The sequence below is a fragment of the Arenibaculum pallidiluteum genome, from assembly GCF_017355985.1.
In the GTDB taxonomy this organism is placed as follows: Bacteria; Pseudomonadota; Alphaproteobacteria; order Azospirillales; family Azospirillaceae; genus Arenibaculum; species Arenibaculum pallidiluteum.
This window is the reverse complement of sequence record NZ_JAFIQU010000004.1, coordinates 337,684-393,217: the sequence shown is the minus strand read 5'-3', so window position 1 is coordinate 393,217 and position 55,534 is coordinate 337,684. Positions and strand designations below refer to the sequence as shown.

At 69.1% G+C, this 55,534-nt stretch carries 54 protein-coding genes and 1 pseudogene (2 of these 55 running past the window's edge); 35 read left to right on the top strand and 20 right to left on the bottom strand.

Translation table 11 applies throughout. The features are described 5' to 3' along the window. Positions 1-1,377: the 5' portion of a lytic transglycosylase domain-containing protein gene (locus JUB13_RS11880; RefSeq protein WP_207479005.1), read on the bottom strand. The gene continues 621 nt to the left of window position 1, outside the view; the window shows 1,377 of its 1,998 coding nt (coding positions 1-1,377); the start codon lies at positions 1,375-1,377; the stop codon falls past the left edge of the window. A gap of 24 nt (positions 1,378-1,401) precedes the next feature. On the opposite strand from JUB13_RS11880, the gene dapA reads away from it, so the two are divergent. Both dapA and smpB read left to right on the top strand, forming a co-directional pair. Then, entirely contained in the window at positions 1,402-2,277 is an 876-nt protein-coding gene (gene dapA / locus JUB13_RS11875) for a 4-hydroxy-tetrahydrodipicolinate synthase (RefSeq protein WP_207479004.1), read from the top strand. Between the two features lie 61 nt (positions 2,278-2,338). Beyond that, positions 2,339-2,809 (top strand): SsrA-binding protein SmpB, encoded by a 471-nt coding sequence (gene smpB / locus JUB13_RS11870; protein ID WP_207479003.1) that lies wholly within the window; start codon positions 2,339-2,341, stop codon positions 2,807-2,809. Here the strand turns inward: smpB and JUB13_RS11865 are convergent. Further along, positions 2,790-3,470 (bottom strand): uracil-DNA glycosylase family protein, encoded by a 681-nt coding sequence (locus tag JUB13_RS11865; protein WP_207479002.1) that lies wholly within the window; start codon positions 3,468-3,470, stop codon positions 2,790-2,792. The genes smpB and JUB13_RS11865 overlap by 20 nt on opposite strands. Continuing rightward, positions 3,467-4,090, bottom strand: coding sequence for a LabA-like NYN domain-containing protein (locus JUB13_RS11860; protein ID WP_207479001.1), 624 nt, complete (start codon positions 4,088-4,090; stop codon positions 3,467-3,469). The genes JUB13_RS11865 and JUB13_RS11860 overlap by 4 nt, the downstream gene beginning before the upstream one ends. 152 nt (positions 4,091-4,242) lie before the next feature. Here JUB13_RS11860 and folK point away from each other — a divergent pair, with 152 nt between their 5' ends. The 8 genes and pseudogenes from folK to era all read left to right on the top strand — a co-directional run bounded on the left by folK (position 4,243) and on the right by era (position 11,344). Then, positions 4,243-4,749, top strand: coding sequence for a 2-amino-4-hydroxy-6-hydroxymethyldihydropteridine diphosphokinase (folK, locus tag JUB13_RS11855; RefSeq protein WP_207479000.1), 507 nt, complete (start codon positions 4,243-4,245; stop codon positions 4,747-4,749). Positions 4,750-4,885: 136 nt separating this feature from the next. Then, positions 4,886-5,293, top strand: a pseudogene (gene rpoZ / locus JUB13_RS32200) (DNA-directed RNA polymerase subunit omega); the annotation flags it as partial. Positions 5,294-5,484: 191 nt separating this feature from the next. Further along, positions 5,485-7,659: a RelA/SpoT family protein gene (locus JUB13_RS11845; protein ID WP_207478998.1), complete on the top strand. Its 2,175-nt coding sequence runs from the start codon at positions 5,485-5,487 to the stop codon at positions 7,657-7,659. A gap of 15 nt (positions 7,660-7,674) precedes the next feature. Then, positions 7,675-8,424, top strand: a complete 750-nt coding sequence (locus JUB13_RS11840; protein WP_207478997.1) for a pyridoxine 5'-phosphate synthase — start codon at positions 7,675-7,677, stop codon at positions 8,422-8,424. Further along, positions 8,421-8,849 (top strand): holo-ACP synthase, encoded by a 429-nt coding sequence (acpS, locus tag JUB13_RS11835; protein ID WP_207478996.1) that lies wholly within the window; start codon positions 8,421-8,423, stop codon positions 8,847-8,849. The genes JUB13_RS11840 and acpS overlap by 4 nt, the downstream gene beginning before the upstream one ends. Positions 8,850-8,866: 17 nt before the next feature. Further along, the gene (lepB, locus tag JUB13_RS11830; protein WP_207478995.1) at positions 8,867-9,631 is read left to right on the top strand and encodes a signal peptidase I; all 765 of its coding nucleotides are present in this window, start codon (positions 8,867-8,869) and stop codon (positions 9,629-9,631) included. Beyond that, the gene (rnc, locus tag JUB13_RS11825) at positions 9,628-10,341 is read left to right on the top strand and encodes a ribonuclease III (RefSeq protein ID WP_207478994.1); all 714 of its coding nucleotides are present in this window, start codon (positions 9,628-9,630) and stop codon (positions 10,339-10,341) included. The genes lepB and rnc overlap by 4 nt, the downstream gene beginning before the upstream one ends. Further along, positions 10,334-11,344 carry a GTPase Era gene (gene era / locus JUB13_RS11820; RefSeq protein WP_207478993.1) on the top strand — a complete coding sequence of 337 codons (1,011 nt, stop codon included), beginning with the start codon at positions 10,334-10,336 and terminating at the stop codon, positions 11,342-11,344. The genes rnc and era overlap by 8 nt, the downstream gene beginning before the upstream one ends. Positions 11,345-11,389: 45 nt before the next feature. Here the strand turns inward: era and JUB13_RS11815 are convergent, their stop codons facing one another. Next, entirely contained in the window at positions 11,390-13,870 is a 2,481-nt protein-coding gene (locus JUB13_RS11815) for a sensor domain-containing protein (RefSeq protein ID WP_207478992.1), read from the bottom strand. Between the two features lie 129 nt (positions 13,871-13,999). On the opposite strand from JUB13_RS11815, the gene recO reads away from it, so the two are divergent. Both recO and parC read left to right on the top strand, forming a co-directional pair. Then, a complete protein-coding gene (recO, locus tag JUB13_RS11810; RefSeq protein ID WP_207478991.1) occupies positions 14,000-14,743 on the top strand; it encodes a DNA repair protein RecO in 744 nt (247 codons plus the stop codon). Further along, entirely contained in the window at positions 14,740-16,956 is a 2,217-nt protein-coding gene (gene parC / locus JUB13_RS11805; RefSeq protein ID WP_207478990.1) for a DNA topoisomerase IV subunit A, read from the top strand. Before recO ends, parC begins: the two co-directional genes overlap by 4 nt. A gap of 24 nt (positions 16,957-16,980) precedes the next feature. Here the strand turns inward: parC and JUB13_RS11800 are convergent, their stop codons facing one another. Next, positions 16,981-17,298 (bottom strand): hypothetical protein, encoded by a 318-nt coding sequence (locus JUB13_RS11800; RefSeq protein ID WP_207478989.1) that lies wholly within the window; start codon positions 17,296-17,298, stop codon positions 16,981-16,983. Between the two features lie 538 nt (positions 17,299-17,836). Between JUB13_RS11800 and JUB13_RS11795 the strand changes: the two genes are divergently transcribed. Then, the gene (locus tag JUB13_RS11795) at positions 17,837-18,955 is read left to right on the top strand and encodes a TRAP transporter substrate-binding protein (protein ID WP_207478988.1); all 1,119 of its coding nucleotides are present in this window, start codon (positions 17,837-17,839) and stop codon (positions 18,953-18,955) included. A gap of 139 nt (positions 18,956-19,094) precedes the next feature. On the opposite strand, the gene JUB13_RS11790 is transcribed toward JUB13_RS11795, so the two are convergent. The 7 genes from JUB13_RS11790 to motA all read right to left on the bottom strand — a co-directional run bounded on the left by JUB13_RS11790 (position 19,095) and on the right by motA (position 26,687). Beyond that, entirely contained in the window at positions 19,095-20,564 is a 1,470-nt protein-coding gene (locus JUB13_RS11790) for a TRAP transporter large permease (RefSeq protein ID WP_207478987.1), read from the bottom strand. Further along, positions 20,564-21,130, bottom strand: coding sequence for a TRAP transporter small permease subunit (locus tag JUB13_RS11785; protein WP_207478986.1), 567 nt, complete (start codon positions 21,128-21,130; stop codon positions 20,564-20,566). The genes JUB13_RS11790 and JUB13_RS11785 overlap by 1 nt, the downstream gene beginning before the upstream one ends. Before the next feature lie 337 nt (positions 21,131-21,467). Then, entirely contained in the window at positions 21,468-22,205 is a 738-nt protein-coding gene (locus tag JUB13_RS11780; protein WP_207478985.1) for an arginyltransferase, read from the bottom strand. A 5-nt stretch (positions 22,206-22,210) separates the two neighbouring features. Continuing rightward, complete coding sequence (locus tag JUB13_RS11775; protein ID WP_207478984.1) at positions 22,211-23,197, bottom strand: alpha-E domain-containing protein; 987 nt, start codon at positions 23,195-23,197, stop codon at positions 22,211-22,213. After that, positions 23,194-24,651, bottom strand: a complete 1,458-nt coding sequence (locus tag JUB13_RS11770) for a circularly permuted type 2 ATP-grasp protein (RefSeq protein WP_207478983.1) — start codon at positions 24,649-24,651, stop codon at positions 23,194-23,196. Before JUB13_RS11770 ends, JUB13_RS11775 begins: the two co-directional genes overlap by 4 nt. Positions 24,652-24,750: 99 nt before the next feature. Next, a complete protein-coding gene (locus JUB13_RS11765; protein ID WP_207478982.1) occupies positions 24,751-25,809 on the bottom strand; it encodes a flagellar motor protein MotB in 1,059 nt (352 codons plus the stop codon). Between the two features lie 17 nt (positions 25,810-25,826). Then, the gene (gene motA / locus JUB13_RS11760) at positions 25,827-26,687 is read right to left on the bottom strand and encodes a flagellar motor stator protein MotA (protein ID WP_207478981.1); all 861 of its coding nucleotides are present in this window, start codon (positions 26,685-26,687) and stop codon (positions 25,827-25,829) included. Between the two features lie 142 nt (positions 26,688-26,829). On the opposite strand from motA, the gene JUB13_RS11755 reads away from it, so the two are divergent. Further along, positions 26,830-27,306 carry a flavin reductase family protein gene (locus JUB13_RS11755; RefSeq protein ID WP_207478980.1) on the top strand — a complete coding sequence of 159 codons (477 nt, stop codon included), beginning with the start codon at positions 26,830-26,832 and terminating at the stop codon, positions 27,304-27,306. Between the two features lie 38 nt (positions 27,307-27,344). On the opposite strand, the gene JUB13_RS11750 is transcribed toward JUB13_RS11755, so the two are convergent. From JUB13_RS11750 to JUB13_RS11740, 3 genes are read right to left on the bottom strand one after another with little or no spacing between them, the layout of a single operon-like run. After that, positions 27,345-28,559: a threonine ammonia-lyase gene (locus JUB13_RS11750; protein WP_207478979.1), complete on the bottom strand. Its 1,215-nt coding sequence runs from the start codon at positions 28,557-28,559 to the stop codon at positions 27,345-27,347. Continuing rightward, positions 28,556-30,934 (bottom strand): penicillin acylase family protein, encoded by a 2,379-nt coding sequence (locus JUB13_RS11745; protein ID WP_207478978.1) that lies wholly within the window; start codon positions 30,932-30,934, stop codon positions 28,556-28,558. The genes JUB13_RS11750 and JUB13_RS11745 overlap by 4 nt, the downstream gene beginning before the upstream one ends. A gap of 49 nt (positions 30,935-30,983) precedes the next feature. After that, positions 30,984-32,483, bottom strand: coding sequence for an aldehyde dehydrogenase family protein (locus tag JUB13_RS11740; protein ID WP_207478977.1), 1,500 nt, complete (start codon positions 32,481-32,483; stop codon positions 30,984-30,986). 234 nt (positions 32,484-32,717) lie between these two features. On the opposite strand from JUB13_RS11740, the gene JUB13_RS11735 reads away from it, so the two are divergent. Genes JUB13_RS11735 through JUB13_RS11720 form a run of 4 tightly spaced genes read left to right on the top strand, consistent with a single transcriptional unit; the run spans position 32,718 to position 36,284 of the window. Next, positions 32,718-33,974 (top strand): type III PLP-dependent enzyme, encoded by a 1,257-nt coding sequence (locus JUB13_RS11735; protein WP_236024888.1) that lies wholly within the window; start codon positions 32,718-32,720, stop codon positions 33,972-33,974. Between the two features lie 9 nt (positions 33,975-33,983). Further along, positions 33,984-34,871: an alpha/beta fold hydrolase gene (locus JUB13_RS11730; RefSeq protein WP_207478976.1), complete on the top strand. Its 888-nt coding sequence runs from the start codon at positions 33,984-33,986 to the stop codon at positions 34,869-34,871. Next, entirely contained in the window at positions 34,868-35,326 is a 459-nt protein-coding gene (locus JUB13_RS11725) for a hypothetical protein (protein WP_207478975.1), read from the top strand. Before JUB13_RS11730 ends, JUB13_RS11725 begins: the two co-directional genes overlap by 4 nt. Further along, complete coding sequence (locus JUB13_RS11720; protein ID WP_236024887.1) at positions 35,304-36,284, top strand: YheT family hydrolase; 981 nt, start codon at positions 35,304-35,306, stop codon at positions 36,282-36,284. Before JUB13_RS11725 ends, JUB13_RS11720 begins: the two co-directional genes overlap by 23 nt. A 14-nt stretch (positions 36,285-36,298) precedes the next feature. Here the strand turns inward: JUB13_RS11720 and hemB are convergent, their stop codons facing one another. The 3 genes from hemB to JUB13_RS11705 are packed head-to-tail and all read right to left on the bottom strand — an operon-like array spanning position 36,299 to position 39,181. Continuing rightward, complete coding sequence (hemB, locus tag JUB13_RS11715) at positions 36,299-37,315, bottom strand: porphobilinogen synthase (protein WP_207478974.1); 1,017 nt, start codon at positions 37,313-37,315, stop codon at positions 36,299-36,301. Between the two features lie 43 nt (positions 37,316-37,358). Then, positions 37,359-38,219: a metallophosphoesterase family protein gene (locus JUB13_RS11710; RefSeq protein WP_207478973.1), complete on the bottom strand. Its 861-nt coding sequence runs from the start codon at positions 38,217-38,219 to the stop codon at positions 37,359-37,361. Then, complete coding sequence (locus JUB13_RS11705; protein ID WP_207478972.1) at positions 38,216-39,181, bottom strand: diacylglycerol/lipid kinase family protein; 966 nt, start codon at positions 39,179-39,181, stop codon at positions 38,216-38,218. The genes JUB13_RS11710 and JUB13_RS11705 overlap by 4 nt, the downstream gene beginning before the upstream one ends. A gap of 177 nt (positions 39,182-39,358) precedes the next feature. On the opposite strand from JUB13_RS11705, the gene JUB13_RS11700 reads away from it, so the two are divergent. From JUB13_RS11700 to JUB13_RS11680, 5 genes are all read left to right on the top strand, one after another. Then, positions 39,359-40,498 (top strand): isobutyryl-CoA dehydrogenase, encoded by a 1,140-nt coding sequence (locus tag JUB13_RS11700; RefSeq protein ID WP_207478971.1) that lies wholly within the window; start codon positions 39,359-39,361, stop codon positions 40,496-40,498. 19 nt (positions 40,499-40,517) lie between these two features. Continuing rightward, positions 40,518-41,594 carry an enoyl-CoA hydratase/isomerase family protein gene (locus JUB13_RS11695; protein WP_207478970.1) on the top strand — a complete coding sequence of 359 codons (1,077 nt, stop codon included), beginning with the start codon at positions 40,518-40,520 and terminating at the stop codon, positions 41,592-41,594. A gap of 32 nt (positions 41,595-41,626) precedes the next feature. After that, positions 41,627-42,529, top strand: coding sequence for a 3-hydroxyisobutyrate dehydrogenase (gene mmsB / locus JUB13_RS11690; protein ID WP_207478969.1), 903 nt, complete (start codon positions 41,627-41,629; stop codon positions 42,527-42,529). Positions 42,530-42,602: 73 nt separating this feature from the next. Next, positions 42,603-43,076 (top strand): MarR family winged helix-turn-helix transcriptional regulator, encoded by a 474-nt coding sequence (locus tag JUB13_RS11685; RefSeq protein ID WP_207478968.1) that lies wholly within the window; start codon positions 42,603-42,605, stop codon positions 43,074-43,076. Positions 43,077-43,152: 76 nt separating this feature from the next. Beyond that, on the top strand, positions 43,153-43,344 hold the full coding sequence (locus JUB13_RS11680; protein ID WP_207478967.1) for a DUF6898 family protein: 192 nt from the start codon (positions 43,153-43,155) through the stop codon (positions 43,342-43,344). Positions 43,345-43,450: 106 nt separating this feature from the next. Here JUB13_RS11680 and JUB13_RS11675 read toward each other — a convergent pair whose 3' ends face one another. Then, positions 43,451-43,894 (bottom strand): MucR family transcriptional regulator, encoded by a 444-nt coding sequence (locus tag JUB13_RS11675; RefSeq protein ID WP_207478966.1) that lies wholly within the window; start codon positions 43,892-43,894, stop codon positions 43,451-43,453. Between the two features lie 360 nt (positions 43,895-44,254). Here JUB13_RS11675 and rpiB point away from each other — a divergent pair, with 360 nt between their 5' ends. The 11 genes from rpiB (at position 44,255) to JUB13_RS11620 (ending at position 54,515) form a co-directional block, all read left to right on the top strand. Continuing rightward, positions 44,255-44,689 carry a ribose 5-phosphate isomerase B gene (gene rpiB / locus JUB13_RS11670; protein ID WP_207478965.1) on the top strand — a complete coding sequence of 145 codons (435 nt, stop codon included), beginning with the start codon at positions 44,255-44,257 and terminating at the stop codon, positions 44,687-44,689. 88 nt (positions 44,690-44,777) lie between these two features. Beyond that, positions 44,778-46,067 carry a serine hydroxymethyltransferase gene (gene glyA, locus JUB13_RS11665; protein ID WP_207478964.1) on the top strand — a complete coding sequence of 430 codons (1,290 nt, stop codon included), beginning with the start codon at positions 44,778-44,780 and terminating at the stop codon, positions 46,065-46,067. 7 nt (positions 46,068-46,074) lie between these two features. Next, positions 46,075-46,533: a transcriptional regulator NrdR gene (gene nrdR, locus JUB13_RS11660; RefSeq protein WP_207478963.1), complete on the top strand. Its 459-nt coding sequence runs from the start codon at positions 46,075-46,077 to the stop codon at positions 46,531-46,533. 91 nt (positions 46,534-46,624) lie between these two features. Then, on the top strand, positions 46,625-47,704 hold the full coding sequence (gene ribD, locus JUB13_RS11655; protein WP_207479050.1) for a bifunctional diaminohydroxyphosphoribosylaminopyrimidine deaminase/5-amino-6-(5-phosphoribosylamino)uracil reductase RibD: 1,080 nt from the start codon (positions 46,625-46,627) through the stop codon (positions 47,702-47,704). 131 nt (positions 47,705-47,835) lie between these two features. Further along, positions 47,836-48,432 carry a riboflavin synthase gene (locus JUB13_RS11650; protein WP_207479048.1) on the top strand — a complete coding sequence of 199 codons (597 nt, stop codon included), beginning with the start codon at positions 47,836-47,838 and terminating at the stop codon, positions 48,430-48,432. Position 48,433: 1 nt separating this feature from the next. Then, on the top strand, positions 48,434-49,609 hold the full coding sequence (gene ribB, locus JUB13_RS11645) for a 3,4-dihydroxy-2-butanone-4-phosphate synthase (RefSeq protein WP_207478962.1): 1,176 nt from the start codon (positions 48,434-48,436) through the stop codon (positions 49,607-49,609). Beyond that, positions 49,609-50,070: a 6,7-dimethyl-8-ribityllumazine synthase gene (locus JUB13_RS11640; protein WP_207478961.1), complete on the top strand. Its 462-nt coding sequence runs from the start codon at positions 49,609-49,611 to the stop codon at positions 50,068-50,070. The genes ribB and JUB13_RS11640 overlap by 1 nt, the downstream gene beginning before the upstream one ends. A gap of 11 nt (positions 50,071-50,081) precedes the next feature. Further along, positions 50,082-50,675 (top strand): transcription antitermination factor NusB, encoded by a 594-nt coding sequence (gene nusB, locus JUB13_RS11635; protein WP_207478960.1) that lies wholly within the window; start codon positions 50,082-50,084, stop codon positions 50,673-50,675. Further along, complete coding sequence (thiL, locus tag JUB13_RS11630; RefSeq protein ID WP_207478959.1) at positions 50,596-51,666, top strand: thiamine-phosphate kinase; 1,071 nt, start codon at positions 50,596-50,598, stop codon at positions 51,664-51,666. The genes nusB and thiL overlap by 80 nt, the downstream gene beginning before the upstream one ends. Positions 51,667-51,736: 70 nt before the next feature. Beyond that, entirely contained in the window at positions 51,737-52,207 is a 471-nt protein-coding gene (locus JUB13_RS11625) for a flagellar basal body-associated FliL family protein (RefSeq protein WP_207478958.1), read from the top strand. Positions 52,208-52,418: 211 nt separating this feature from the next. After that, positions 52,419-54,515, top strand: a complete 2,097-nt coding sequence (locus JUB13_RS11620; protein ID WP_207478957.1) for a sodium-translocating pyrophosphatase — start codon at positions 52,419-52,421, stop codon at positions 54,513-54,515. Between the two features lie 89 nt (positions 54,516-54,604). Here JUB13_RS11620 and JUB13_RS11615 read toward each other — a convergent pair whose 3' ends face one another. Next, positions 54,605-55,081 carry an outer membrane protein assembly factor BamE gene (locus JUB13_RS11615; RefSeq protein ID WP_207478956.1) on the bottom strand — a complete coding sequence of 159 codons (477 nt, stop codon included), beginning with the start codon at positions 55,079-55,081 and terminating at the stop codon, positions 54,605-54,607. A 117-nt stretch (positions 55,082-55,198) separates the two neighbouring features. On the opposite strand from JUB13_RS11615, the gene JUB13_RS11610 reads away from it, so the two are divergent. Beyond that, on the top strand, positions 55,199-55,534 hold the 5' portion of the coding sequence (locus JUB13_RS11610; RefSeq protein WP_207478955.1) for a ubiquinol-cytochrome C chaperone family protein. Its footprint extends 210 nt past the window's final position; only the first 336 of its 546 coding nucleotides appear in the window; it begins with the start codon at positions 55,199-55,201; the stop codon falls past the right edge of the window.

Below are 55,534 nucleotides of genomic sequence, written 5' to 3'. Positions count from 1 at the left end.
ATTGGAGCCCAGGCGGCGCAGGAACACGGCCAGCGCCTCGGGCTCCGCCTCGATCTGCGCGAGCATGCGCACGACACGGGCGAGCTCGTTGCGCACGAAGGCGCTCGCCGCCTCGGCCGGGACGCCGGGGTCAGAGGCGAGTGCGAAGTTGCCCGACCGTCCCAGCCGGTCGAGGGCGAGCTGTCCGTAAAAGGTCGTGGGATGCTCGGCGGCCAGCGCGTACCAGCGCCGGGCCTCGTCTCCGAGGCGCGCGGCCTCGCTCGCGCGCCCGGCCCAGTAGGCCCCGCGGGAACGGCTGATCGGGCTGCCAACCCCGTCGTAGAGCTTCCGGAAATGAACCAGCGCGTCCGACGGCCGCTCGAGATAGCGCAGGGCGATCCAGCCGGCCAGGAACTCCGCCTCTGCGAAGGGCGCGCCCTCCTTGATGCCGTGCTCCTTCGCCAGGCGGTACGCGACCTTGTAGTCGCCCTTGGCCAGGAGGCGACGTGCCATCACGTGCTGCTCGGTCCACCAGGCCTCGGGCTTTCCGAGGTTGCGCGGCCGGTTCAGCAGCATCTCGACCGCCGCGTCGTCCTGGTCCTTGCGGCGGCGCCAGCGCAGCCGCTCGTAGACGAGGCTGGGATCGTTGCGCAGCTCGGCCGGGACTTTGTCCAGCACCTTGTCGACGCCGGGCCGCAGGTCCTGCAGCGCGAGGCGGGCTTCGACAACGGCGCGCAGGCTCGGCGTCACCAGCGGCAGCAGGCGCTTGGCCGCGGCGTCATCGCCCGCCCAGACCAGCCGGTCGAGCCGCGCCTCGTGGTCGCGCTGCCGCAGGAGTCGGCCGAAGCGCGCCAGCATCTCCTTCTCGTCCTGGGCGTTGAAGCCGCCGGAGACCCAGCGCTCGCGGATCAGCTCGGTCGCGCGGGAATCCTGGCCTTCGTCCAGGAGCGCCTGGGCGTACCGGATGATCCCGGTGCCGGTGACCGGCGGGTGCACGGTGAACCATGCCCTGACCTCGCCAGAGCCGAGGCCGGGCGGCATCGCCATCTCGGCGTTCCGCCGAAGCTGGGGCTGGCCGGGCCAGTCGGGATGCGCGCGGATGAAGTCGGCGATGGTATGGAAGCCGGCGTCGGGCTTCTGGCCCGAGAGCTGCATCCAGGTCAGCACCTTGGCCGGAAGCTGTTCCGTCGCGGTGGACGCGAGACGGTGCGCCTCGCCCCAGCGGCCCGCCTCGGCGGCCTGCACGGCCGCTCGGTAGATGGCGGCGTCGTTCTGCGACAGCGGCCCGGCCGCGGCTGCCGGCAGCGCCGTCGCGCAGGCGATGAGCGCGGCCGTGGCCAGCCGGCGGGCAGTCTTGCCCAGCCATGCGGCGGCGGCTAAGGTGCCCGACCGCGCCATATTCTGGTCCTCACGGAGGTTCTGATGTTCAAGGGGTCCATCGTCGCCCTGCTGACGCCGTTCCGCAACGGTGCGGTCGACGAGAAAGCCTTCCAGTCCTTCGTCGAGTGGCAGATCGCCCAGGGCACGCACGGCCTGGTGCCCTGCGGCACCACCGGTGAGTCGCCGACGCTCAGCCACGATGAGCACATGCGCGTCGTCGCGCTCTGTGTCGAGGCGACCGCCGGGCGCGTCCCCGTGATCGCAGGCACGGGCTCCAACTCGACGGCCGAGGCCGTCGCCCTGACACGGCATGCCAAGCAGGCCGGCGCCGATGCCGCGCTGGTCGTCACGCCGTACTACAACAAGCCCACCCAGGAAGGTCTTTTCCAGCATTACAAGGCAATCCATGACGCGGTGGACATTCCCATAATCATCTACAACATACCCGGCCGCTGCGTGGTCGACATGAGCGTCGCGACCATGGCGCGGCTGGCGAAGCTGCCGAACGTGGTGGGCGTTAAGGATGCCACCGCGGATTTGACCAGACCGTTAAGGACGCGCCTGGAAATCGGAGAGGATTTCTGCCAGCTCTCGGGCGAGGACGCCACCGTCGTGCCGTTCCTGGCCCAGGGAGGTCACGGCTGCATCTCCGTGACGGCCAATGTGGCGCCGGCCCAGTGCGCGGCGCTGCACAATGCCTGGCAGGCCGGCGACATGACGACGGTCGCGCGGCTGCGCGACCAGCTGATGCCGCTGCACGGCGCCCTCTTCGTCGAGACCAGCCCGTCGCCGGTGAAGTACGCGGCCAGCCTGCTGGGCCTGTGCTCGGACGAGGTCCGGCTGCCCATGGTGCCGGTCACGGAGGCAACACGGCCGATCGTGCGCGACGCGATGGTCAAGGCCGGCGTGTTGAACTGAGAACGACGGCGGCTGGGACCATCCGGGACCCGGCCGACACCGTAACCGAGGAAAGCTGACCATGGCGCAGAGCGCGCCGGAGCGCGTGGCGGCGCAGAACCGCCGCGCCCGCTTCGACTATTTCATCGACGACAAGATCGAAGCCGGCATCATCCTGTCCGGGACGGAGGTGAAGAGCCTGCGGTCCGGCCGTGCCAGCATCAACGAGAGCTATGCCGGCGAGCGGGACGGGGAGCTTTACCTCTTCAACGCCTACATCCCGGAGTACCAGCTCGCCGGGAAGTTCTTCCAGCACGAGGTCCGGCGGCCGCGCAAGCTGCTGGTGCACCGGCGCGAGCTCGGCAAGCTGCTCGGGCAGATCCGCCGCGACGGCGTGACCATGATCCCGATGTCGATCTACTTCAACGACCGGGGCATTGCGAAGGTCGAGATCGGCCTCGCCAGGGGCAAGCGCAAGGCCGACAAGCGCGAGACCGAGAAGGAGCGGGACTGGAAGCGCGACAAGGCGCGTCTCATGCGCAATCGGGGCTGAACGGGCCGGGGCTGAACGGGGCGGCGCCGAAAGGCGCGGAGCCGTGCGGGCGCGCCTCGCCCGCGCAGGCGCTGCGCACCTCGGCCAGCAGCGCGTCCATCATCGCCGCTGTCAGGCGTCCGGTCTGCGTGTTCTGGCGCGACGGATGATAACAGCCGAACACGACGAGCCCGCCGATCTCGTGCCGTGCACCGTGAGAGAAGGGATGGCGGCGCGGCGTGGAGCCGAGGCCCCGCAGGACGGATTCGTGGGCGAGCTGGCCGAGCGCAAGCACGACGCGCGGCCCGGTCGCGATCTCCGCCATCAGGAAGCCGCGGCACCGGCGCAGCTCGTCCGGCGTCGGCCGGTTTCCCGGAGGCACGCAGCGCACGGCATTGGTGATCCGCACCGGGACGCCGTTCAGCCCGGCCCGGTCCAGGGCTCCGGCAAGGAAATGTCCGGAGCCTCCGGGCACATCGCCCACGAAGGGCAGGCCCGTCCTGTTGCCGCCCTTGAGCGCGGGCGCCAGCCCCACCACCAGCAGGACCGGACGATCGGCGCCGGCAGACGGCACCGGCGCGTTGTGGAACTCGGGGAAGCGGCACCGGTTCTCCGCGCGGAACGCCGCCAGGCGCGGACAGAGCGGGCAATCGCGCGGCGGCGGCGGCGCGGGATCCGTCACCGGAGGCCGTTCGTCCCGAGGCCGGTGGTCTGGACCGGGGCGGGGGCGGCGGGCGCCGGCGCCGCGGCGGCCTGCTGCGGCTCGCGCGCCGGGTGGACGCGCGCGATGCTGGGCGCGAGATCCTGCAGCTCGATGAAGTTGTCGGCCTGCCGGCGCAGCTCGTCCGCGACCATGGGCGGGTTTGACCGGATGGTGCTGACCACGGAGACGCGCACGCCCTTGCGCTGAACCGCCTCGACCAGACGCCGGAAATCCCCGTCGCCGGAGAAGATCAGGATATGATCGACCCGCTCCGCCATCTCCATCACGTCGATGGCCAGCTCGATGTCCATGTTGCCCTTGATCTTCCTGCGGCCCGTCGCGTCCGTGAACTCCTTGGTCGGCTTGGTGACCATGGTGTACCCGTTGTAGTCCAGCCAGTCGACCAGCGGACGGATCGGCGAGTACTCCTGGTCCTCGATGAGCGCGGTGTAGTAGAAGGCTCGGATGAGCCGCCCCTTCGACGCGAACATCTCCAGCAGGCGCTTGTAGTCGATATCGAAGCCGAGGGAACGGGCGGCCGAATAAAGATTCGCGCCATCAATGAACAGCGCCAAGCGCTCGTTCTGATAGAAAAGCATGCGGTTAACCTATTTCTAAAATGGATTGCGGCCGCTGCCGGGCGGCATTGTGCCTGCAAAGGATTGCGCGGAGAATAGAGGTCTGCTGGGATGCATACAAGTGTGGTTGGCGTCGTGCTGGTTTCGACAGGTCTGGTCGGGGAGGTTGTTGCGTGATCCTGGTGGCCCTCGGTTCCAATCTGCCCACGCCCGGACTGACGGACCCGCGGGAGTCCTGCGAGGCCGCACTCGATCGGCTGTCCGCTTCGGGCGTCGCCGTCTCGGCGCGGTCGCGCTGGTGGCGCACGGCTCCGGTGCCGATCTCGGACCAGCCCTGGTTCTGCAATGGCGTCGTCCGCGTCGAGACCGCACTGCCTCCGGACGCGCTGCTCGCCCTTCTTCACGAGATCGAGGATGGGTTCGGGCGCATCAGGCGCGTGCGCAACGAGGCGCGCGTGATCGACCTGGACCTGCTGGCCTACGATGACAAGGTATTGGAGGGACCGGCCGGGCCGGTCCTGCCGCATCCGCGGCTGCAGGAGCGGGCCTTCGTCCTGCTGCCGCTCGCCGAGGTGGCCCCGGGCTGGCGCCATCCCGTGCTGGACCGCACAGTCGAGCAGATGCTGGCGGCGCTGCCGCCGGGTCAGGCCGCCGAGCCCATGGCGGAGGATCCGCGCTGACGCCGCATTGCCGGCCCGCGACGGGAACCGGCGATGGGATGCTGCACCGCGCAAGATGGAGGGAACCCCCGCTTGTCTGGCCGGGAGCCGCAGCGTATATAAGGAATCTTGCCAAGGAAGTCGGAGTTGGTCAGGCATGGCTCGCGTCACCGTAGAAGATTGCGTCCTTCAGGTCCCGAATCGTTTCGAGCTCGTGATGATGGCGGCGCAGCGCGCCCGTGACGTGGCTGCAGGTGCGTCTCTGACCATCGACCGCGACAACGACAAGAATCCTGTGGTCGCCCTGCGCGAGATCGCCGACGTGACGGTGCCCCTGGACGGGCTTCGCGACGCCCTGGTCCGCGGCCACCAGAAGGTGGTCGAGCAGGACGAGCCCGAGGAGGACATCGTCGAGCTGATGGCCGGCGAGCAGGCCTGGGCGGATACCGGCGCCCGGATGGCCGATGCCGACGGCGACTTCTCCGAGGAGGAGATCGGCGAGGAGGACGATGTCCTGTCGCGCATGGATGGTGCGCCCGGCGCTGCCTTCGAGGGCGAGGAGGGTAACCTCGTCGACCGCGACACCGAAGACGTGGGCAAGGCCTACGGCGACGGGCCGGAGGGTGTGACGGATGCCCTCGACGATCCGGAGGATCGTACCTACGATTGAGGGCAGGGGATGGGCGCGGCGCCGTCCGCGCCCCGCACGGCGTCAATCCCTTGGAGCGGCCTCGGGCCGGGTCGGGTGAGTCCTAGATGATCCGCCAATACGAGCTGGTCGAGCGCGTCAAGGCCTACGACCCGAACGCGGACGAAGACCTCCTGAACCGGGCCTACGTCTTCTCCATGAAGGCGCACGGCTCGCAGATGCGGGCGTCCGGGGATCCCTACTTCTCGCACCCGCTCGAGGTCGCGGGGATCCTCACGCAGCTCAAGCTCGACTCGGCCTCGATCGTGACGGCGCTGCTGCACGATACGGTCGAGGACACGGTCGCGACGCTCGGCGACATCGAGCGGATGTTCGGCACGGATATCGGGCGTCTCGTCGACGGCGTCACGAAGCTGTCGCGCATCGAGCTCCAGAACATCGAATCCCAGACGGACCAGGCCAAGCAGGCGGAGAACTTCCGCAAGCTCGTCCTCGCCATGTCCGAGGACATCCGCGTCCTTCTGGTGAAGCTGGCGGACCGCGTCCACAACATGCGGACGCTGCACTACCTGAAGAACCCCGAGAAGCGGCGGCGGATCGCCCGCGAGACGCTGGAGATCTACGCCCCGCTCGCCGAGCGCATCGGCATCCACCAGTTCAAGGACGAGCTCGAGGACCTGGCCTTCGCGGAGCTGAACCCCGACGGGCGGGACAGTATCCTGGCGCGCCTGGCGCTGCTGCGCAGCGAGGGCGGAGAGCTGGTGGGGCGCATCATCGGCGAGCTGCGTCGCGTCCTGCGCGAGGGCGGGCTTCCCGAGGCCGCGGTGACCGGCCGGGAGAAGACGCCCTATTCGATCTGGCGCAAGATGCAGCGCAAGAGCGTCTCCTTCGAGCAGCTCTCCGACATCATGGCCTTCCGGGTCGCGGTGGCGAATGTCGAGGAGTGCTACCAGGCCCTGGGCATCATGCATGCCCGCTACCCCGTGATCCCGGGCCGGTTCAAGGACTACATCTCGACGCCGAAGCCCAACGGCTACCGCTCGATCCACACGGCGGTGATCGGCCCCGAGCGCCAGCGCGTCGAGGTGCAGATCCGCACGCACGACATGCACGAGGTGGCGGAGCTCGGCGTCGCCGCCCACTGGGCCTACAAGCAGCAGGGCGGCCCGCGGACCGAGGGCCGGCAGTACCGCTGGCTGCGCGAGCTGCTGGACATCCTCGAGCACGCTCAGCGGCCCGAGGAGTTCCTCGAGCACACCAAGCTCGAGCTGTTCCAGGACCAGGTGTTCTGCTTCACGCCGAAGGGCGACCTGATCGCGCTGCCGCGCGGGGCGACACCGGTCGACTTCGCCTATGCCGTGCACAGCCAGGTCGGCGACACCTGCGTCGGGGCCAAGGCGAACGGGCGCATGCTGCCGCTGCGCAGCGAGCTGCAGAACGGCGATCAGGTCGAGATCCTGACCTCCAAGGGCCAGACGCCCTCGCCGGAATGGGAGCGCTTCGTCGTCACCGGCAAGGCGCGGGCGCGGATCCGGCGGTTCATCCGCACCCAGCAGCGCACCCAGTATGTCGAGCTCGGCCGGGCGATGCTGCAGAAGCAATTCCGGCAGGAAGGCTACGACTACGCCGAGAAGGCGCTGGAGAACGTCCTCAAGATCATCCAGCAGCCCAGCGTCGAGGACCTGCTTGCCGCGGTGGGCTCCGGCCTCCAGTCCGCGCGCGAGGTCTTCAACGCCGTCTTCCCCGGCCATAAGACGCCACCCCAGGCCGATCGGGACGAGAAGGTCGTCCCGCTGAACCGCCAGCGCGCGCGCAGCCGCAAGGACAACGCGCTACCCATTCGGGGCCTGATCCCCGGAATGGCCGTGCATTATGCCGGCTGCTGCCATCCGCTGCCGGGCGACCGTATCGTCGGCATCGTCACCACAGGCAAGGGCGTGACGATCCACACCATAGACTGCGAGACGCTCGAGAGCTTCAACGAGATGCCCGAGCGCTGGATCGACGTCGCCTGGGAGGCCGATCCGGAGACCGCCGAGGAGCATGTCGGCCGCATCAACGTGATCATCGCCAACGAGCCCGGCAGCCTCGGCACCCTGTCGACGGTGATCGGCAAGAACGGTGGCAACATCAGCAACCTGAAGATCACGAGCCGCTCGCGCGACTTCTTCGAGATGATCATCGACATCGAAGTGGCCAGCGTGAAGCACCTGACGAACATCATCGCGGCCCTTCGCGCGACCCCGGTGATCAATGCGGTCGACCGGGCCCGCGGCGGCTGACGCGGGGTATCCGGCATGGCCAGAAAGCTGCGTCTGGGCGTCAACATCGACCATGTCGCGACCGTGCGGAACGCGCGCGGGGGCCCTCATCCGGACCCGATCCGCGCGGCCCTCGCCGCAGCGGACGCGGGTGCGGACGGGATCACTGCCCATCTGCGCGAGGATCGCCGTCACATCCTTGATGATGACATCGCGCGACTCTCCGCCGAGATTGCGCTGCCGCTGAACTTCGAGATGGCCGCGACCGAGGAGATGGTCGCCATCGCGCTGCGCCACCGTCCGCACGCGGCCTGCATCGTGCCGGAGAAGCGGACCGAGCGGACCACCGAAGGCGGGCTGGACGTCGCCGGCCAGCGCGAGGCGCTGCGGCCGCTGGTCGCGCGGCTCGGAGACGCCGGCATCAGGGTTTCCATGTTCGTGAACCCCGATCCCGCCCAGCTCGACGCATCGCGGGCCATCGGCGCGCCGGTCGTCGAACTGCACACCGGCGCGTACTGCGATGCCGAGGACCCCGCCCTGCGTCTGCGGGAACTCGATCGCATCCGGGCGGCGGCCCGACATGCCGAGGAGATCGGGCTGGAATGTCATGCCGGCCACGGCCTGTCATATGAGACAGTCGGCGTGGTGGCTGCGATTCCGACCGTGGTCGAGCTGAACATCGGCCATTTCCTGGTGGGCGAGGCCATCTTCCTGGGCCTCGATGCCGCCATTCGCCGCATGCGGGCGCTGATGGAAGAGGCGCGCGCCGGCGGGGCGGGCCGATGATCCTCGGGCTCGGAAACGACCTCGTCGACATCCGGCGGATCGAGCGGACGCTCGACCGTTTCGGCGGGCGCTTCATCGAGCGCGTCTTCACCGAGACCGAGCGCGCAAAGGCCGAGGGACGGCAGGGCGAGGCGCACCGGGCGCGCGCCGCGACCTACGCAAAGCGTTTCGCCGCGAAGGAGGCCTGTGCCAAGGCGCTCGGAACGGGCTTGCGCCGCGGGGTCTTCTGGCGCGATATGGGCGTCGTGAACCTGCCGGGCGGCCGCCCGACCCTCAGGCTCACGGGCGGGGCGCTGGCGCGCCTGCAGGCGATCACGCCGGCCGGCATGGAGCCCGTGATCCACCTGACGCTGACCGATGAGTACCCGCTCGCCGAGGCGGTCGTGATCATTTCCGCGGTCCCGGCCGCGGCTCCGCAAACCTGAAGCCTGGACCGGGCCTGATGACCGATCTTTCCCGCAAGCAGTCGACCGCAGCCAAGAAGAAGGGCGAATCCTTCGGGGAGACAGTCCGGACGCTGTTCTGGGCGATTCTGATCGCGCTCGGCGTGCGGACCTTCGCCTTCGAGCCCTTCAACATCCCCTCGGGCTCGATGATCCCCACGCTGCTGGTGGGCGACTACCTGTTCGTCTCGAAGTTCTCCTACGGCTACAGCCGCTACACCGTGGCCTTCGGCCTGCCGATCTTCGACGGGCGGATCCTGGGCTCGGAGCCCGAGCGCGGCGACATCGCGGTGTTCAAGCTGCCGCTGGACGGAAAGACCGACTACATCAAGCGCATCATCGGCCTGCCGGGCGACCGGATCCAGGTGACCGGCGGCATTCTGCACATCAACGGGCAGCCGGTGAAGCGCGAGCGGGTCGAGGACTTCGTCTACACGGACAAGGGCCGCACCATCCGGACGGCGCAGTTCGTCGAGACGCTGCCGAACGGCCGGACCCACCGCATCATCGAGGAAAGCGACTTCGGCTTCGCCGACAACACACGCGAATTCACCGTCCCGCCGGGACATTATTTCGCCATGGGCGACAACCGCGACAACTCCACGGACAGCCGCTTCCCCGATGTCGGGTTCGTTCCGGCGGAGAATCTGGTGGGCCGGGCCGAGGTGATCTTCCTGTCCCTCGACAACGAGACCCCGTTCTGGCAGCTCTGGCGCGTCCCGTTCGAGACCCGGTACTCGCGCCTGTTCGACGCGGTGCGATGAGCGACCTCGACGCCTTGGCCGAACGGCTCGGGCACAGCTTCTCGCGCCCGGCGCTGCTGGCCGACGCCGTCACCCATCCGAGCCTCGCCGGCAACAGGAAGGGCCGCAGCGCTGGCGGCGACGGCACCGCCTACGAGCGGTTGGAGTTCCTGGGCGACCGGGTGCTTGGCCTCGTGGTGGCGGCGTGGCTGTTGGAGCGGCATCCCAGCGAGCGCGAGGGCGACCTTGCGAAGCGTCATGCGGCGCTCGTCCGGCGCGAGGCGCTGGGCGCCGTCGCGCGCGGCCTGGAGCTCGGGAGCTTCATGCGCCTCTCCGCCGGAGAAGAGGAGCAGGGCGGCCGGGACAACGGCGCGATCCTTGCCGACTGCTGCGAGGCCGTGATCGGAGCCCTCTTCCTGGATGGCGGCCTGCCCGCGGCGGAAGCGATGATCCGGCACCGTTGGGCGCCACTAATGGACGATGACGGGCACGGCGCGCCGCCCCAGGACCCCAAGACCGCGTTGCAGGAATGGGCGCAGGGCCGCGGCAAGCCGTTGCCTCTCTACGAGACCATCGGCCAGAGCGGCCCCGACCACGATCCCCGGTTCGAGGTGCGCGTCGTGGTCGATGGGCTCGAGCCGGCAACCGCCCGGGCGGGTTCCAAGCGCGCCGCCGAGAAGGCGGCAGCCACGGCCCTGTTGCGGCGTATCAGGACACAGAACGATGCTTGAAGACCAGGACGACCGGCCCGAGGCGGACGACGATCGCGATCGCGATCATGATCCCGATGCCGTGGGCCCTGCGGATAACGCCGGCGAGGCGGTGGCCGAGCCGGAGAACCCGCGCGCGGGGTTCGTCGCGCTGGTCGGCGCGCCCAATGCCGGGAAGTCGACGCTGCTGAATGCGCTGGTCGGCGCGAAGGTATCCATCGTCAGCCCGAAAGTGCAGACGACCCGCGCGCGCGTGCTCGGCATCGTCATCGAAGGTGACAGCCAGATCGTGTTCGTCGACACGCCGGGCATTTTCGAGCCGCGCAAACGGCTGGAGCGCGCCATGGTCGCCGCCGCCTGGAAGGGCGCCGAGGATGCGGACGAGATCCTGGTGCTGGTGGACAGCTCGCGCCGGGGCGGGATCGACGACAACACGCGCGCGATCGTGGCGCGGCTGAAGGAGACCGGCCGGAAGGCGCTGGCCGCCCTGACCAAGGTCGACCTGATCCGGCGCGACCGGCTGCTGGGGCTCGCCGCCGAGCTGGACGCCGAGGGTGTGTTCACGGAGATCTTCATGATCTCCGCGGTCACCGCGGACGGCATGGAGGGACTGCGGAAAGCGCTCGCTGCCCGCATGCCTGCCGGACCCTGGCTCTATCCCGCGGATCAGATCTCCGACATGCCCATGAGGCTGATCGCGGCGGAGATCGTGCGCGAGAAGCTGTTCCTGCAGCTTCACGAGGAGCTCCCCTATTCAGCCACCGTCGAGACCGAGACCTGGGAGGAGTTCCAGGACGGCAGCGTGCGCATCGGCTGCCAGATCACCGTCCGGCGAGAGGGGCAGCGCGCGATCGTGCTGGGCAAGGGCGGCACGCGGATCAAGAGCCTGGGCCTTGCGGCGCGCAAGGAGCTCGAGGAGTTCCTAGAGCGCCGCGTGCATCTGAAGCTGCACGTGCGCGTGCGCGAGGACTGGGCCGAGAATCCCGAGCACTACAAGCCCTGGGGGCTCGACTTCAACGCCTGAGGCCGGGGACCGAGGCCGGGTCGCTCCGGTGGTCTCGCCGCCGTTTCAGCCCGACGCCTCGGCGAACGCTCCGGCGATCAGGGCCGCGGCCGCGTCCGGCGCGAGCGGCCGACCGAACAGGTAGCCCTGGCCCCAGCGCGCCGGAAGCGCGCGCAGGAAGTCCACCTCGGCTTCCTTCTCAATGCCCTCGGCCACCACGTCCATGCGCAGCGTCCGGGCGAGCGTCCCGATGACGCGGACGATCTCGGCGCCCTGGCCGCCGCCGAGGATCCCGCGGGTGAAGCTCCTGTCGATCTTCAAGGTGTCCAAGGGGAAGCGGCTGAGATAGCTCAGGGAGGAATATCCCGTGCCGAAGTCGTCGAGGGACAGGTGCAGCCCCAGCGCCTTCAGGCGCAGCATGACGTCCTCGGAGCGCCGCGGATCCTCCATCAGCAGGCTCTCCGTGATCTCCAGCTTGATCGCCGAGGGCTCGATCCCGGGATGGCGCTCCAGGACCGTCTCCAGCGCACGCACGAGATCGTCGTCCCGGAACTGCTTCCCCGAGACGTTCACGCTCATGAAGAGGGGGCGCCCCGGATGCGCCGCCACCCAGGCCTCGAGCTGCCGGGCCGCCTCCTCGGCGACCCAGCGGCCCATGGGCACGATCAGCCCCGTCTCCTCGGCGACGGGGATGAACTCGCTGGGCGGGATCATCCCGCGCTCGGGGTGCGCCCATCGCGTCAGCGCCTCGAAGCCGGCAAGGGCCCCCGTCTGGAGATCGATGATCGGCTGGTAGTGCAGCATCAGCTCGCCGCGGTCCAGCGCGGCCCGGAGGTCCGCCTCGATGCGGAGATGCCGGACGGCACGCTCGCGCAGCTGCTCGTCATAGACCTCGACGCGGTTGCGGCCCGCCGTCTTGGCCCGGTACATGGCCAGGCTGGCGTCGCGCAGCATGTCGTCGGCATCCTCGTAGCCCGAGCTCGACAGCGCGATCCCGACGGATGCCGTCAGCACGACCTCGCCCCGGCCGATGCGGATCGGCTGGGCGATGGCGCGGGCGATCGCGGCCGCGATTCCGATCGCCCCGGCGGTGTCCGTGACATCCTCGACCAGAAGCGCGAACTCGTCGGCCGAGATGCGCGCCACGGTGTCGCTGGGCTTGCGCTCCTTTTCGATGCGCGCCGCCATGGTCATCAGCACGCTGTCGCCCTCGATGGGGCCCAGGCTCTCGTTGATGGCCTTGAAGCGATCGAGGTCCACCAGCAGCACGGCAAAGGGCTCGTTGCGGCCGCCACGGCGGCGCGCCAGCGCCTGGCCTATGCGGTCGACGAGCAGGTTCCGGTTCGCGAGCCCCGTCAGGCCGTCGTGGAAGGCATCGAACAGCAGCTGCCGCTCCGCCCGCTTGCGGGCGGTGATGTCGGTCAGCGACCCGGCCATGCGGACTGCGCGGCCGTCGGGATCCCGCACGGCGAGGCCGCGCGCCTGGAACCACAGCTCCGCCCCGTCGGCGTGGCGCATCCGGAATTCCTGTTCCAGATGGTCGCTGCCGCCCTGGAGGTGGACGTCGATTGCCGTCCTCAGCGTCGGCAGGTCTTCCGAGATCACGCGGCTGAACCAGTCATCGATCGAGCGGCAGGCATCGGCTTCGGCGATGCCCAGCATCTGGTGCCAGCGCGGGGAGAAATAGGCCTCCTCCGTGACCAGGTTCCAGTCCCACAGTCCGTCGTTGGCGCCGCGCGCGGCGAGCGCGTAGCGCTCCTCGCTGCGGCGCAGCTCGGCCTCGGCGGTCTTGCGGTCCGTGATGTCGCTCTGCGATCCGACGACGCGCTTGGGCTCGCCGAAGTCGTCCAGCACCGCGATGCCGCGGCATAGCATCCAGCGAACGCCGCCTGCGGCATCGTGCATGCGGTATTCGAGGTGAAAGGCGCGGCCTCCGCCGCCGACCTGCGCGTCCAGCGTGGCCTGCAGCCAGACCATGTCCTCGGGATGGACGCGCGAGAACCATTCGTCGGGCGAATTCCCGACCTTGGCATCGCTCAGGCCCAGCAGCGCCTTCCAGCGCGGCGAGTAGTAGATCGTGTCCTTGGCGAGATCCCAGTCGAACAGCCCGTCATTCGCGGCCGCGGCGGCCAGGGCATAGCGCTCCTCGGAGAGCCGCAGCGCCTCCTCGGCGGTCTTGCGTTCCGTGATGTCGGCGACGGAGCCCACGAGCCGGACCGGCCTGCCGTCGGCGCCCGGAACGGCGACCCCGCGGCACAGCAGCCAGCGCCAGCCGTCCGCGCCGTGACGGACCCTGTGCTCCAGGTGGAACGGGGCGGACCGGACTCCAAGCTGTCCCCTCAGGACCGCATAGAGCCATTCGAGATCGTCGGGATGCACGCGGTCGAGCCATTGCTCGGGGCCCGCCTCGCCCTCCTTGCTGGAGAGCCCAAGGAAATGCAGGAGACGCGCCGAATAGAAAATTCGGTCCGTCTGAAGGTCCCAGTCCCAGAGCGCTTCGTTGCTGGCCCGGACCGCAAGTTCGTACCGATCGGGAACCACCGTCACCAGGACCTCGGGAGATCCGGGATCCTTGCGATCCCAGCATTTGTTACAATAAGGCCGTAATCGGGAATTGCAATGAGGTCTCTCAGCATTTTCCGTGCGCGTGTGCGGGAACAATGATAGAACATCGCTATGGAATGGAGTGACCGCGCGATCGTGCTCTCGGCCCGCCCACATGGCGAGGGAGCGGCCGTGGCGACCCTGCTGACCCGGGAGCGCGGGCGGCATGCGGGGCTGGTGCAGGGCGCGCGGACGGCGCGCCAGCGCGGCGTGCTGGAGACCGGGAACGCGGTCGCCGCCCGCTGGCGTGCCCGGCTGCCCGAGCATCTCGGGACCTACGCGCTCGAGCTCGATCGCAGCGTGGCAGCCGGGCTGCTCGACGATCCGCTGCGCCTCGCGGCGCTCGTCTCGGCCTGCGCCCTGACTGAGGCCGCTCTGCCCGAGCGGGAGCCGCATCCGGCGGCGTTCGAGGGGCTTTCGGCGCTGCTCGAGAACCTTGATTCGCCGTTCTGGGATGCGATCTACGTCCGATGGGAGCTGGGCCTGCTGCAGGAGCTGGGCTTCGGCCTGGATCTCAGCTGCTGCGCAGCGACTGGCCGGAACGATGCGCTCGCCTATGTCAGTCCACGGACCGGCCGGGCGGTGTCGCTGTCGGCCGGCGAGGCGTACCGCGACCGCCTGCTGCCGCTGCCGGGCTTCCTCGTAGGCGATGGCGAGGCCGATCCGGATTCCGTCCTGCGCGGCCTCGAACTGGCCGGCCATTTCCTGGAGCGCCTCGCGCTGTCGGCGGGCGATGCCGGCATGCCGTCCGCCCGCACGCGTTTCGTCGAACGTTATCGCAAGCTAACCGCAAGATCCGGTAAAACACTGGTATGACCGAACCTGCCCTCGACATCATCGACAAGCCGCTCTCCGAGGCCCTGGGCGAGCGCTACCTGTCCTACGCCCTCAGCACCATCATGGCGCGCTCGCTGCCGGACGTCCGGGACGGGCTGAAGCCCGTGCATCGGCGCCTGCTCTACGCCATGAGCGAGCTGCGGCTCGATCCAACGACGCCGCCCAAGAAGTGCGCCCGCGTCGTCGGCGACGTGATCGGCCGGTACCATCCGCATGGCGACGTCGCTGTCTACGAGGCGCTGGTCCGCCTCGCCCAGGACTTCGCGGTGCGCTACCGCCTGATCGACGGACAGGGAAACTTCGGCAACATCGACGGCGACAATGCCGCGGCCATGCGGTACACGGAGGCCCGGCTGACCGCCGTGGCCCAGGTGCTACTCGACGGGATCGAGGAGGACGCGGTCGATTTCCGCGCCACCTACGACGGCGACGGGCACGAGCCAGTGGTCCTGCCGGCGGCGTTCCCGAACCTGCTGGCCAATGGCGCGTCGGGCATCGCGGTCGGCATGGCGACCTCGATTCCGCCGCACAACGTGGACGAAGTCTGCGAGGCCGCCATTCACCTGATCGGCCATCCAGACGCGTCGGTCGAGGATCTCGTCAAGCTCGTCCCCGGTCCCGATTTTCCGACCGGCGGCACGCTGGTCGAGCCGCGCGAGAGCGTTCTTGAGGCTTATCGGACCGGCCGCGGTGCTTTCCGCCTTCGCGCCCGGTGGAGCGTCGAGAAGCTCGGTCAGGGGACTTGGCAGATCGTCGTCTCCGAGATCCCATACCAGGTGCAGAAGGGGCGGCTGATCGAGCGCATCGCCGAGCTGCTGACCGCTCGCAAGCTGATGCTGCTGGAGGACGTGCGGGACGAGTCGGCCGAGGACATCCGTCTGGTCCTGGTGCCCAAGAGCCGCAACGTCGATCCCGACGTCCTGATGGAAAGCCTGTTCAAGGCGACGGACCTGGAGGTCCGGATCCCTTTGAACATGAACGTCCTCGGGAAGGACAACGTCCCGCGCGTGATGAACCTGCGCGAGGTCCTGCGGGCCTTCCTGGACCACCAGCACGAGGTGCTGGAGCGCCGTTCGCGCCATCGGCTCGGGAAGATCGAGCACCGGCTGGAGGTGCTGGCGGGCTATCTGATCGCCTATCTGAACCTGGACGAGGTCATCCGCATCATCCGCGAGGAGGATGAGCCCAAGGCCCAGCTGATGCGAGCCTTCGGACTGACGGACGTGCAGGCCGAGGCGATCCTGAACATGCGGCTGCGCTCGCTGCGCAAGCTCGAGGAGATGGAGATCCGCAAGGAGCACGACGAGCTCTCGAAGCAGCGTGCTGACCTTCTGGAGCTTCTCGGCGACGAGCGCCGGCGCTGGAAGGCGATCGCGAAGCAGATCCAGGACATCCGCAAGCGTTTCGGCAAGACGCAGGATCTCGGCCGCAGGCGCACCGATATCGGTGATGCGCCCTCCGCCGTGGTGATCCCGCTGGAGGCCATGGTCGAGCGCGAGCCGCTGACCGTGATCTGCTCGGAGAAGGGCTGGATCCGCACGGTCCGCGGTCACCTCGCCGACTTCTCCGAGATCAAGTACAAGGAGGGTGATGCCGCGCGATTCGTCTTCCATGCGGAGACGACGGACAAGCTGCTCCTGGTCGCGGATACCGGGCGGTTCTATACGATCCCGGCCGACCGCCTGCCCAAGGGCCGGGGCTTCGGCGAGCCGCTGCGCCTGATGGTCGATCTAGCCAACGACGCGGACGTCGCGGCCATCTTCCCGCACCAGGCCGGCCGTCGGCTGCTGGTCGCTTCGACGGACGGGCGCGGGTTCCTGGTGGACGAGGACGAGGTCGTCGCCCAGACGCGGGCGGGGAAGCAGGTCATGACGCCGTCGGATGGGGCGAAGCTGAAGGTCTGCGTGCCGGCCGAGGGCGACCATGTGGCGGTGATCGGCAACAACCGCAAGCTGCTGGTGTTCCCGCTGGAGCAGGTGCCGCCCATGGCCCGCGGCCGCGGCGTCATCCTGCAGAAGTACCAGGGGGGCAGCCTGTCCGACGTGCGCGTCTTCGCGTGGTCGCAGGGCCTGAGCTGGCGCATCGGCGAGCGCACGCGGACCGAGACCGACATGGCGCCGTGGCGCGGCGACCGGGCGCAGGCCGGCAAAATTCCACCGAACGGCTTCCCGAAGGACAACCGCTTCGGCTGATGACCTGCGGCTCGGGTTGAGGCGTCAAAACCTCTGCTTGAGTCGAAGGAGGAGGCGGCTCGGCTTTGCGCTGATGCGCAGGGTCGCGTCGTTGGCGAAGCGGATCCGCCCGTCGATCTGGCCGTTCTCGCCGATCAGGCCGAGACGGCCGTATTCCACGAGGACCCCGGGATAGGCCCGCGGGTCCTCTGGCGCCCAGCCGGAATGGTCCCGTCTCGGCGGAACGCTGAACCACTCCGGCTGCGGATCCGTGAGGTCCAGCCTCATGCCGTCCGCAAGGGCGGCCTCGGTGCCGCTGGCGACGAAGGCGGCAATCGCGAGTGGCAGGGTGATCGGGCGCACGGACCAACTCTCCGGACTTGCGGCGGCTCAAATCTCGCCGATTACAGATGTAACGCCGCGCCGGAATCGCCGTTCCCGCAATGGAATGGAAGCTTCGGAGGAAGCGCTGCGGGAAGGTGGTAGCCGCCGAGCGCTCCTCCTCAATGTGCCTTCCACAGGGGGGATGCCCGCAGGCCGGGTTCCGATCGAGCCGTCCTCCAGTTACCGCCAAGACGAGCCGCAGCAAGTGACGTGGGCCGCAGCATGCGCGTCGCCGCAGTGTGCATTCGGATTGGTCCGGCAATTTGGCTGGCGCCGTGCGGTCCTTTGAGGGATCCTTTCAACCACAGGCGAGGAGGGCTGCCCTGCGGGGCGGTCCGCACAGGAAGAATACGCCGCGGGGAGGAGCCCTTCGCACCACAGCACCGGGCCATGGCCTTCACGCCGGGAATCTGGCCTCCTTCCGAAGGCTTTCCGGCGATGGCATGCGGCGTGGTCGTCGGTTCTGCACGGACGCTCGTCCTCGCTCTCCTAAACAATTCCCGTCATGGAGAGCCTGATGCAGAGACGCAAGTTCCTGAAGACCGCCGGTGTCGGCGCCATCGCGACCGCGGGTGCCGGCACCGTCGCGGCCCCCGCGATCGCGCAGAGCACGCCCGAGATCCAGTGGCGCCTGGCCTCGAGCTTCCCCAAGAGCCTCGATACAATCTTCGCCGCCGCCGACGTCGTCGCCAAGCGCGTGGCCGCCGCGACCGACGGCAAGTTCCAGATCCGGCCCTATGCTCCGGGCGAGATCGTCCCCGGCCTGCAGGTGCTGGATGCCGTGCAGAACGGCACCGTCCAGTGCGGCCACTCGTCGAGCTACTACTACGTCGGCAAGGACCCGACCTTCGCCTTCGACACCGCCATGCCCTTCGGTCTGAACGCGCGCCAGCAGAACGCCTGGATGTACGAGGGCGGCGGCATGCAGGTGTTCCGCGAGTTCATCAAGGACTACAACGTCATCCACTTCCCCGCCGGCAACACGGGGACGCAGATGGGCGGCTGGTTCCGCAAGGAGATCAAGTCGGTCGCCGACCTGTCGGGCGTGAAGATGCGCATCGCCGGCATCGCCGGCCAGGTGATGGCCAGGATGGGCGCGGTTCCGCAGCAGATCGCGGGCGGTGATGTCTATCCCTCGCTGGAGAAGGGCACGATCGACGCGGCCGAGTGGGTGGGCCCCTACGACGACGAGAAGCTCGGCTTCTACAAGGTCGCCAAATTCTACTACTACCCCGGCTGGTGGGAGGGCGGCCCGCAGCTATCGATATTCGTGAACCAGCAGGAGTGGGACAAGCTGCCCAAGACCTATCAGGCGATCTTCGAGGCCGCCTGCGCCGAAGCAAACGCCGTTATGACGGCGAAGTACGACGTGCAGAACCCGGCCGCGCTGAAGCGGCTGGTGGCCGCCGGAGCCCAGCTCCGTCCGTTCCCGCGCGACATGATGGAGACCGCGTACAGGCACTCATTCGAGCTCTACGACGAGCTCTCGAAGACGAACCCGAAGTTCAAGAAGGTCTACGACAGCTGGAAGCCCTTCCTGGACGAGCAGCAGCTCTGGTTCCGGGTGGCCGAGTTCACCTACGACCAGTTCAACCTGTCGGCCGGTGCCCTCGCCGCGAACCGCAGGAAGATCTGAGCAGGCACGCCCCAGGATCTCTCGGCTGCCAAGGGTTCCGGCCGTCCCGCCGGGACCCTTCCCGCTCGCGGCAGGTGCGAAAAGAAAGAACCCCGCCCGGTTGGGCGGGGTTCTCGGCGGTTGCGCGAACTGTGCGCGGTTACTGATCGGGCTGGCCGAAGGGAGGCGGCATGTCGTCCTCCAGGCCGGGCATGGGCGGCATCTCGATCTGGATATTCTGGATGTCCACCGGCTCCGCCCGGTCCAGGCCCACGAACACCAGGTCCGGGAACAGGATGATCAGCGCCACCATGATCAGCTGGATGCACACGAAGGGGATTGCGCCCCAGTAGATCTGTCCCGTCGTGATGCGTGCCGTCAGCTTGCCGGTCACCTTGTCCAGGTAGTCCGTCGCCGGGGCCACCGAGCGCAGGTAGAAAAGCGAGAAGCCGAAGGGCGGGTGCATGAACGACGTCTGCATGTTCACGCCCAGCAGCACGCCGAACCAGATCAGGTCGATGCCCAGCTTGTCGGCCACGGGCGCCAGAAGCGGGACGATGATGAAGGCCAGCTCGAAGAAGTCGAGGAAGAAGGCCAGCAGGAACACCATGATGTTCACGGCGATCAGGAAGCCGATCTGCCCGCCCGGCAGGGCGGTCAGAAGCTCCTCGACCCAGATGTCGCCGTTCACCCCGCGGAAAACCAGGCCGAACACCGTGGCCCCCACGAGGATGAAGATCACGAAGGAGGTCAGCTTCGCCGTCTGGTCCATCGCCTGGCGGAGCAGGGCGAAGTCCAGCCGCCGGTTCATCAGCGCCAGGATCAGGGCGCCGGCCGCGCCCATGGCGCCGCCCTCGGTGGGGGTCGCGATGCCGAGGAAGATCGTCCCGAGCACCAGGAAGATCAGAACCAGAGGCGGCACCAGCGAGAACAGCACGCGCCCGACCAGCTTCCATCCGCGCAGCGACCGGGCCTCGAGAGGCAGGGCAGGGGCGCTCGAGGGATTGACCATGGTACGAAGGAACACGTAGCCGACGTAGAGGCCGGTCAGCACCAGGCCCGGGACCAGCGCGCCCGCGTACATGTCGCCGACGGAGCGGCCCAGCTGGTCCGCCATCACGATCAGCACCAGCGAAGGCGGGATGATCTGCGCTAGGGTGCCCGAGGCGGCGATCACGCCGCTCGCCAGCGCGCGATCATATCCGTAGCGCAGCATGATCGGCAGCGAGATCAGGCCCATGGAGATGACGGACGCCGCCACCACGCCCGTGGTCGCCGCCAGCAGCGCGCCCACGAAGATCACGGCGTAGGCGAGGCCGCCGCGCATGGGGCCGAAGAGCTGGCCGATGGTGTCGAGCAGATCCTCGGCCATGCCGGAGCGTTCGAGGATCAGCCCCATGAAGGTGAAGAACGGGATCGCCAGCAGCGTGTCGTTGGACATGATGCCGAACACGCGCTCGGGCAGCGCCTGGAAAAGGGCGGGCTGGAGCAGTCCGAGCTCGAACCCGATCAGTCCGAACACGATGCCGTTCGCCGCCAGCGCGAAGGCCACCGGGTAGCCCAGCAGCAGGAAGACGACCAGCGCCGCGAACATGATCGGCGCGAGGTTGTGCGCGAGAAACGCGATCATCAGAAGGGCTCCCCGGCGGCGACCTGGTCGGCCTGGTCGTGGTGCTTGGCGAGGTGGTCGGGCGCGTGGCCGGTCAGGAAGGCGATGCGCTTGATCAGCTCGGAGATGGCCTGGAGGACCAGCAGGACGAAGCCTGCGGGGATCAGGGCCTTGACCGGCCAGCGCAGCAGGCCGCCGGCATTCGAGGACATCTCGTGCCGGAAATAGCTTTCCTGGACCATCGGGATTGAAAGGACCAGGATCAGCAGCGCCATAGGCAGGAGGAAGAGCAGCGTGCCGAAGACGTCGATCCAGGCCTGTCCGCGCGGGGAGAAGCGCGAGGCGACGACGTCGATGCGGATGTGCTCGTTCCTCAGCAGCGTGTAGCCCGAGCAGAGCAGGAACACCGCGGCGAAGAGATACCATTGCAGCTCGAGCCATGCATTCGAGCTGACATCGAAGGTATAGCGCATCACCGCGTTGCCGGAGCTGATCAGGACCGCCACCAGCACCAGCCAGTACACGATCCGACCGACGACCTCGTTCAACCCGTCGATGAGCCCGCTGAAGCGCAGCAGGACTTTCACGGCAGACTTCTCCCTTGAAGAACCCCGTTGTGGGACGGGGAAGCCGCCGTCCCGAAGGTATTTTTTGCAGTCCGCGCATCCGGAAGGACACGCCGTTGCTCCGCCTTTCAGGGCGGGCCCGTGCCGGGCGCGGCGGATTATAGTGTCTAATCCAATCGAAGCAACGAAGCTGCCGTGGCGCAGCCGGGCAGTGCCGGAGACGGCGCCGGACTGCGCAACCAATACGGCGCCGCGCGCCGCAGGATGTCAGGAACGTACCTGCGGGGCGCGCTCATCTTGCGCGGCCGCCATTGCCGAGGTGCCGAATCGCAGCCCGCAAAGTCCTTGTCCGGGCATGCTACGCCTCGAGCGGCGGCAGCGGTTCCCACCCCGAGGGGCCGAGACCCTCGAGCGGATGGAAGCGCGCCTTGTAGGCCATCTTCCTGCTGCTCCGGATCCAGTAGCCGAGATAGACGTAGGGCAGGCCCTCGATCCGCGCGCGCTCCACCAGCGCAAGGATCATGAAGGTGCCGAGGCTCCGACGCTCGTGGCGGGCGTCGTAGAAGCTGTAGACCGCGGAGAGCCCGTCATGAAGCCGATCGGTCAGCATCGCGCCGACGAGTCGGCCGGCCTGATCGCGCACCTCGAACACCGAGGTGTCCGCACGGCCCTCGTCGACCATCGCCGCATAGTCCGTCAGCGTCATGCGCGCCATGTCGCTATCGCCGTGCCGCGAAGCCTGGTAGGCCGCGAACAGGCGGTACTGCTCGTGGGTCGCGACCGCCGGAACCTCTGTGGTCGTGAGGTCAGCGCAGTTGCGCAGCACGCGCCGCAGCGAACGCGTGGGCACGAAGCCCGCGACCGGGATCCGCACCGGGACGCAGGCGCTGCAGTTCGGGCAGACCGGCCGGTAGACGATGTCGTGGCTGCGGCGGAAGCCCGCGCGCGAGAGGGTCGAGTTGACGTCCGCCGCGGTAGGTGGCGCGAGCCGCGTGAACAGCTTGCGCTCGACCCGGCCCGGAATGTAGGGGCAGGGCATGGGGCCCGATCGGAAGAACTGCTGAAGCGGCCGGACGGGGGGCTGGATGACCGACATGGCGATCACCCCTGCATCTGCGTCTGCGACGCCACCGCGGGTGCCGCATAGCCGAAGAAATCGGTGCCGATCTCGCGGGTGACGTCGATCAGCCGCAACTGCACCCAGTCCAGGAAGCTGTGCAGCCCGCGCGCGACCAGCGCGTCGGCGGTGGAGGAGCCGAGCACGGCCCGGATCTCGTCAAGGCGCTCCAGAGCGCCGCTGCCCCCACGCAGCCCGTAGCGGGAGCGCAGCCCGTTCAGAAGGCCGTCCACCTGGCGCGCGCAGGTGTGCAGGGAGCGCGGGAAGCTCTGGTCCAGCAGGATGAAGCCGGCCACCAGCGCGGGCGTCATCCCGCGCGGATGCACCCGTCTGAAGGCGTGGTACCCGGCGACCGAGCGAAGCAGCGCATGCCATTGCCCGAGATCCTGGGCCGAGCCGGCGCCGTCCTCGGCGGCGGCAAGGGCATGATACTTGATGTCGAGGAGGCGCGTCGTCTGGTCCGCCCGCTCGATGGTCTTGCCGAGATGGTAGAAGTACCAGCCCTGGTCCCTGTAATAGGTTCCCTCGACCACGCCGGCATGCGTCTGGCAGCTCTCCTTGATGCCATTGCAGAAGCGGGCGAGGTTCGTGCGCGTCGCCTCGCGCGGTTCCAGCGCCAGCAGGCGGTTGTAGAACACGTTGATCTGGGACCACATCTCCGTCGAGATCAGCGGGCGCAGGATGCGCGCGTTCTCCCGCGCGGCGCGGACGGACGAGATGATCGAATTCGGGTTGCTGGCATCGGTCACGTAGAACGCGATCACGTTCTCGGCGCTGGGCCGCACGCCCCGGGCGGCGAACGTCGCCTCGTCGGCGTTGATGCGGATCAGGGCCGAATAGTCCAGGCGGCCCCGGTGATCGCGCGAGAAGGTCTCGTGCACGTCCAGCAGGCGCGCCAGATTCTCGGCGCGCTCCATGTACCGGGCGAGCCAGAAGATGCAGTCGGCGTAGCGGGCGAGGAGCGTCGTCAAGCGAGCACCCAGGTGTCTTTGGACCCGCCTCCCTGCGAGGAGTTGACGATCAGCGTGCCCTTGCGCAGGGCGACGCGGGTCAGCCCGCCGGGCAGTACCCAGGTCTTGCGGCCGGTGATCGCGAAGGGCCGCAGGTCGACATGCCGCGGCTCGATGCCGTGGTCGACCACGGTGGGACAGACCGAGAGCGGCACCATGGGCTGGCTGATGTAGTTGGCGGGATCCGCCTCGAGCTTGGCGCGGCACTCGTCGAGCTCGGCCTTGGTGGCCCGCGGCCCGATGGTGATGCCGTAGCCGCCGGCCTCGCCGACCGGCTTCACCACGAGCTTGTCGAGGTTGTCGAGCGTGTAGCGCAGACCCTCGCCTTCGCGGCAGATGTGGGTCTCGACGTTGGGAATGATCGCGTCCTCGCCCAGGTAGTACTTGATCATGCGCGGAACGTAGGCATAGACCGCCTTGTCGTCGGCGACCCCCGTGCCGATCGCGTTGGCCAGCGCAACGCGGCCCTTGCGGTAGACCTCCAGGATACCGGGCACGCCCAGCAGGCTGTCGGGGTTGAAGGCGCGCGGGTCGAGGAAATCGTCGCCGACGCGCCGGTAGATCGCATCGACGCGGGAGAGCCCATTGATGGTCTTCATCCAGACCCGGTCGTCCTGGACGACGAGGTCGTGCCCTTCGACGAGCGGCACGCCCATCTCGCGCGCCAGGAAGATGTGCTCGAAATAGGCCGAATTGTAAGCCCCGGGCGAAAGCAGCACGACCTGGGGCTCGCCGGGCGCCGCCGGGGCGATCTCGTACATCGCCTCCAGCAGCTTCTGGCCATAGCCGTCCACGGGGCGGATCGGGATGTCCGCCAGCAGATCCGAGAAGGCCCGCTGCATCATGTGGCGGTTCTCGATCACGTAGCTGACGCCAGAGGGCACGCGCGCATTGTCCTCGAGGACGCGGAACGTGCCATCGCCGTCGCGCACGAGGTCGATGCCGCAGATGTGGACGTAGGTGTCCAGCGGCACGTCGAGACCCTGCATCTGCGGCCGGTAGTTGGCGTTGCCGAGGACGAGTTCGGGCGGGACGACGCCGTCCTTCAGGATCTTCTGGTCATGATAGACGTCGTGCAGGAAAAGGTTCAGCGCGGTGACCCGCTGCACGACGCCGGCATCGAGCCGCTCCCATTCGGATGCGGAGATCACCCTCGGGATCACGTCGAAGGGCAGGATCCTGTCGACGGCCTCCTTGTCGGAATAGACCAGGAAGGTGATGCCGAGGTTGTAGAGCTCGCGCTCGGCCTCCTTCGCGCGGCGCCGCAGTTCCGCGAAGTCGAGCGTCCCCAGTCTTGCGCGTATCTCGGCGGCGTGTTCCGCCGGGTGTTCCGGGAGCCCCAGGAGCTCGCAGTAGAAGCCGCCTGGGTCGTAGCCTTCGAGGATATCCGAGGCCTTGTCGTCTCGAGGGGTCACGCAGTGTCCTGAGGAGGGTTACCCGGTGGCGTCCAGTATGAACAGGAATTGCAGGACAAGGCCAGAACTTGCGGAGGGTTGCCGCATCGCGAAAGGCGGTCAGCCGCGAGGGGCAGGAGACGTCGTCGCGGGCGCACGGCCGGGTACAGGGGCGGGCGCAGGGGCGGGCGACGCAGCGGGCCCTTTCGGCGGTGCGGCAGCGGCGGGTCCGGCGGCGGGCAGGGGAAGCGAGGGTGGCCGCTCGCGCAGCAGGACGATGCCGATGCGCCGGTTCCGCGGTGAGTTGGGCTGGTCGGCCACCAGATGGTCGCGGTCGGCCCGTCCGACCACAGTGGAGATCCGGTCCTCGGGGATGCCCGCCTGGATCAGGGCGCGCCGGGACGCGTTCGCGCGGTCCGTCGAGAGTTCCCAATTGCCGTAGGTGCCTCCCCCCGTCGCGAAGGGCGTCGAATCCGTATGGCCGGTGATGCTCAACCGGTTGGGCAGACTGCCGACGACCTTTGCGACCTGCTCCATGAGCTGGCGGGTCTGCGGGAACATGTCGGACCTGCCCAGCGGGAACATGCTGTAGTTCGCCTCGTCGACGATCTGGATGCGCAGCCCCTCGGGCGTCTGGTCGATCACGAGGTTCTTGGCGAGATGGGCGAGTTCCGGGATGCCGCCGATGGTCTCGAAGAGCTTGCGCTCGGCCTCGGCGAACTGCTGGGCCTCCTGGCGGGCCAAGGCCTCGGCGACCTGCCTCTCGTCCGGGCTCTGCCGCTCGGCCTTGCCCGATTGCGGGAAGTCGTTCTCCTCCTCCGACTTGCTGGGCTTCGGCGAATCCTCGCCCGGGCGGGTCTGCATCGGCGTATCGATCGCAATCGGCGAGCCCGGCGAGATCATGGCGCCCGGTACCGTGATCGTCAGGCCTCCCAGGACGCCGCCGCTGCCGCTCGTGCTGCGGGCCACACTGGCCGGGCTGAAATAGTCGGCGATGCCACGGCGCTGCTCGGCCGTCGTCACGTTCAGCAGCCAGAGCAGCAGGAAGAAGGCCATCATGGCCGTCACGAAGTCGGCATAGGCGACCTTCCACGCGCCGCCGTGATGGGCGGCGTGGCCGCCCTTCTTCTTGCGCTTGATGATGATGGGCTGGTTCTGCCCGGCCGGGGTTGGTGCCATGGCACGTGTCCAGCCGGTCAGGCCGGCGGGAGCGCGGCGGTCGCCTCTTCCACCTCATAGAAGGTGGGGCGGACCTCGGAGAGCAGGGCCTTGCGCGCGTACTCCACCGAGACGGCCGGGGCGTAGCCATGCAGATGGGCGAGCAGGCCCGCCTTCATGCACTGGAGATACTTGGCCTCGGCATTGATCACGGCCTTCATGGCGCTCGCGATCGGGGCGATGAAGCCGTAGGACAGCCAGACACCCAGGAAGGTGCCGACGAGCGCGCCGCCGATCAGCTTGCCGAGCACCTCGGGCGGCTCGGTGATGGCTCCCATCGTCTTGATGACGCCGAGAACCGCGGCGACGATGCCGAGCGCGGGCATCCCGTCGGCCATGGTCTGGACGGCATCGGCGACCTGCATCTGCTCGTGATGGTGGGTCTCGATCTCCTCTTCCATCAGCGTCTCGAGCTCGTTCGGATTGTCCGACCCCAGCGACATCAGCCGCAGGTAGTCGCACATGAAGACCACCGCGTGGTGGTCGCCGTAGAACTTCGGAAACTGCTGGAAGAGCGTGCTTTCCTCGGGCTTCTCGATGTGCTGCTCGAGGGCGAGCAGGCCCCGCGTCTTCGCGATCTTGAAGACCTGGTAGAGCAGGGACAGCAACTCGAGATAGCTGTCCTTGTTATAGCGCGAGCCCTTCATCGCCGTACCGATCAGCTTCGGCGTGCGGCCGAGCACGGCCTTCGGGTTCGAGATGATGTAGGCGCCAGCTGCCGCGCCGGCGATGATTACGAACTCGAAAGGCTGCCACAGGACATAGAGCTTGCCGCCCATAGCGGCATAGCCGCCGAGCACGCAGAGTACGACGGTGATCGAGCCGATGATGACGAGCATGTCGATCTTTCGTCGAGCGGAGAGCCTGCTGGAGCGTGGGAGGATTTTGTTAAGAAGCCTTTAATCCAAGGACGTAAGGCTTGCGCCGCCTGGGCCGCTGCGGTAACCGAGGGACCCCCGTCGCAGCGCGCCTGGCTCTGGCATGACGATCGATCCGCGCGAATTCCGCGCCGCACTCGGCTGCTTCGTGACCGGCGTCGCCGTGGTGACCGCCCGGGCCGCGGACGGCACGCCCATGGGGCTGACGGTCAACTCCGTGACCTCGGTCTCGCTGGAGCCGCCGCTGGTCCTTTTCTGCCTTGGCCGCCAATCCCAGTGGTTCGAGCGGTTCCGCGACGCCGGCCATTTCGCCGTGAACATCCTGCGCGAGGACCAGCGGCACCTCTCGGTCCGCTTCTCCCAACCCCATCCCGACCGCTGGGACGGCGTCGACAGCGAGACCTGGACGACCGGGGCGCCGATCATCAAGGGAACGGTCGCCACCATCGACTGCGTGACCGAGGCCGTGCACGAGGGCGGGGACCACCTGATCATGGTGGGCAGGGTCCTCCGCCTCGCCGCGGATCCCGTCGGGCGGCCGCTGGTCTACCACGCGGGCCGCTACGCCAATCTGGCCTGAGGGCGGGGCGCAGTTCACCAGGACGCCGCGGGCCGGGCTCAGCTCACCTCGCCCATCAGCACGGCAGTGAATCCGACCTCCTGCAGGCGGGCGCGGATCTGCTCGACATGCAGCGGGCCGCGCGTCTCCAGCACCACGTCGATCTCGGCCATCTTCACGGGAACGTCGTAGAAGAGTCGGCGGTGATAGACCTCGACGATGTTGCCGCCGGCCTCGCCGATCAGGCGCGCGACCGTGCCGAGGGTGCCTGGCGCGTCGTCGATCTCGATCCTGAGGCGCACCATGCGCTGCTCGCGCACGAGCCCACGCATCAGCACCGAGGCCAGCAGGCGCGCATCGATGTTCCCGCCGCACAGGACCGTGCCGACGCGGCGGCCGGAGAAGCGCGCGGGATCGGCCATGATCGCCGCGACCCCGGCGGCGCCGGCGCCTTCGGCAACCAGCTTCTGCTCGGTCATCAGGGCGAAGACGGAGCGCTCGATGGCCGCCTCGTCGACCAGCAGGATCTCGGCCACGGTCTCGCGGATGATCTCGCGCGTCAGCATGCCCGGGGCCTTCACCGCAATGCCCTCGGCGAGCGTAGCCCCCCGGCAGGCCACGGGCTCGCCCGCAAGCACCTGGCGCATGGACGGGTACAGCGCCGATTCAACGCCATAGACCACGATGCCGGGATTCAGCGCCTTGGCCGCCAGCGCGATGCCGGCGAGCAGCCCGCCGCCGCCGCAGGGCACCACCAGGATCTCCAGGCCGGGCACCGCCTCCATCAGCTCGAGGCCGCAGGTGCCCTGGCCCGCGACGACCAGGGGATCGTCGTAGGGATGCACGAAGGTCAGCCCGTGCCGGGCCGCCAGCTCGTGGGCGTGGGCCTCGGCCTCGCTCAGGCTCTCGCCGTGCAGCACGACCCGCGCGCCATAGGATTCCGTGCGCTCGACCTTGGTGAAGGGCGTTCGCGCAGGCATCACGATGGTCGCCGGGATGCCGAGGCGTCCCGCGTGGCATGCGACGCCCTGGGCGTGGTTCCCGGCGGACATGGCAATCACGCCGGCCGAGGCCTCGGCCGGCGTGAGGCTCCGCAGCTTCACCAGCGCGCCGCGCTCCTTGAAGCTCCCGGTCTGCTGGAGGTTCTCGAGCTTCAGGTGGAGGCTGGTTCCGAGCGCCGCCGACAGCCGGTCCGCGCGGATCGTGGGCGTCACCGTCAGCTCGCCCCGCAGCGTCTCCTGCGCCGCGCGGATCGTTTCGATGGTGACGGTCATGGTGCCTCGGGGATCAGGAGGGTGCGTTGGCCGCGTGCCGCGAGCGCTTCCCGCGATCCCGCGATCGTGACGTGCCGTCCGGCCGCCCAGCGGCCGACGAAATCGGCGTAGTGCGGCGAGAGCGGGTTGCCGGACTGGCCCGTCGCGATCACGAACAGCGAGCGGGACAGATCGGCGAGATCGTACACGGCCCGGTAGCCGGCGCCATGGGTATGTGCGAAGGGGGCGGCCTCGTCGCGGAGCACGAAGGCGCCGCGGTTCACGGTGAAGTTCCCGCCGTCGGTCTCGACGCCGATGTCGTACAGCCGGCCCAGCACCGGCACCCGCGCAAGGACCTGGTTCTCCAGCGCGGCGCGATGCTCGAGGCCCCAGCGCCAGGCGGCGAGGTTCGGCCCATGGCGCGCGGCGAGCGCGTCGAGGGTCGTCTCCAGCGACGCCGAGAGAATCGCCGCGCAGGTCTCCACCGTGCCCACCGACCGCTGGTCGTCGCACCAGCCCTGACGTTCGGTCAGCATGCGGGCCACGGCGGACGGCCTGAGCTGCCAAAGGGCGCCGAACAGCTCGCCGGTCTCGTCCGCGTACAGCGCGCGGTTCAGCTCGCGCAGCCACCAGTCGAAGATCAGCGGCTCCGGCCGGTTGCGGTCCATGCGCCCGTCCCAGTCGCGCAGCAGCGCGAGCGCGCGCGCGGCCCGGTCCGATCGCGGCGCGGTGCGCGTCAGCAGCGGCTGCAGCAGCAGCGCCGGGAGGCTGAGGGTGTCCGCCAGCAGGCGTTCGGAATCGGCAAGCGCGTGGTTCCGCCCGGCCCCGAGGACCTGCTCGATCCGGGCCGCGCGCCAGCCGTCGTCCCACTCCCGGGCGATCAGGTGCGGGTAGCCGGGGCCGACCACGCGGTTGTTCGCGTTCACGAAGCTCCCTGAGGGCGGGTTGACGCCCTGGGGCAGCGCATCGAACGGGATCGTTCCGGTCCAGTCGAACTCACCGGTCCATCCCGGCACCGGCGCGGTTCCATCCCCAGCGCGCCGGACCGGGACGGTCCCCGCCGCCACGAAGCCGATGGTCCCGCCGGCATCCGCATAGGCGAAGTTCTGCTGCGGCGCCTGGAAGATGCGCAGCGCGTCCCGGAAGGCGTCCCAGGAGCCCGCGCGGTTCAGGCGGAAGATCGCCTCGGCCGTCGTGTCCCGCTCGGAGAGGCCGGTCCAGGCGAGCGCCAGGACGTGTCCCTCCGGCGGCGGCGGGTCAGCTGCAATGTCCAGGTCGGAGACCACGGGCCCATGGCGGGTCTCCCGGACCGTCAGCGTCTCCTCCGAGCCATCGGCGAGCCGGATCGTCTCGGTGCGCGTCGCGAAGGGCTCGGATCCCGTGGGCGTCAGGTAGCGGCCGGGATCGCCCGGGTCCAGCCGCTCGACGAACAGGTCCTGGACATCGCCGCCCGTCGTGGTCAGGCCCCAGGCCGCCTTGCCGTTGTGGCCGAGCAGGTGGAGCGGTGCGCCCGGCACCGTGCCGCCGGTGAGGCTCAGCCCGGGCGCCTCGATCCGGGCCAGGTACCAGAGCACCGGCGCCCCGAGCCCGAGATGGGGATCATTGGCCAGGATCGGCTTGCCGGTCGCGGTCTGGCTGCCGGCCAGGACCCATTCGTTCGAGGCCGTGGACGGACCGAGCGAAGGCATGCCGTCCAGAGTGAAGGCGGCGAAGTCGATCCCGTCGAGCGCGGCCGCGAGGGTGGTGGGCCAGTCCCGCGGCGCGTCCGGGTCGAGATCGCGGACCTGCTCGACGGTCAGCTCGCGCGCCATGCGGGCGTTGAGGAGCTCGCGCCGCATGTTGGCGCCGAGCTGCAGCGCCATCAGCTTGCCCCAGACGAGGCTGTCGGCCGGCCGCCAGGGCTCCGGCGTGATGCGCAGGAGCTGGAACTCGACCGGCAGCGGTCCGCCGCGCGCCGCGAGCCAGGCGTTCACACCGGCAGCATAGGAGTCCAGCGCCCGGCGGAAATCCGGCGACAGGGCTTCTAGGCTCGCCTCGGCCCGCCGGTAGAGACCAAGCGTGCGCATCATCCGGTCCGGCCGCAGGCCGGGGGCGCCGATCACCTCGGCAAGGCGGCCGGCGCCGAGGCGCCGCTGCATCTCCATCTGCCAGAGCCGGTCCTGGGCGTGCAGCCATCCCAGGGCGAAATAGGCGTCCTGCTCGGTCTCCGCGAAGATGTGGGGCACGGCCTCGGCATCGCGGATGATCTCGACCTGCGCCGAGAGGCCCGCGATCGTCCAGCGGCCGGAGAGGGGCGGCAGCCCGGTGCGAAGCCACAGCCAGCCCCCCGCGACGCCGGCGACGGCCACCACCGCCAGCACGGCCAGGCCGATCCCCAGGCGCCGCATCCATTTCATGCCACCGTCTCCTGCGCCGCCCCGGTGTGTCCGCGCGCCGGGGCGGCGATCACGTCATGTTGACGATGATCGTCTTCTTGTGCGTGAAGTGCTCGAGCATGGACTCGAGAGAAGCCTCCTTTCCGAGGCCCGACGTCTTCACGCCGCCGTAACTGAGGTTCGGCTGGACGACCAGGTTCTGGTTCACCTGGACGAACCCCGCCTCGAGCCGCTGCGTCGCGTCCATGGCGGTGCGCAGGTCGCGGGTCCAGATCGTCGCCGCGAGGCCGTATTCGGTGTCGTTCGCCATGGCGATCGCCTCCTCGTAGTCGCGGAAGCGGATGATGCACGTCACCGGGCCGAAGATCTCCTCGCGGGCCAGGCGACTGTCGTTGCCGAGCCCGGTGAAGAGCACCGGGCGGACGAACAGCCCGCCCGCGAGCCGCGGGTCTTCCGGCATGGACGAGCATTCCAGCGCCTGGGCGCCGGGCGTGCCGCGGCCGACCTCGATATAGGAGAGGACCTTGTCGTATTGCTGGCGCGAGACGATCGCGCCGATGTCTGTGGCCTCGTCGAGCGGGTCGCCCATCCGCAGGGCATCCACCCGCGCCTTGAGCTTGGCGACGAATGCGTCGTGGACGCGGTCATGGACCAGCATGCGCGAGGCGGCGGTGCAGCTCTGACCCTGGCGGGTGAAGCGCATGCCCACCATGGCGCCCTCGACCGCCCGGTCGAGGTCGGCGTCGTCCATCACGATCATCGGGCTCTTGCCGCCGAGCTCGAGCGTGACGGGGATCAGCTTCTCGGCGGCCGTGCGGTAGACGATGCGGCCCGTCTCCACAGAGCCCGTGAAGGTGATCTTCTTCACCCTGGGATGGGCGACGAGCGGCCCGCCACATTCCGGGCCGAAGCCGGACAGGATGTTCAGCACGCCCTTCGGCAGGACCTGGCTCATGATCTCGCAGGCCCGCAGGACGGCGAAAGGCGCCTCCTCCGCGGACTTGACGACGACCGCGTTGCCGGCGACCAGCGCCGGTGCGATCTTCAGCGCCATCAGCATCATGGGCACGTTCCAGGGGATGATGGCCCCCACCACGCCCAGTGGCTCACGCTGCGTCAGGGTCAGCATCTTCGGGTTGAACGGCACCGTCTCGCCCTTCAGCTCCGGCGCGAGGCCGCCGAAGAAGGTGAAGACGTCAGCCAGGATACTGGCCTCGACGCGGCTCTCGGTCCGAAGCGCCTTGCCGGTCTCCAGCGCGACCAGGCGCCCGAGCTCCTCGACGTGCTCGTTCAGGCGGCGGCCGCACTCGACCACCAGCCTGCCGCGCTCGCGCGCGCCCATCTCGCGCCAGGCGGCCTGGCCCGCCACGGCGGCGGCCACCGCGGCGTCCACGTCCGCCGCCTCGCCCAGGGCGGCGCGACCGATCACGACGCCGGTGGCCGGGTTCGCGACATCGAAGGTGCGCCCGCTGCGCGCCGGCACCAGCTCGCCGCCGATCAGCAGCCTGCCCGACATCTGCTCGGCAAGTGCATGCGGGTCCAGGACTGGGGTGGGGCCTTGGCTCTGCATCGTTTCCTCCGGTGCGTCTTGGCGCGCGCCGAGCGTTTTAGCAGCGAGCCGCGCGGCAGGCAAAGGCGCGAGAGCGGGAGCCGGGCGCGCCCGAACGGCGCAGCGGCGGCCAGGGCCGCGGAGAACGGGGCGTGGCAAATCCGGGGCGCGGGTCGCTGACGCTTTTGCCGCCACGGTGTTTTGCCACATATGACCTGGCCGCCGGCGCGGCCCTCGCAGACGAACGGATCGCGAATGCCAATGCCTTTCGCCAACACCGCGGACCAGCTCCTTCCGACGGGCTATGCCGCTCCCGGCTCGGGCGCCGCGGGGCGCTATCCCGACGCGGCGGCCATGGTCTCGGCCATCCGGCCGGACCAGCCGATCTACTGTTTCCGGCCGCACGTGCTGCGCGCGACCGCGCGGAACTTCATCGATGCCTTCCCGGGGCGGGTGCTCTACGCCGTGAAATGCAACGCCGAGCCGATCTTCGTCGACGCCTTGCGCGACGGCGGCGTGTGCGACTTCGACACGGCTTCGCTCACCGAGGTCGCGCTCGTCCGGGACCGCTACGCGGACAGCAGGGCATACTTCATGCATCCCGTGAAGCAGCGGGGCGCGATCCGGGAGGCGTACTACCGGTATGGGGTCCGCCATTTCGCCCTCGATCATCCCGACGAGCTCGCCAAGATCCGCCAGGAGACCGGCGACGCCGACGACGTCACCATGATGGTGCGGCTTGCGACGCCGCGCGGCGCCGCCGTCTACGACCTCGGTGGCAAGTTCGGCACCGACGTCGCCGGCTGCATCGACCTGCTGCGCGCGGTCCAGGCGGGCGGGCAGAAGGCGGGTCTGTGCTTTCACGTGGGATCCCAGTGCCTGACCCCATCGTCCTGGGCTACCGCCCTGCGCCTCGCCGACGAGGTGCTGCGCGGATCGGGCGTGCCCGTCTCGGTCCTGGACGTGGGCGGCGGCTTTCCCGCGCCCTATGTCGGCCTCTACCCGCCGCCGCTCGATGCCTATGTCGCGGCGATCCGTGACGCGCTGCCCGATGCTGCCCGGGCGCCCGGCTGCGAGCTTTGGTGCGAGCCGGGACGGGCCCTCGTCGCGGCCGGCGCCTCGCTGGTGGTCCGGGTGGAGCTCAGACGTGCGGGATTCCTCTATATCAACGACGGGATCTACGGCAGTCTTTCGGACCTGAAATATGCCGGCCTGCGTTTCCCCATGCGGGTCCTGAGGGCAGGCGGGCGGCCGTCGGGTCGCCTTGCCCCCTTCAGCCTGTTCGGGCCCACCTGCGATTCGGCCGATGTGATGGAGGGACCCTACATGCTCGCCGAGGACGTCCGGGAGGGCGACTACATCGAGATCGGCCAGGCCGGCGCCTACACGCTGGAGCTGCGGACGGACTTCAATGGCTTCCTGCCCGACCGCTTCGTCGAGGTCACCGACCCGGCCTTCCTTCCGATGCCGGCGATGGAGCCCACGGAAGCGACGGCGCGGGCGGCGGAGTAGGGGCCCCGGATGACGGGAACCGGTGCGGAGCCGTTGGCGCTTCCTGGAGAGCGGAGCCTTCTCGGGCTCAGCCCGGCGGGTTTCCACAGGATCGCCTATGCGGAATGGGGCGCGCCCGATGCCGGCCGCACCGTTGTCTGCGTCCACGGCCTGACGCGTAACGGGCGGGATTTCGACTTCCTGGCTGCAGGCCTTGCGGGTGCCGGCCTGCGGGTGCTGTGCCCGGACATGCCGGGCCGCGGCCGCAGCGACTGGCTGGCCGACCCGAACCTCTACGGCCTGCCGCAATACATGGCCGACAGCGCGGCCCTGATCGCGCGGTCGGGTGCCGCAGCCGTCGACTGGATCGGCACCTCCATGGGCGGGCTGGTCGGGATGATGCTGGCTGCCCAGCCGAACACGCCGATCCGACGGCTGGTGCTGAACGACGTGGGGCCCTTCGTCCCGAAGACGGCACTTGAGCGGATCGCCGCCTATGTCGGCCAGGACCCGCGCTTTCCGACCATCGCAGCGCTGGAGGCCGCGATGCGCACGACCTACGCCCCCTTCGGCGCGCTCACGGACGCGCAGTGGACGCATCTGGCGCGCCACGAGGCACGGCCGCTGCCCGGTGGGGGCTATGCCCTCGGCTACGATCCCCGTATCTCGGTTCCCATCCGCAGCGCGCCCCCGCAGGACGTCGATCTCTGGGCGGTCTGGGACCGCATTTCCTGCCCCGTTCTGGCGGTGCGCGGCGCCTCCTCGGACCTGCTGCTGCCCGGCACTCTGGCGGAGATGGCGACCCGCGGGCCGCGAGCCCGGACCCACTTGGTCGAGGATGCCGGCCATGCCCCGGCCCTCATGGCCGACGGGCAGATCGCCGCGATCCGCGACTTCCTGCTGGAGGAGCCCGAATGAACGACGGGACGCCGATCCAGAGACCCGCGCAGACGGTCTGGGAAGGCCTGGACGAGGACGAGCGGGGGCTGTTCTCCAGCCTCGCCGATCTGCTGGCGGCCGAGGCCGACTGGACGACGCGCCGGCCGCTCTTCCTGAAGATCATCGAGAAGCTGCAGACGGCCTTCGAGAGGAACCGCCGGGCGGCGGGCAGCACGCTGCCCTTCATGGCGCTGCTGCCGTCCCATATGGGCGCGATCCTGGAAAGGCTCGACGAGGCGGAGATCGGCTCGGTCGAGCAGGCGGCCTTCTATCTCCTGTCGATCCATCCGGAGCATCAGGCGGCGGCCGATGCCTGGCTCCAGGCCGACCGGCGGCGCCAGAGGGACTATACGGAATTCGTCCGCAGGAACCCGTTCTACGGAGCGATCCTCGGGGCGCACGACCGGTTCCATGGTGAACTCGACGGTTTCTGATTTTCCCGCCTTCCGGCCGCGGCTCCCCTGGGTCGGCGGCGACCTCCAGACCCTGCGCAACACGTTGCGGCCGCCGCGCCTGCGCAGCGCCGCGACGCCGCAGGTACTGCGTTTTCCCATGCAGGACGGCACGGGCGACGTGCTGGTCGGGGTTCTGGACCGGCCGGAACGCCCCGCGCTGGGCTGCCCGCTGGCCCTGCTCGTGCACGGCCTCACGGGCAGCGCCGAAAGCGCCTACATGCGGGTCAGCACCGCCGCGCTGCTGAAGGGCGGTCATTCCGTCCTGCGGCTGAACCTGCGCGGAGCAGGCGGCACGCGGCCGCTCTGCCGGCAGCTCTACCACGCCGGCCGCACCGAGGACCTGCGCCGCGTCATCGAGGCCCTTCCGGCGCCGCTGCTGGAGGCGGGGCTCATGGTCGTCGGCTACTCGCTCGGCGGGAACTGCGTGCTCAAAATGCTCGGTGAGGGAGCTCCCGCGGTCGTCCGGGCAGGCGCCAGCATCTCGGCGCCGATCGACCTGCGGGCGACCTCAATTGCCTTCCTGCGGCCGCGGAACCGGTTCTATCACCGCCACCTGCTGCTGGCGATGAAGGCCGAGGCGCTCGCCGGGCCGCTGGAGCCAGGCGAGCCCGCGGTCGTTGCCGCCGTGCGCGACACCTGGGAGTTCGACGACCGCTTCATTGCGCCCCGCAACGGCTGGAGCGGCGCGGAGGAATACTACGCCGTCAACTCGGCGGCACGGTACCTGGACGCGATCCGGGTGCCGACGCTGGTGATCCATGCGCTCGACGATCCCTGGATCCCCGGTCGGATCTATGCCGCCCGCGACTGGTCGCGGAATCCCAGCCTTGTGCCGCTCGTGTCCCGGCGGGGCGGCCATGTCGGCTTTCATGGCGCCGGGCGGACCACCTGGCACGACGAATGCCTGCTCCGCTTCGCGGCGCGGCTCCCGGACTGACCGCGTATCCGACCTCAGCCGGCCTTGAGCAGCCGCGCCGCGTCGATCGCCGAATAGGTCAGCACGCCGTCGGCGCCGGCGCGCTTGAACGCCTGGAGGGTCTCCAGCACGGCCTTGTCGTAGTCGAGCCAGCCGTTCGCCGCAGCCGCGCGCAACATCGCGTACTCGCCGCTGATCTGGTAGGCGAAGGTCGGGACCGCGAAGGTCTCCTTCACGCGGCGGACGATGTCGAGATAGGGCAGGCCGGGCTTCACCATCACCATGTCGGCGCCCTCCTGGAGGTCCAAGGCCACCTCACGAAGGGCCTCGTCGGTATTGGCCGGGTCCATCTGGTAGGTGCGCTTGTCCCCCTTCAGGAACGCCCCGGAATTCACGGCATCGCGGAACGGCCCGTAGAAGGCCGAGGCGTACTTTGCGGAATAGGACATGATGCGGACGAGCTGGTGGCCTTCGGCGTCGAGCCGGTCCCGGATCGCGCCGACCCGGCCATCCATCATGTCGCTGGGAGCGATCACGTCCATCCCGGCCTGGGCCTGGGCCTGGGCCTGCCGGCACAGCACCTCGACCGTCTGGTCGTTCAGGATCCGGTCCCCTTCCACGAGCCCGTCATGCCCGTGGCTGGTGTAGGGGTCCAGCGCCACGTCGCCGATCAGGCCGATCCCCGGCACCGCCGCCTTGATGGCACGCACGGCGCGGCACATCAAATTCTCCGGGTTGTAGGCCTCGGCTGCGTCCACTGACTTCATGGCCGCGGGAACCACCGGGAACAGCGCCAGCGCGGGAATGCCCAGCGAGGCCGCCTCGGCCGCGCGCTCCACGGCGAGGTCGACGCTGAGCCGGTCGACCCCCGGCATGGAGCGGACCGGGTCCCGCTGGCCCTGTCCCTCGATCACGAACATGGGCAGGATCAGGTCGTCGACGCTGAGGCGCGTCTCCGCCACGAGGCGACGCGTCCAGCCGTCGGCGCGGTTGCGGCGGGGGCGGATACGCGGGAAGGCGCCCGGCTGGGCGAATCGCGGATCGGGTCTCATGAGAGGCGTACTGCTTCGATTGGCTGTTCGATGTGGCCGCAGGTTACGCCCGCGCCGCATGCGCGCTCAATGGTGGATCGTCCCAGACCGGGTGCCAGCGCACGCCTTCCTTGACATACCTGCTGTGCAGCCCCGCGCAGAACCGCGCTCCGTCCCAGACCCGGACGAGGAACTCCAGGCGCCGGGGAGCGTCGTCCCGCGAGATGCTGATGAGGTTGTAGGCGTTGGGCTCGCTGCGCAGCCGGGTCGACGTCGCCGTGGAGGCCTGGGCGACCAGGATCGAGCGGGCGAGCTGCGGATGGTGGCTGCTGACGTCGCCGTTGTAGGCGCGGTGCAGATGCCCCGCCAGCAGGAGCTCGACGCCAGCCTCCTCCAGCGCGGCGAGGGCGTGCCGCACCCGGCCGACGAGGCGCGTGTCCGGGGCGTCTGGCGGCGGCAGGAAGGGATGGTGGGTGAAGACGACCTTGAAGACCCCCGAGGGCAGGTCGGTGAAGACGCTCCGGATCCGGCGCATCTGCGTCCGGTTCACGCGTCCCTCCGCGAAATCCAGGATGAAGGACCGTGCGGTGTTGAGGCCGAGAACCGCGATCTCCTCGTCCTGGTGGACGGCGTCCAGCTCGCGCGAGATGAACCGGCGGTAGTTGGCAAAGGGATCGGTGAAGCGCGTCAGCAGGTTGTAGACCGGAATGTCGTGGTTCCCGGGCACCACCAGGTAGGGCGCCGGCAGGCGGGCCAGGAAGTCGCGCGCCGCCATGAACTGGTGCTTGCGCGCGCGCTGGGTCAGGTCGCCGCTGATCACGACCAGCGACGGGCGCACCTCCTCCAGGTCGGCGAGCAGCCCCTCGACCACCGCCGGGTCGACGCGGCCGAAATGGAGATCGGAGATATGGGCCAGCGTCCTCATGCGGCGGTTCCCTCGCGCGATGCCCGCAGCCCGGCCGGCGCGCGCCCTTCGGGCGCCGCCGGCACGAGGACGTCCAGCGCGCCCGGGCGGATCCGATAGCGCAGCGGCGCGGAAAGGCGCTCGACCTCGCCGTCGTTTGCGACGCGCAGGCGTCCGCGCAGCGTCGTCACCGTGAACTCGCGGAGCTCAAGCACCTCGAGTTCGTCGTCCTGCTGCCAGCGCCCGAGGCCGATGGACAGGATAAGCTTCAGCATCCGCCAGGGAGACCGGTGCTTTGCGACATAGAGGGCAAGCTTGCCGGAATCGAGCCGGCTCCGCTTGAGGAAGGCACGATAGCCGTCGTCGTAGGCGTTGTTGGCGACGGCAAGGGCCGGTGTCAGGAAGTGCCTGCGCCGGCCATCGGCCATCAGCGTGACATTGAGCATGGGATAGTCGCGCAGGGCCCGCAGCACCGCGAGCGCCATGGCCGGCCACTTGGACAGCCGCCATTTCCGCACGCCCAGATGCTCGCGCGTCTCCTCGCGGTCCTCGACGATGCGCGGGTAGAGGCCGAGGACCGAATGATTTAGAAAGAGGCGCCCGTTCACCTCGCCGACGTCCAGCGGGCGCACCGTGCCGAAGGCCAGCGCGCGCACGGCCTCGTCGATCCCGCTCGGGACGCCGAGGTCCCCGGCATAGAGGTTCAGCGTTCCCAGCGGCAGGATGCCCAGGGCCTTGCCGGTGCCAATGAGGCGGTTGGCGGCGCAGGCGACCGTCCCGTCGCCGCCTCCGACGATCACCGCGTCCGCATCCGACGCGGCGGCCCGCTCGATCAGCGGCACGATTCCCGCGCCGGACGCCGTCTCGACCTGCGGCTCGTGCCCGGCCTCGTGCAGGATCTGCTCGATCCGCGTCGCGACATCCGGAACCGTCTCGCCCAGCAGAGATCCCGCGGCCGCATTCAGGACGACAGCGATTTTCATCTGGGCCTCGCCTTGCCTTCGTCCGATGGCTAACACAGTGCCCAGGGCGGCGTTCCTCGCCTGCGGATGCCGCCGTGGGCGGTGCGGCCCGGGCACCGTGCGGGCGGCGCTTCGATTGACAGGTGCGACGCCGTCCTTATCATCTCATTAAACAATAAAATAACCGGGGAACGCCCTATGGATTTCGAACTCACCGAGGACCAGCGGGCCTTCCAGGATCTGGCGCGGAATTTCGCCGCTGAGACGCTGGAACCCCACGCGGGCGAGTGGGACGAGAATCAGGTCTTTCCGGTCGAGGCGCTGCGCAAGGCGGCGGAGCTCGGATTCGCCGGGATCTACTGCGGCGAGGCGCATGGCGGCTCGAACCTGACCCGTCTCGATGCTGCGCTGATCTTCGAGGAACTTGCCCACGCCGATCCGTCGACCGCCGCCTATCTCTCGATTCACAACATGGCGGCCTGGATGATCGATGCGTTCGGCTCGGCCGAGCAGCGGACCCGCTGGGTCCCCCGGCTGACCGCCATGGAGTGGTTCGCGAGCTACTGCCTGACCGAGCCGGGCGCGGGGTCGGACGCGGCCTCGCTGAAGACCCGCGCCGAGCGTCAAGGCGACCACTATGTCCTGAACGGATCGAAGGCCTTCATCTCGGGCGGGGGCGCCTCTGACGTCTATGTCTGCATGGTCCGCACGGGCGAGGCGGGGCCCCGAGGGATTTCCTGCATCGTGGTCGAGAAGGGCACGCCCGGGCTGTCTTTCGGGAAGAAGGAACGCAAGCTCGGCTGGAACAGCCAGCCGACCGCGGCGGTGATCTTCGAGGACTGCCGGGTTCCCGTCGCTAACCGGCTGGGCGAAGAGGGGGATGGCTTCCGAATCGCGATGAAGGGCCTCGACGGCGGCCGCTTGAACATCGCCGCCTGCTCGCTGGGCGGCGCTCGCTTCTGCCTGGAGGCGGCCCGGGAGCATATGGGCGTGCGCAGCCAGTTCGGCCGCCGCCTCGCCGAGTTCCAGGCGCTGCAGTTCAAGCTCGCCGACATGGCGACCGAGCTGGAGGCCGCGCGCCTCCTGGTGCATCGCGCGGCCGCCCGGCTCGACCACGGTCATCCCGAGGCGACGATGCACTGCGCCATGGCCAAGCGCTATGCGACGGACGCGGCCTTTCACGTCGTCGACGAGGCGCTGCAGCTGCATGGCGGCTACGGCTACATCCGCGAGTACCCCATCGAGCGCTACCTGCGGGACCTGCGTGTCCATCGCATCCTCGAAGGCACGAACGAGATCATGCGGGTGATCGTGGCCCGTCGCCTGCTCCAGGCCTGAACCGAACCCGCGAGGAGCCATGACCGACGAAATCCTGTTCGAGCGGCGCGGCGCGCTCGGGCTGGTGACTCTGAACCGCCCGAAGGCGCTGAACGCGCTGAACCTGGCGATGATCCGCGCCTTCTCGCCCCGCCTGCGGGCCTGGGCAGAGGATCCCGCGGTGCGCGCCGTCGTCGTGCGCGGGGCGGGGGATCGCGCTTTCTGCGCAGGCGGAGACGTGCTCGCCGTCTGGGAGGACGGCATGGCGGCCCGGCGCGGGGGCGATGGCGCGGGCGCGCTGACCCGCGACTTCTTCCGCGAGGAATACCTCCTCAACCACTGCATCCACCATTTCCCGAAACCCTATGTCGCGGTGATCGACGGGATCACCATGGGCGGCGGCGTCGGCCTGTCGGTCCACGGCTCGCATCGGATCGCGACGGAGCGGACCCTGTTCGCGATGCCCGAGACCGGCATCGGGCTCTTCCCCGATGTCGGCGGAAGCTGGTTCCTGCCGCGCTGCCCGGGCCGTATCGGGACCTATCTGGCACTGACCGGCGCCCGGCTCGGGGCGGCCGACCTCCTCCACACGGGGATTGCCACGGCCTACCTGCCCTCCGAGGGCGTCGAGGCGCTTCTCGCCGACCTGGAAGGCGCGGAGCTCGGGGGCGGAGCGCCGGCGATCGATGTGGTGGTCGCGCGGCACCGGGGCGATCCCGGACCTGCCGCGATCGCGGAGAACCGCGCGGCCATCGACCGCTGCTTCGGATTCGAAGGAATCGAAGAAATCATCGATGCCCTCCAGCGGGAGGGAACCGATTGGGCGAAGGTGACGTTGACCGTCTTGAGCCAAATGTCACCGACCAGCCTCAAGGTTACGTTGAGGCAGCTGCGCATCGGCGCCGGCATGGGCTTCGACGACGCGATGCGCATGGAGTACCGGCTGAGCCAGGCCTGCATGCGGGGGCATGACTTCTACGAAGGGATCCGAGCCGTGCTGGTCGACAAGGACAAGACGCCGAAGTGGCAGCCCGCCACCCTTGAGGCCGTCGACGACGCACTGGTCGAGTCCCACTTCGCCCCGCTCGGCGAGCGGGACCTGAGCTTCGGCGAATGACGCGCCCGCAAGAACAGGAAGGGAGGAGCCCCATGGCCAGCGTCGCGTTCATCGGACTCGGCAACATGGGTGGGCCGATGGCGGCCAACCTGGTGAAGGCGGGGCACCGCGTCGTCGGTTTCGACATGGTCGAGGGCAACCTGTCGCGCGCGGCGGAGGCCGGCGTCGAGCCGGCGGATTCGGCCGCGGCCGCCGCGGCCGCCGCCGACTGTATCGTTACCATGCTGCCTGCCGGTCCGCATGTGCGCGCGGTCTACATGGGTGACGGGGGCGGAGAAGGCGGCGTCATCGCCGCCGCCCGCCCCGGTGCGCTGCTGGTCGACTGCTCGACCATAGATGTCGACAGCGCCCGCGCCGTGAACCGGGCCGCCGCCGAGAAGGGGTTCGAGATGGTCGATGCGCCCGTGTCGGGCGGCGTGGGCGGCGCCTCTGCGGCGACGCTGACCTTCATGGTTGGAGGCGAGGAGCAGGCCTTCGCCCGGGCCGAGCCCGTGCTCGCGGCGATGGGCAAGACGATCGTGCACACCGGCGGGCCTGGTACCGGTCAGGCCGCGAAGATCTGCAACAACATGATCCTGGGCATCTCGATGATCGCCGTCTCGGAGGCGTTCGCCCTCGCGGAACGGCTCGGCCTCGATGCCCAGAAGCTGTTCGACGTGGCGTCCCGGTCCTCGGGGCAGTGCTGGTCGCTGACGACCTATTGCCCGGTGCCCGGCCCGGTGCCGAACTCGCCCGCCAACCGTGACTACGCCCCTGGATTCACCGCGGACATGATGCTGAAGGACCTCCGGCTCGCCCAGCAGACGGCGCATGCAAGCGGCGCCGCCACGCCGCTGGGCGCGGAGGCTGCCGCCTTGTACGCCTTGTTCAGCAATGCAGGTCACGGGGCCAAGGATTTTTCGGGAATTATCAGGATGCTTGCCGGAAAAGCCTGAGCTATCCTGGGAAGAAGTCCCGAAGCCCGCCCCGGACCGGCGCCCACAGGGTCCGAGCTAATGGGAGAAAGCCGTGCGACAGCCCTACTACGACAGCATCCTCCTGATCGAGCGCCTTCACCGGCACTTCCTGGAGGTGCTGAAGACCGAGTTGGACAGGCTCGGAATACAGGACATCAATAACGTGCAGAGCCTCATCCTCTACAATATCGGGGATGACGAGCTGACGGTCGGCGAATTGACGGCCCGCGGCTACTATCTCGGCTCGAACGTTTCCTACAACGTCAAGAAGATGGTCGAGAACGGCTATCTCGGACAGGAGCGTTCGCCTCATGACCGCCGCTCGGTCCGTGTCCGCCTGTCGGACAAGGGTCTGCAGCTCCGCGACAAGATCAGCGCCATGTTCGAGCGCCAGGTCGGGTCGCTGGAGAAGGCGGGGCTGTCCGACGACGAGCTCGTGAAGGTCAACGAGTCGCTCCGGAAGCTCGAGCGCTTCTGGTCGTCCTCGCTGGACTATCACGCTTATTCCATCACCTCGGCCGCCTGAGCCGCCGGGGAGGAAGGGTGCGCAGCCCCTGGGGTTCCGGGGCGCGCTCCGTCCTTGTCGGACGGCGGAGCATGGAATGGCCGTGCGCGGTAGGGAAGCGCTGATCGAGTTCCAGCGCGTCGGCGCCTATCTGAAGGCGACCGCGATCGACCCGGAGACCCTGGTCGAGGTGTCGTCGGTGGGACCGTCGAACGCACGGGAGCAGCTGCGCAGGACTGTCCTTGCCAAGCTCGAATACGTGCTGTCGAAAAGGGCGACGGGCAGCTAGCCGGCCTGTCGCCGCTTGGCCGCAAATCCGGGGATAGGGGCGACCCGGGGCGGTCCTGAGGCAATAGATCGGGCGGCGCGTCCTGAGGAGCGCGCCGCCCGCTCCGTCAGGAGGCGCGGCGCCGCGTCTGCCGGCCGGAGCTCCGCCCGAGACCGATCTTCTTGGCGAACTCGCTGCGCTGGGCCGCGTAGTTCGGCGCCACCATCGGGTAATCCGGCGGCAGGCCCCACTTGGCCCGGTACTCGTCGGGCGTCATGCCGTAGGTCGAGCGAAGATGACGCTTGAGCATCTTCAGCTTCTTCCCGTCCTCAAGACAGACGATGTACTCGGGCGTTACCGACTTCTTGATCGGGACCGCGGGCTTCTGCGGCTCGGCCTGCACCTCGCGGGTCCCGCCGTTGAGACCGGCGAGCGAGGTGAAGACCGTGTTGATCACCTCGGGGATCTGCGACGACGGAAGGACGTTCTTCCCGACATACGCCGAAACGATATCGGCGGTCATACGAAGAATGGCGCCTTCGGGCAGATCCCGATCATTCTGTTCACTCATCCCCAGTATCCTGGTTATTGATTGTTCTCGAGTGCCTGAAGTGGCACACGTGAATTGGGGTGTCAATTGAATTCCGGCAAGTTGGCATCCCTTATTTTATAATCCTCCGCGTCAACATGGCTCTTACAGAAAAGTATCGCTTTTTGCGCAACCGTTGCACCAGTGCTGCAACCGTTTGTTCGGTTTATCGCGCTGTTGTTCTGTCGCGAATGCATGTGGGCTATGCGGGATTTGGGGGCGCCTTCCTCAACGCTTCGGCCGCGGCGCCCTGGCCAAGGCGTAGTATGAACTGTGGCGTCCCCGGACGACATTTGGTAGGGTCCGCGTCTAAGAGTTCCCATTTTCGCGGATTTCCAGGTCATGCCCGGCGACTCCATTGCCCTTGCATCAGACCATGCCGGCTTCGAGTTGAAGGCCTCGCTGGCGAGTTGGCTTCGCGACGAGGGGTACGAAGTCCTCGACCTCGGCACCACGGGTCCCGATTCGGTTGACTATCCCGACTATGCGGACCGGATGGCGGAGGCGATCCGGACGGGCAGGGCAAGGCGCGGCGTCCTCGTCTGCGGCACCGGCATCGGCATCAGCATTGCCGCGAACCGTCACCGCGGAATCCGTTGCGCTCTCTGCCACGACACGACCTCGGCCCGCCTGTCGCGCCAGCACAACGACGCGAACGTGATCGCGCTCGGCGCGCGGATGATCGGCGACGCCGTGGCGCGCGACAGCGTCGCCGCCTTCCTGTCAACCGCGTTCGAGGGCGGGCGCCATGCGCGCCGCATCGAGAAGCTGAGCTGACTTGCGGGCGCCTCCAGCGCCTTTCGGAGCCCGGCGCCGAGGGCGCCCCTGACGACCCGGCGCGCATGGCGCCGCAATGAGGATATCCATGACTGCCGCCAACGCGTCCTTCTTCACTGCGTCCCTTGCCGAGGCCGACCCGGAGCTCAACGCCGCCATCGGGCGCGAGCTCGGCCGCCAGCAGGATCAGATCGAGCTGATCGCCTCGGAGAACATCGTCTCCCGGGCGGTTCTGGAGGCGCAGGGCTCGGTCCTCACCAACAAGTACGCCGAAGGCTATCCGGGCCGGCGCTACTATGGTGGCTGCGAGTTCGTCGACGTCGCCGAGCAGCTCGCCATCGATCGCATCTGCCGCCTGTTCGACTGCGGCTTCGCCAACGTGCAGCCCCATTCGGGCGCGCAGGCGAACCAGGCGGTCTTCATGGCTCTGCTGCAGCCCGGCGACACGATCCTCGGCATGTCGCTCGCGGCCGGCGGCCACCTGACCCACGGCGCGCCGCCCAACCAGTCCGGCAAGTGGTTCAACGCCATCCAATACGGCGTGCGCCGAGAGGACGGGCTGATCGACTTCGACGAGGTGGAGCGGCTGGCGCGCGAGCACAGGCCGAAGCTGATCATCGCCGGCGGCTCGGCCTATCCCAGGACGATCGACTTCGCGCGGTTCCGGCGGATCGCGGACGAGGTCGGGGCCTATTTCATGGTGGACATGGCCCATTTCGCGGGTCTGGTCGCCGGCGGAGTCTATCCGAGCCCGCTGCCCCATGCCCATGTGGTCACGACCACGACGCACAAGACGCTCCGCGGCCCGCGCGGTGGCGTCGTGCTGTCCAACGACCCCGAGCTCGGCAAGAAGATCAACTCTGCGGTCTTCCCGGGCCTGCAGGGCGGACCGCTGATGCATGTGATCGCAGCCAAGGCCGTGGCCTTCGGCGAGGCGCTGCGGCCGGAGTTCCGGACCTATGCCCGGGCGGTGCTGGACAATGCCCGGGTGCTGGCGGCGAAGCTGATCGAGGGCGGGTTCGACATCGTATCGGGCGGCACCGACAGCCACGTCGTGCTCGTCGACCTGCGCCCGAAGCGCCTGACCGGCAAGGCGGCCGAGGCGAGCCTCGAGCACGCCGGCATGACCTGCAACAAGAACGGCGTTCCCTTCGACCCCGAGAAGCCCATGGTGACCTCGGGCGTGCGCCTCGGCTCGCCGGCTGCCACGACGCGCGGCTTCGGGACTGCCGAGTTCTCGCAGGTCGGCGAGATGATCACCGAGGTCCTGGACGGGCTCGCGGCGAGCAACTCCGGCGACAACCGCGGTCTCGAGGAGCAGGTCCGCGCGCGCGTCCGGGCGCTGTGCGCCCGCTTCCCGATCTACCCGAACCTCTAAGGCGACGATGCGCTGCCCCTTCTGCGGACACGACGACACCCAGGTCAAGGACTCGCGGCCGACTGAGGACAATTCGGCGATCCGCAGGCGCAGGTTCTGCCCGAGTTGCGGCGCCCGCTTCACGACCTTCGAGCGTGTCCAGCTGCGCGAGCTGACGGTGGTGAAGACCAACGGCCAGCGTGAGCCGTTCGACCGCGAGAAGCTGCTGCGGTCGATGCGAATCGCGCTGCGCAAGCGGCCGGTGGACGCCGATCGGATCGACCGCATCGTCAACAGCCTCGTGCGCCAGCTCGAGAGCTCCGGGGAGAGCGAGATCCCGTCCAAGCAGATCGGCGAGATGGTGATGGGGGCGCTGTTCAACCTCGATCAGGTCGCTTATGTCCGCTACGCCTCGGTCTACCGCGACTTCCGCGAGGCCGCCGATTTCAACGAGTTCGTCGGCTCGTTGAAGCAGGAAGCGAACTGACGCCATGGGCCCCGCGGGGCCAGGAGGCGGACAGGACGTCGCCCCGCCCGGGATCGAGTCGGGCGGGCCGGGGCTGGACGATGCAGGCTGGATGGGGGCCGCGCTGGCGCTGGCGCGCCGCGGCCTCGGCACCTCGGCCCCGAACCCCTCGGTCGGCTGTGTGATCGTCCGCGACGGCGTCGTGGTCGGGCGCGGCTGGACCCAGCCCGGCGGCCGGCCGCATGCCGAGACCGAGGCGCTGGACCGCGCCGGCCCGCTGGCGCGCGGCGCCACGGCCTATGTGACGCTGGAACCCTGCGATCATCACGGCCGCACGCCGCCCTGCTCGCTGGCCCTGATCGCGGCCGGCGTGGCGCGGGTGGTCATCGCCTGCAAGGATCCGGACCCGAGGGTAGCCGGCCGCGGCATCCATCGCCTGCGCGAGGCCGGGCTCGCGGTGGAGACGGGGCTGCGGGCCGCAGAGGCGCACGAGGTGAACGCCGGGTTTTTCATGCGGATCCTGCACGGCCGGCCACTGGTCACGCTGAAGCTCGCGACGACGCTGGACGGCCGGATCGCCGTCCATACCGGCGAGAGCCGCTGGATCACCGGCGAGACGGCGAGGAGCTGGGGGCACGGTCTGCGCGCGCGCAGCGACGCGATCATGGTCGGCCTCAACACCGCTCTGGCCGACGACCCCGACCTGACCTGCCGCCTTCCCGGCCTTTCCGGAAGATCGCCTCGCCGGGTCGTCGTGGACAGCCGTCTCCGGCTGCCCCTGACTTCGAAGTTGGTGCGCACGGCGCGCGCGGTGCCGACGATGCTGCTCACGCTACCGGTCTTGGATGGCGGCCGCGCCCAGGCGTACCGGGAATGCGGCGTCGACATCGAGGAGGTGGCGCCGGACGGGGCAGGAGTTCCCGACATGGCCGAAGCGCTTCGGAGCCTCGGCCGGCGCGGCGTCACCCGGCTGCTTGTCGAGGGTGGCGCCCGCGTCGCCGCCTCGCTTCTGCGCGCCGGGCTCGTCGACCGGCTGGAGTGGTTCCGCGCGCCGCGCGTGATCGGCGGCGACGGGCTGCCGGCCGTGGTCGCCTTCGGCGTGGACGTGCTGGGCGCGGCGGCGGACTTCGTGCGCATCGGGACGCGCGAGGCCGGCGGCGACCTGATGGAGACCTACGCCCGCCGGCCGTGACGCGCGGCGAGCATCTGCCGCGGGAATGGCCGCCGTCCTGTGCCCGCCGCCGCCCACGCATGCAGGCGCCGCGAGGCGGGGGCGGCATCCAGCCGTGGCGGGGCCGGATGCGAACTGCTAGCTTCGGGCACATGTTCACGGGGATCGTCACAGACATCGGCCGCGTGGTCGCCATCGAGCGCCAGGCCGACACGCTCTATACCGTCGCCACGCACTTCGACATGGAGACGGTCGCGCTGGGCGCCTCCATCGCGTGCAGCGGCGTCTGCCTGACCGTGATCGAGCGCACGGGCGGACCGGAAGGCCGCTTCGTCGTCTCCGTCTCGGCAGAGACGCTGTCCAAGACCACGCTGGGGACCTGGCGCGAGGGCACGCGCATCAACCTGGAGCGGGCGCTCCGGCTCGGCGACGAGCTGGGCGGGCACCTGGTCTCCGGCCATGTCGACGGGATTGCGGAGGTCGTCTCGCGGCGGGTCGAGGGCGGCAGCCTCCGCCTCGGCTTCCGCGTCCCGACGCCGCTGGCGCGGTTCGTTGCGCCCAAGGGCTCGGTGGCGCTGGACGGCGTGTCGCTGACCGTCAACGAGGTCGCGGGCGCCACCTTCGGCATCAACCTAATTCCCCACACCCAGGACGCGACGACGCTGGGCTCCCTGCAGCCCGGCGACGGCGTCAATCTCGAGGTCGACATGCTCGCGCGCTACGTCGCGCGTCTGGCGGAGACGGCGTGACATGCGAAGCGTGACGAAGACCGAGGTCGTCGCGGGGGCCAAGGCCCAGTCCGGTGACCTCGACTACATCTCCCCGATCGAGGACATCCTCGAGGAGGCGCGCCGCGGCCGGATGTTCGTCCTGGTGGACGACGAGGACCGCGAGAACGAGGGCGACCTCGTGATCCCCGCGCAGTGGGTGACGCCCGAGGTCATCAACTTCATGGCGCGCTACGGCCGCGGGCTTATCTGCCTGGCCATGGATGGGGCCAGCATCGCCCGGCTCGGCCTTCCGCTGATGGCGCAGCAGAACGCCTCGCGCCACCAGACGGCCTTCACTGTCTCGATCGAGGCCAAGGAGGGTGTCACCACGGGCATCTCGGCCGCCGACCGCGCCCGCACCGTCCAGGTGGCCATCAACCCGACCAGCGGCCCGCGCGACATCGCGACGCCGGGCCACGTCTTCCCGCTCGTCGCGAAGGATGGCGGCGTTCTGGTGCGCGCGGGCCATACCGAGGCCGCCGTCGACATCTCGCGCATGGCGGGGCTGATGCCGGCCGGCGTGATCTGCGAGATCATGAACGACGATGGATCCATGGCGCGGCTGCCGGACCTCGTGCAATTCGCGCAGTTCCATGGGCTCAAGATCGGCACCATCGCGGACCTGATCTCCTACCGGCGGCGCACGGAGACCATCGTCGAGCGCACGCTGGAGGCCGAGCTCGACAGCCGGCACGGCGGCCGGTTCCGCATGCATGTCTACGTGAACAAGATCGCCTATGCCGAGCATATCGCGCTGGTGAAGGGCGACATCTCGGGACCCGAGCCGGTGCTCGTCCGCATGCATGCGCTGAACGTCCTCGACGACGTGCTGCACGAGACGCGCTCGGGCCGGGGCGGCGAGCTGCAGGCGGCCATGCAGCGGATCGGCGAGGTCGGGCGCGGCGTCGTCGTCCTGCTGCGCGAGCCGCAGCCCACCAGCCTGTCCGCCCGGGTGCGGGCAATGCTGCAGGAGCCCGGCGGCGGCGCGTCTGAACTGCGCGACTACGGCATCGGTGCCCAGATCCTGGCCGATCTCGGCGTTCGCGACATGATCCTGCTGTCCAACCGCAGGAGGGCCATCATCGGGCTCGACGGATACGGCCTGCACGTGGTCGGCCATCAGCCCATCGACACGGATACCGGAGGGGAGGATTGATGGCCCAGCGGCCGAACATCCTGATCGTCGAGGCGCGGTTCTACGAGGACATCGCCGAGGAGATGGCCAAGGGCGCGATCGCGGCCCTCGAGGAGGCCGGCGCCTCGTGGAAGCGCATCGCGGTTCCCGGCGCCTTCGAGGTCCCGGCGGCCATCCGCTTCGCGCATCGCGGCGCCGAAGGCGGCCGCTCCGAGCGGTTCGACGGCTACGTGGCGCTGGGCTGCGTGATCCGCGGCGAGACGACGCATTACGATTACGTCTGCGTCGAAAGCGCGCGGGGACTCCAGGACCTCGCGATCCGCGACGACCTCGCCATCGGCTACGGGATCATCACCGTGGAGAACGAGGAGCAGGCCTGGGCCCGGGCCCGGCGCGACCGCAAGGACAAGGGTGGCGGCGCGGCCCGCGCGTGCCTTGACATGATCGCGCTCAAGGCCCAATTCGGCCTCACCTCGAAATAAGCAGCGGCATCATGGCGAAATCCGACAACGCGCTTCGGGCGGCTGCACGGCTGGCCGCCGCCCGCGCCGCGACCTCCGGCGACCCGCCCGCGGACCCGGCTTCCAGGAAGAAGGTGGGATCCGCCAAGGCGCGCCGGAAGGCGGCCCGCCTCGCCGCGGTCCAGGCTCTCTACCAGATCGACCTGGTCGGGACGCCGTCGGAGAGCGTGCTGGGCGAGTTCATCAAGCATCGCATCGGCCAGGATCTCGACGGCGAGGGTGAGAACTTCGTCTCGGCGGACCCGCAGCTCTTCGCCGACATCGTGCGCGGTGTCTCGGCCCGCCTGCCCGAGGTCGATCGCATCCTGGTCGGCGTGCTCGACGCCGCCTGGCCCATCGAGCGGCTGGAGCACCTGCTTCGCGCGATCCTGCGCGCCGGCACCTTCGAGCTGCTGGCCCATGCGGATGTCCATGCGCGCATCGTGATCAGCGAATATGTGGACGTCGGCCGCGCCTTCTTCGCCGGCAAGGAGCCCGGCATGGTGAATGGCGTCCTGGACCGCATCGCGCGCGTGCTCCGCCCCGACGAGGTGGCCGAGCGCGGCGGCGAAGGGCAGGGGGGCTGACATCGGCGCCCCGCTCGGCGAGTTCGGGCGGATCGCCCGCTTCTTCCGCCCGCTCGCCGCGGCGTTCCCCGGTGCCCGCGACCTTCGCGACGATGCCGCCGTGTTCGGCCTGCAGCCTGGGCGGGAACTGGTCGTCACGGTCGACGCGCTGGTCGAGGGCGTGCACTTTCTGCCCGACGATCCCCCGGATCTCGTCGCCCGCAAGGCCCTGCGGGTGAACCTCTCTGACCTCGCCGCGATGGCGGCGGATCCGTTGGCCTATTCGCTGGTGACGGCGCTGCCGAGGTCGCGGCCGGATTCCTGGCTTGAAGCCTTTGCCGCGGGGCTCGCCGCCGACCAGGAGGAGTTCGGGATAGCGCTGCTGGGCGGGGATTCCGTCTCGACGCCCGGCCCCGCGACCTTCTCCATCACCGCGCTGGGGACCGTGCCGAGCGGGCAGGCGCTCGCGCGGGACGCCGGCCGGGCGGGCGACCTCGTCTTCGTGACGGGAACCCTGGGCGATGCCGCGCTCGGCCTTGGGGTCGCCACCGGGCAACTGTCCGGCCTTGCTGAGGAGCATGCGTTGTTCCTCGCGGACCGCTATCGGCTTCCCCGGCCCCGCACTCCACTGGGACCCATGCTGCGCGGGATCGCGTCCGCCGGGCTCGACGTCTCGGACGGGCTGATCGCTGACCTCGGCCATCTCTGCGAGGAGTCCGGCCTCGCCGCCGTAATCGAGGTCGAGCGGCTGCCGCTTTCCGGCGCGGCCCGGGCGGGCTTGAGCCTGCGTCCCGACCTCGCGTCGCTGCCGCTGGCGGGCGGCGACGACTACGAGCTGGTCCTCGCCGTGCCACCCGGTCGGGCCGATGCGCTTCGGGGCGCCGCCGCGACGGCCGGGGTCGCTCTGACGGAGATCGGCCGTCTCGTGGCCGGGACACCCGGAGAGGTTGGCGTTCTGGATGCTGCGGGGCAGTCGGTCGAGGTGCCGGCAAGGGGTTGGCAGCACTTCTGAGTGGTTAAGTCTTCCTCAATGTTCGCGCGCCATCTTGGCCGCTGACGCGGCGATCGCCGGTGAACCCGCCATGATGCGCATCCTTCTGGTCCTGATCGTTGCGATCGTGTTCGGCGGCGCCGGCTTCGGCGGCGGCTGGTGGTACTTCACGATCTTCGCCCCGCCCCACGGGCATGCCGAGGTCGAGCAGAAGCCGGTCGAGCCGCCTCCCTCCTCGACTCCCGCCTTCGTGAACATCGGCCCGCTGACCGTGCCCGTCCTCGGCAACGACAAGGCTGAGCAGTTCGTGACCCTCGTCGTGGCGGTCGAGGTCGCCGACGTTGCAATCGGGGAACGGGTGCGCGGCGTCGCGCCGCGCCTGACCGACGCGTTCCTTACGGCGCTCTACGGCTCTCTCGGCGCGGGCCAGGTGATGCAGGGCGGCGGGCTCGTCGACATGCCGCAGGTCAAGGCCAAGCTGATGGTGGCGAGTCGCAAGGTGCTCGGCGAGGGCGTCGCGCGCGACGTGCTGATCCAGATCGTCAGCCAGCGCCCCGTCTGAGGGCGCGGCCCGGCCAGCATCCCTCCGGCAGGCCTCGACCTTCCCGAAAGGCGGCTTCGATGTCGCAGGCACCGGAACCACCGGTTGCGGCCAGTTGCCTTGGGGTCAAGCCTTCGGCATGCTCCTTTCACCAATAAGCGGCCCGCGCATGCTTCGCCCCGCGGAGCAGCGGCAGAGAAGACCGCCAACGTGAACTGACCTTGGGGGGATCATGGCGTTCATTTTCGTTGTTCTCTGCGGTCTGCTGGCGCTCGCCTACGGCGTTTACGCCGGACGGCAGGTCATGGCGACGAGCCCCGGCAATGCACGCATGCAGGAGATCGCGGGGGCCATCCAGGAAGGCGCCAAGGCCTACCTGAACCGTCAGTACACCACGATCGGCATCGTCGGCATCGTGATCGGCATCGTGCTCGGGCTGATCCTTGGCCTGCACGTCGCGGTCGGCTTCTTCATCGGCGCGATCCTGTCGGGCGTCGCCGGCTATATCGGGATGAACGTGTCGGTGCGGGCCAATGTCCGCACTGCAGAGGCGGCGCGCAACGGCCTGTCGGCCGCGCTCGACGTCGCCTTCAAGTCCGGTGCTATCACGGGGATGCTCGTCGTGGGGCTGGGCCTTCTGGGCGTCAGCATCTATTACGTGATCCTGCGCGGCATGTTCGATGCCGCCGATGCGGGCCAGCTGCGCTCGATCCTCGAGGCGCTGGTCGCGCTGAGCTTCGGCGCGTCGCTGATCTCCATCTTCGCCCGCCTAGGCGGCGGCATCTTCACCAAGGGCGCCGACGTCGGCGCCGACCTGGTCGGCAAGGTCGAGGCCGGCATCCCCGAGGACGATCCCCGCAACCCGGCGGTGATCGCGGACAATGTTGGCGACAACGTCGGCGACTGCGCGGGCATGGCCGCCGACCTGTTCGAGACCTACGCGGTCACCATCGTCGCGACCATGCTGCTGGCCGCCATCTTCTTCACGGGCGCGGCGCAGGCGGCCCTGATGACCTATCCCCTGGTGATCGGCGCCGTGTGCATCATCGCGTCCGTGGCCGGCACCTTCTTCGTGAAGCTCGGCCCCTCCAACAACATCATGGGTGCCCTCTACAAGGGCTTCGGCGTCAGCGCCGCGATCTCCGCGGTGCTGATCCTGATCGTCACGCTGATCATGTTCGGCTTCTCCACCCCGCTCGAGACCTCGGGCGGCGGTGCGATCAGCGGGCTGAGCCTGTTCATCTGCGCACTGGTCGGCCTGGGCGTCACGGGGCTGCTGATCTGGATCACGGAATATTACACCTCGACCATGTTCCGCCCGGTGCGCAGCGTCGCCAAGTCCTCCGAGACCGGCCACGGCACCAACGTGATCCAGGGGCTCGCCGTGTCCATGGAGGCCACCGCGCTGCCCACCATCGTGATCTGCGCGGGCATTCTCGTCGCCTATGGGGCGGCCGGGCTGTTCGGCATTGCGATCGCCGCGACGACGATGCTGGCGCTGGCCGGCATGGTCGTGGCGCTCGATGCCTATGGCCCGGTGACCGACAATGCCGGTGGCATCGCCGAGATGGCCGACCTGCCGAAGGAGACTCGCGTCACCACCGACGCGCTGGATGCGGTCGGCAACACGACCAAGGCCGTCACCAAGGGCTACGCAATCGGGTCGGCCGGCCTTGCCGCGCTGGTGCTCTTCGCGGCCTACACCGAGGACCTCACGCACTACTTCCCGAACGTCCAGGTCAGCTTCACCCTGCAGGACCCCTACGTGGTGGTCGGCCTGCTGTTCGGCGGCCTTCTGCCGTATCTGTTCGGCGCCATGGGCATGACGGCAGTCGGGCGCGCGGCGGGCTCCGTGGTGATCGAGGTGCGTCGCCAGTTCCGCGAGATCCGCGGCATCATGGAGGGGACCGCGAAGCCGGATTATGGCCGTGCGGTCGACATGCTGACGAAGGCCGCCATCAAGGAGATGATCGCGCCGTCGCTGCTGCCGGTCGCGGCTCCGGTGATCCTCTATCTGGTCGTGCTGGCCATCGGCGGCCAAGCCGCCGCCTTCTCGGCGCTCGGGGCCATGCTGCTGGGCACCATCGTGACGGGGCTGTTCGTCGCGATCTCCATGACCTCTGGCGGCGGCGCCTGGGACAATGCCAAGAAGTACATCGAGGAGGGCAACTACGGCGGTAAGGGTTCCGATGCCCACAAGGCGGCGGTGACCGGCGACACCGTGGGAGACCCCTACAAGGACACCGCCGGCCCGGCGGTGAACCCGATGATCAAGATCACCAACATCGTGGCGATCCTGCTGCTGGCGATCCTCGCCAAGCTGGCCTGATCGCCGGAAACGGAAAGCCCCGGCGCCGCGAGGCGCCGGGGCTTCTTCTTTTCCACGCAGGCGATCGGCCGCGGGTCCGGCCCTCGGCCTCAGATCGGGGGAGCGCCGGGGCGGGTCGCGCCGCGGTTGTTGTTGAACCGGCCGACATTGCCCAGGATCTGCTCGAGGATGCCGAGTTCGCGGCCGGCGGTCGGCGTCCTGCGCTCGACCAGGGCGACCTCGTGGCCGTCGCTGGCGTCGAGCTGCTTCATCTCCTGGACCCGGCCGGTGTCGTCGAACCGGATCTGGATCACCTTGCGCTCGATGATCTCGGGGTTGAAGAACGCCGTCTGCTCGGTCCGCTGACCGATGTAGTACCAGGTGTTGCGGTCGAAGGTGCTGGTGCTCGACGGGCTGCCGAGCAGGGCCGCGACCTGGTCGCGCGTGCTGACGCCGGGCTGGATCTGCTGGAGACGGTCGGCTTCGGCGAGGTTGCCGCGGGTGTTCACGGTCGGGGAGCAGGCCGCGAGCGCCAGGCCGAGCAGGCCGAGGGCTGTCGCGTTCCGCAGGAGGGTTTTGGACGTCATCGCGGTCTTCGGGCTATGCGGGCCGGAATGCCGGATTGACGGCGTCGCCGCCGGCCCTAATGTGGCGCGACAATCGCACCGCGCGCCGATCACTGTCAACGACGTGGAACCCCTGCCGTGCTGAGATGGATGTTTTCCCGCGCGGACCGTGAGGCCCCCCGCGCCGCCTACGCGGCGCTCGTCGAGCAGGCGCGCGCGCCGACCTTCTACCAGGAGCTCGGCGTCCCCGACACGGTCGACGGACGCTTCGACATGATCGTCCTGCACCTGTTCCTGCTGCTGGCGCGGCTGAAGGGGGAAGGGGCGGAGGCCGAGGCCTTCGGCCGGGCCGTCACCGAGGTGATGGTGGCGGACATGGACGAGAACCTTCGCGAGCTCGGCGTCGGCGATCTGTCGGTGCCGAAGCGGATCGGCGAGATGGTCGGCGGGCTGAACGGGCGCATCGCGGCCTAT

Bases quoted from the DNA above. Each gene is read 5' to 3' on its own strand.
- thiL (WP_207478959.1), top strand. From the start codon at position 50,596: ATGGCGTCCTGGACCGCATCGCGCGCGTGCTCCGCCCCGACGAGGTGG.
- JUB13_RS11725 (WP_207478975.1), top strand. From the start codon at position 34,868: ATGAACGACGGGACGCCGATCCAGAGACCCGCGCAGACGGTCTGGGAA.
- JUB13_RS11765 (WP_207478982.1), bottom strand. From the start codon at position 25,809: ATGGCACCAACCCCGGCCGGGCAGAACCAGCCCATCATCATCAAGCGC.
- nusB (WP_207478960.1), top strand. From the start codon at position 50,082: ATGGCGAAATCCGACAACGCGCTTCGGGCGGCTGCACGGCTGGCCGCC.
- JUB13_RS11790 (WP_207478987.1), bottom strand. From the start codon at position 20,564: ATGATCGCGTTTCTCGCGCACAACCTCGCGCCGATCATGTTCGCGGCG.
- recO (WP_207478991.1), top strand. From the start codon at position 14,000: ATGGAATGGAGTGACCGCGCGATCGTGCTCTCGGCCCGCCCACATGGC.
- rpiB (WP_207478965.1), top strand. From the start codon at position 44,255: ATGCCCGGCGACTCCATTGCCCTTGCATCAGACCATGCCGGCTTCGAG.
- dapA (WP_207479004.1), top strand. From the start codon at position 1,402: ATGTTCAAGGGGTCCATCGTCGCCCTGCTGACGCCGTTCCGCAACGGT.
- JUB13_RS11650 (WP_207479048.1), top strand. From the start codon at position 47,836: ATGTTCACGGGGATCGTCACAGACATCGGCCGCGTGGTCGCCATCGAG.
- parC (WP_207478990.1), top strand. From the start codon at position 14,740: ATGACCGAACCTGCCCTCGACATCATCGACAAGCCGCTCTCCGAGGCC.
- ribB (WP_207478962.1), top strand. From the start codon at position 48,434: ATGCGAAGCGTGACGAAGACCGAGGTCGTCGCGGGGGCCAAGGCCCAG.
- JUB13_RS11750 (WP_207478979.1), bottom strand. From the start codon at position 28,559: ATGACCGTCACCATCGAAACGATCCGCGCGGCGCAGGAGACGCTGCGG.
- JUB13_RS11695 (WP_207478970.1), top strand. From the start codon at position 40,518: ATGACCGACGAAATCCTGTTCGAGCGGCGCGGCGCGCTCGGGCTGGTG.
- mmsB (WP_207478969.1), top strand. From the start codon at position 41,627: ATGGCCAGCGTCGCGTTCATCGGACTCGGCAACATGGGTGGGCCGATG.
- JUB13_RS11860 (WP_207479001.1), bottom strand. From the start codon at position 4,090: ATGCTTTTCTATCAGAACGAGCGCTTGGCGCTGTTCATTGATGGCGCG.
- JUB13_RS11705 (WP_207478972.1), bottom strand. From the start codon at position 39,181: ATGAAAATCGCTGTCGTCCTGAATGCGGCCGCGGGATCTCTGCTGGGC.
- JUB13_RS11845 (WP_207478998.1), top strand. From the start codon at position 5,485: ATGATCCGCCAATACGAGCTGGTCGAGCGCGTCAAGGCCTACGACCCG.
- smpB (WP_207479003.1), top strand. From the start codon at position 2,339: ATGGCGCAGAGCGCGCCGGAGCGCGTGGCGGCGCAGAACCGCCGCGCC.
- JUB13_RS11840 (WP_207478997.1), top strand. From the start codon at position 7,675: ATGGCCAGAAAGCTGCGTCTGGGCGTCAACATCGACCATGTCGCGACC.
- JUB13_RS11615 (WP_207478956.1), bottom strand. From the start codon at position 55,081: ATGACGTCCAAAACCCTCCTGCGGAACGCGACAGCCCTCGGCCTGCTC.
- JUB13_RS11745 (WP_207478978.1), bottom strand. From the start codon at position 30,934: ATGAAATGGATGCGGCGCCTGGGGATCGGCCTGGCCGTGCTGGCGGTG.
- acpS (WP_207478996.1), top strand. From the start codon at position 8,421: ATGATCCTCGGGCTCGGAAACGACCTCGTCGACATCCGGCGGATCGAG.
- JUB13_RS11640 (WP_207478961.1), top strand. From the start codon at position 49,609: ATGGCCCAGCGGCCGAACATCCTGATCGTCGAGGCGCGGTTCTACGAG.
- JUB13_RS11780 (WP_207478985.1), bottom strand. From the start codon at position 22,205: ATGTCGGTCATCCAGCCCCCCGTCCGGCCGCTTCAGCAGTTCTTCCGA.
- glyA (WP_207478964.1), top strand. From the start codon at position 44,778: ATGACTGCCGCCAACGCGTCCTTCTTCACTGCGTCCCTTGCCGAGGCC.
- JUB13_RS11730 (WP_207478976.1), top strand. From the start codon at position 33,984: ATGACGGGAACCGGTGCGGAGCCGTTGGCGCTTCCTGGAGAGCGGAGC.
- hemB (WP_207478974.1), bottom strand. From the start codon at position 37,315: ATGAGACCCGATCCGCGATTCGCCCAGCCGGGCGCCTTCCCGCGTATC.
- JUB13_RS11675 (WP_207478966.1), bottom strand. From the start codon at position 43,894: ATGAGTGAACAGAATGATCGGGATCTGCCCGAAGGCGCCATTCTTCGT.
- JUB13_RS11795 (WP_207478988.1), top strand. From the start codon at position 17,837: ATGCAGAGACGCAAGTTCCTGAAGACCGCCGGTGTCGGCGCCATCGCG.
- JUB13_RS11735 (WP_236024888.1), top strand. From the start codon at position 32,718: ATGCCAATGCCTTTCGCCAACACCGCGGACCAGCTCCTTCCGACGGGC.
- era (WP_207478993.1), top strand. From the start codon at position 10,334: ATGCTTGAAGACCAGGACGACCGGCCCGAGGCGGACGACGATCGCGAT.
- JUB13_RS11720 (WP_236024887.1), top strand. From the start codon at position 35,304: ATGGTGAACTCGACGGTTTCTGATTTTCCCGCCTTCCGGCCGCGGCTC.
- JUB13_RS11620 (WP_207478957.1), top strand. From the start codon at position 52,419: ATGGCGTTCATTTTCGTTGTTCTCTGCGGTCTGCTGGCGCTCGCCTAC.
- nrdR (WP_207478963.1), top strand. From the start codon at position 46,075: ATGCGCTGCCCCTTCTGCGGACACGACGACACCCAGGTCAAGGACTCG.
- JUB13_RS11755 (WP_207478980.1), top strand. From the start codon at position 26,830: ATGACGATCGATCCGCGCGAATTCCGCGCCGCACTCGGCTGCTTCGTG.
- motA (WP_207478981.1), bottom strand. From the start codon at position 26,687: ATGCTCGTCATCATCGGCTCGATCACCGTCGTACTCTGCGTGCTCGGC.
- JUB13_RS11710 (WP_207478973.1), bottom strand. From the start codon at position 38,219: ATGAGGACGCTGGCCCATATCTCCGATCTCCATTTCGGCCGCGTCGAC.
- JUB13_RS11625 (WP_207478958.1), top strand. From the start codon at position 51,737: ATGATGCGCATCCTTCTGGTCCTGATCGTTGCGATCGTGTTCGGCGGC.
- rnc (WP_207478994.1), top strand. From the start codon at position 9,628: ATGAGCGACCTCGACGCCTTGGCCGAACGGCTCGGGCACAGCTTCTCG.
- JUB13_RS11700 (WP_207478971.1), top strand. From the start codon at position 39,359: ATGGATTTCGAACTCACCGAGGACCAGCGGGCCTTCCAGGATCTGGCG.
- JUB13_RS11680 (WP_207478967.1), top strand. From the start codon at position 43,153: ATGGCCGTGCGCGGTAGGGAAGCGCTGATCGAGTTCCAGCGCGTCGGC.
- ribD (WP_207479050.1), top strand. From the start codon at position 46,625: ATGGGGGCCGCGCTGGCGCTGGCGCGCCGCGGCCTCGGCACCTCGGCC.
- lepB (WP_207478995.1), top strand. From the start codon at position 8,867: ATGACCGATCTTTCCCGCAAGCAGTCGACCGCAGCCAAGAAGAAGGGC.
- JUB13_RS11740 (WP_207478977.1), bottom strand. From the start codon at position 32,483: ATGCAGAGCCAAGGCCCCACCCCAGTCCTGGACCCGCATGCACTTGCC.